We start from the raw sequence: 56,019 nt of genomic DNA on the forward strand, positions 1-56,019 counted from the left end.
ATCGTTCTGCGCATTGCAGCGGAGACCGGCCTGGACAAGTCGCGCCTGCTGTTGCCGATGTCCTATGCGGCCCTGATCAGCGGCATGCTGACATTGATCGCGACCACCCCGAACCTTGTCGTCAGCGATGAGCTCGTGGCGCAAGGGTACGAGGCACTTAGATTCTTTTCGTTTTTCCCGCTCGGCGTTCTCATTCTCGCGGCGACGATCGCCTACATGCTCCTGTGGGGGCGTCACCTGCTCGGCTCGCGCGAACCGGCACAGACGACGAAACGCAAGCGTCCGGCCCGCGCAGCTGCGGAACTCTGGATGACCTACCAGATCGGCGGGGAGGTCTACGATTACTGGGTCGGCGGTCCGGTCTCCATCGACGATATCCGTGAATTCAGAGCCCAGGGTGTGAACTTCGTTGCCCGCCGGCGGCGCGACCGCAACCGGGAGCGGGAAACGGTCCTCTTTCGCGACGGCATGGAACTGAGGCGTGACGATCTGGTTCTCGTCAACGGGCCACAGGAGGTTCTGGATGCAATCGCCGCGCGGCCGGATTTCACCCGCAGGTCCGCGCTCGGCGTGAGGGCCGAGGACTGGCAGGACGGTCTGGGCATTGCCGACATCATGGTACACCCGGAAGCGACGGTCATCGGCGAAAAGCCGGAGGAAGCCCTCTCGCATGATGCCCGCGAACTGGATGCGCTCGGGTTCCTGCGGGGCGGAGAGCCGGTGGAAGACGTCAAGGAGACACAGTTGAAGGCGGGAGACCGGCTCCTGGTGCTCGGTCCCTGGGACGAGCTTGACACGCTTGTGGAGCAGCGGGACGATTTCGTGCTTCTGGCCTATCCGAAGGAGCGGCAGGATGCGGTGCCCAACCTGCCCAAATACGGCGTTGCCGTCGGCATCCTGGCCGCGATGGTCGTGCTGAGCGCGCTCAATCTCGTTCCCGTCACGATCGCCGTCCTGCTGGCTGCGCTCGCTGCGATCCTCTTCAGGACCATGAGCGCGGAAGATGCCTATGCTTCCATCAGCCTGCCGACACTTGTCCTGATCGCGGGCATGCTGCCGCTGGCAAACGCCCTTGAGGTGACCGGTGGCTCGGCACTGATCGTCGGCTTCCTGCTGGACGTTGTCGGAGAGGCCAACCCGAGCGTCATGGCCGGAGCCCTGTTTCTCCTGACCGCTCTGCTCGGTCTCGTGCTGTCCAACACCGCCTCGGCGGTTCTGGTTGCGCCGATCGCGATCACGGCGGCCGAAACGATGCAGGTATCGCCATATCCCTTCGCGATTTCCGTGCTGATTGCGGCTTCCGCGGCCTTTTCCACGCCTGTCTCGACGCCGGTTGTCACGCTGGTCGTTACCCCTGGTGGATACTCCTTTTCGGATTTTCTCAAGCTCGGTATTCCGCTCACGATCCTGACCGGGATCATCACGGTCGTCACCGCACCGCTGTTCTTTCCGTATTGAGGCGAAGCGCGACCGGATGTCAGGGCCTCGGCAGTCTGGCTCCTTGCGCGGGACGTTGAGCCCGTTGTCGGTCCCGGTTAGCCTTGGCAGGGCTTTCCGCCTGCCGCCGTCCGCGGGGGGTAAATTTCTAGTGCCTGGGAGAATGCACCATGGACAAGGTCTTGGTCGTTGGTGGAAGAACCACTGGTCTGATGATGGCGTCGGAACTGGCAAGACGCGGCATCCCGGTGCGTTGTATCGACAAGTCGCCCGGAATTGACCCTCATGTCCGGGCGAACCTGTTGCATTCGCGCACGTTGGAGATCTTTCAGGGTCTCGGGCTCGACGCACAGGCAACACGCGGTTCTGTTTCCGAGATTGGCTTCGTGTTCTACCGGGACGGGCAGCGTGTCGGGGAAAGCCCTCACGCGCCCATCGACTCGCCGTTTCCCTTCGGCATGTCGCAGTCCCAGGCCCACACCGAAGCCACTCTGGAAGCCCACCTTGAAGCTTTGGGAGGCACAGTGGAACGCGATGTCTCGCTGACCGCTTTGACCCAGGACGAAGACGGCGTGACCGTCACATTGCGGTGCGGGGGCGAACGGGAAGAGACCGCTAGATATCAGTGGGTGATTGCATGCGACGGTGCTCACAGTTCAGTGCGCCACCTTGCCGGCGATGCATTTCCGGGCGATGCCGATGATATTCCGTACATCCTCGGGGATGTCTTGATCGATGGCGATGAGGATCTTGAACCCGACAAGGGGCACGTTTTTTTCCATGAGGACGGCGTCTTGTTCGCGTTTACCAGACTGCCGGGCAACAGACACTTCCTTGTCGCCAGTCTGGCGGCGGAAATCGGCACGGAGGGGACACCGACCCTCCAACAACTGCAGGCCATTGTCTCGGAAAGAGCTGCAATGTCGTTGCGATTGCACGATCCGCACTGGCTCGGTTTCTTCCGCATCAATTACCGTCTTGTACCCCGCTACCGGCAGGACAGGATCTTTCTGGCGGGTGATGCCGCTCACGTTCACAGTCTGCTGGCGGGCCAGGGTATGAATACAGGGATCCAGGACGCCCACAATCTGGCCTGGAAACTGGCGCAGGTCGTCAGGGGCAGGGCACCTGCCCAGCTTCTCGACACGTATGAAACGGAGCGGAGGATCGTTGCAGAGGAAATCCTCGAAACAACGCGGAAAATAACGGAAACAATGGAAAGCTATGCTGGTCTCCCGCAACAAGACCGCGAGACGTTCATCTCGCACCTTTACACGCCTGAGGCCGCGCGTCTTGATGCGGCGCGCCATCTGCAGGAAATCGACCTCGATTACGGCGCCAGTCCGCTCAGCGTGACGCCTGCCGACGACGATCAGCGGGGTCCAAGGCCCGGCACCCGCGCTCCGGATGCGACAGATCTGGTTTTCAACGGGCAAACCACGAGCCTGTTCAGGTTGCCCGCCGACGATCAATACAGGTTGTTCTTGTTTTGCGGGACATTGAATTCACCGCCTGTTGAAGTGCTCCGGGATGCCGCCATTGCATCTGAGGAGTTCGCCCAGTGGCTTACGCCATACATTGTCGGAGGCAAAACCGCTGCCGGTGCATTTCCGGACCTTGCAGTGATCAACGATCCAGAAGGCAACATGCATCGCATCTATGGTGCGGATAACCCTTGCATATGTCTGGTGCGTCCGGACGGATATGTGGCCTATCGCTGTTCAGACCTGACAAGCGTTGGCCGCTATTTCGAGCAATCGGGGCTGACAGGTCGATGAGCACTCGGTGTGCACCGTACCACTGTTGGGCGGTTGGTTGAGATTGGCGAGCGATAAACCAGGATGGCATGGGTTGACCCAGTGCCGCTGACGCCAAGCTTCAGCTGTTCACGCCGGGCTGGAAGCGGTAGTGGCCGGTGATGGGAAAGTCGAACAGGCGATCTTCCAGGCGGGTTCCCGCTCCGATGTTGTGAATGACAAGCGGGCGTTTGCCGTCCCGTGAGCGGTAGTGAGTCACGATCGCGATGTGCGGCAGGTTGCCGGGCAGCGTCTGTGAGACGATGTCCCCGGGAAGGTAGTCGGACGGATCGTTGCTAACCGGCAGCGACGCCGCCCTGCGCTCGAAGAATGTCCTGAGATTGGGGACGCGGCGGTGATCGATGTTCCTGTCGGGTCGTTTCAACCCCCAGATCTTCGGGTAGGCCTTGAAATCGCGCGTCATGTCCGCGTTGACTTCTTTCTGCAGGTCGAAGTCGAAAGCGTCGCGATAGGCGCGGATGAGGACATCCGTGCAGACGCCGCGTTCGCGCGGAAGGTCGCCGTTGGGATAGGAGAGGCCGATATAGGCAGGGTCGTATATGACGGTGATGCCGATCTGGTCTTCTGCGGCCGAAATCAGCTTTTTGGCCCAGGGTTCGGCCTCAAGCGGATCGCGCTGAAAATTGATCCGGACAAGAGGGGGCCTGTTGTGCGCGATTACGTCTTGCGCAATCTGCAGTCCGGCTTCGAGCTGCCCCGGGATCATGGCCGTAGCCGCCAGACCACCTCCAGCAACACACCCCGCTCCGATCAGAAACTCTCTGCGTTTCATCCGCCATCCATTTTTCGCGCCCATTACCGAAATAAGCGGATTCTGAGTCAGGAATGGGGCGGGTGAGGGAATTTGTGCCGACTGTGCTGTTTGCAGCGTTGTTCGGAGGTGACGCAGAGAGAGAAATAGATGAACAAATCTATCTTTGGTTGAATTATATTTGTATTTTTTGCGATCATGGATTTTCTGCTTTGTCCGATGGGGAGGATGGCACCATGACTTCTGCTGAAAATTTGAATGCCCTGAAACGCTGCTACGAATTGTGGAATGATACCAAGGGCGAGAGCGTCGATGCGTGGCTCGATCTCTTTGACGATACCGTGGATTTCCGTTCTCTGGCCATGGCGCGGGATCCAAGTGTTGATTTCACCAAACCCTGCTGCAGCAAGACCGAGGTGATCCAGTACCTTTCCGGATTGAAAGCCGACTGGTCGATGCAGCATTACACGATCGATGAATATGTCGTCGACGGCGACCGGATCTGCGCCTATGGCTCAACGGCCTGGACGAATAGGACAACCGGCACGCTGCTGGATACGCCGAAGCTGGATTTCGTGAAGTTCAAGGATGGAAAGATCGTGTTCTTCTACGAGTTCTACGACACCGCAGGGCTCATTTCGGCGGCGCGCGCCTGAGGCGAGCGTCCGGGTCGTTGTCCTTTGCCGGGACAGGCTGATCCCTGCGTGGGTCACACTTTCAGCATGCCTTCAAGCAACAGCCTTGTCGCCTTCTCGTAGGCCTCGCGATCCTCGCCATTCGCGATAGCCAGCGCCGCTCTGTCAAATGCCGACGACAGCAGGTCGGCGAGGGGTTCCAGCGGAACCCCCTTGAGCGCGCCGTGGCCGGCTGCATGGCGCAGGCCCTCAAGGATCGTCGCGCCGCCCGTTTCGCGGTCTATCACCGCCATTTCCTCCACCCCCAGAACCGCTGGACCTTCCAGGAGCAGGATACGGGCGCGGCCGGGATGGGACATGGCCGAGAAATACGCCTTTGCCCCGGCCATGAACGCGTCAAGAGGCGATTGGCCGGTATCGGTATCCGCATCGATCTCTTCTGCAATCGCCCGCGATTCCTGATGCACCAGTGCGCGCATGAGATCCGCCTTGTCCTGGAAATGGTGATAGAGCGCGCCCCGCGTGACGTTGGCCTGTTTCACGATCTCGGGCGTTGCCGTCTCCGCATATCCCTTTTCCACGATCAGCTGTCTTGCAGCGTCCAGCAGGGCGGTTCTCGTTTCCGCACGGCGCTCGGCCTGGGTCCGGCGTGATTTTTCTTCTTGCATACATGCAGCCTGTATGTTTATGTAACTTACAAACATACTGTATGTTTTTTTAAGGCGCATGAAAAGCTTTGCTTGAAGGAAATCGGGCGATGGGGTCCCGATGAAACCGGTTGGAGGATGAAATGAAAACGACGCAATACTATCCCGTCCTGTTGACGGGCGATGTCGGCGGAACGGCCGCATTCTACAAGCAGCACTTCAGGTTCAAGGCCGTCTTCGAAGCCGACTGGTACGTGCATCTCCAGTCAGAGGAAGATGAAAAGGTGAACCTGGCTGTTCTGGACAAAAGCCATGAAACGATCCCGGCAAGCGGACGTGGGAGCGGAGCAGGGGGCCTGCTGCTGAACTTCGAAGTGGAAGATGTCGACACGATCTACGAAACGCTCAGACAAAGCGGCCTGCCGATGCTGCTGGAACTCAGGGACGAGCCGTTCGGCCAGCGCCACTTCATCACACAGGATCCCAACGGCGTCATGATCGACGTGATCAAGCCGATCCCGCCAAGCGCGGAATTCCTTGCGCAGTTTGCTCCGGAAGCCGTTCCCGTGTGAACGGCCCTGCAGAAGTGACGCCGCCCGTTGGGGCCTGCAATTCACGCAAGTTGAGGCAAGGGCGTGGCAGTCGCCCGGTCAGGACGCAACCCGCGGGCAGCTGCTGCTTTGCTCTGCCCGCGATTTCAGGCCCTGCAGGCTCTGCATCGTGTTCGGGTTGCCGGGCAGCACGAAGCTCTGTTCCAGGGCGGTGCGCACATTGTTGATGACGGCAAGGTCCTGAACCGCGAGCGTCTGGCACTGGGTTCCGGTAAAGCGGACACGGATGCGGATGACCCGGTCGCCGTTGTCCGAGGGGCCGAACTCACTGTCCAGCGCAGGGTTTTCGCCCGCCATCGGCCGCTCCAGAATGACCATGTTCGGCTGGTCCTGAAGGACGGCCGTGCCTCTTTCCCTGGCGCTGGAAACGAGAGCCGCCCTGACGGTTCCCGGGTCGGCGCCGATATTGACGCTCTGCGCACCGGCGGGAACATCAAGCCGGGGCTGGTTGCCAAGAGATGCCGACTGGTTGGACGAGGACTGGCAAGCGGCAAGAACGAGGGCGCAAAGGCTGAAGATGACAGTGTGTCGCATTGAGCAGTCCAAGATCCAGAAGAGGTGTTTCAACAGGTGACGTCACCTGTTTCTAGTCCATGTCGCATCCCCGACACAACTGCACTGTGAGATTCTCACGTTTCCTTGTTTCGGGCAGAGGCAAAAAGGCGGGTTCCGGTCTTCCTGCGGACGTTCCTAGAAACTGTCACCGGTCTTGAAACCTCCGCCACCGAAACTGCCGCCGCGTTTGAAACCGCCGCCGCCGAAACCGCCACTCCGCCCGGACCTGCGTCCCGCTCGGCCGAAACCGCCCATGGATTTCGGCAGGCCGGTGCCGTTCGGAAATGCCACTTTGCGGCCGCGCGGCTTGCGCCGCTTGTGGGATCGTTCCGCACGCGCCCAGTAATCGGCACCTGTTATGGCGCCCTTGACCAGTTCGCCGAGCAGGACGGTCGTCAGCTTGTCGTCGGAGAAGGTCGATTCCCAGCTGCCGTAGCCCTTGGAGCGGAAGCGCTTGATCACGTCAGCGAGTTCCGCCCGGCGGCGGCCAATGTCACGCTGCAGTTCGCGATCCTGGCGAATCTCGCGCGCAACCTGTTCCACGCGCTCCCGGAAGTCTTCGATGCGTTGCACGATCTTTTCGTCTTCCGGCGAAGGGGTATCGATGGCAGCACGCCAGAGGTCGTTCAGGTCGTCCGATTTGAGCGATTCCGACAGATGTTCCTCCGCTTTCTGAAAATCGGCGTCTTCACCGCCGGAAAACTCGGCAAGTGCATTGGACAGGGTGTCGATCTGCTGCTCGAGCTTTTCGATTTCGGCGTCGAGCCGGTCAATCTCCTCGCTATTGGCTTCAATCGCGCCGACGAGATCGGTCCCGGCTGCATCGGTCATGGCATTGCGGCTGAACTCGGCGAGTTTTTCCTCTTCCTGTTCGGCAATCTCGGCGCAGCGTTCCGCATGCCTTGCCATCCGGTCCGGAATGCCGGTCAGCATGGCATAGTTTGCCCGGGCGTCGTCAAAGCGGATCAGGCCTGCAACCCAGTGATCGAGCGACCGGGTGAGGCCGCGATAGGCGTAATCCGGGGTGCCGTAGCCGCGTTCCCAGAGATAGACGAAAAGCGGATCGGCATCGTAGGCCTTGCCCTTGCTCTCCCGGTCCTGTTCCGAGGTTCCGGCCTTGTCGGCGGCGGCCTCGGCCGTCGCGATCGCCTGTTCCGTGGCCTCGCGCTGCGCCAGATACGCACTGTCGTTTTCCAGGCGGCCGTCGACGGCGTCCATCAACTCGTCCATCTGGTTTTCGGCCTGGTCGCGGGCCTCGTCGAGCTCCTGGCGCCTCTTGAGTTTCTGATTGCGCTCCGTCTCGCTCTGGCGCAGTTGCTCGCTCAAGACCTTGTAGTCGTCGTTGCGCTTGTCGAGCAGCCGTCTTGCCTCGCGAGCGGCACTGTCCAGGCGGGTGTTCAGGGTCCCGGCGGCATCCGTATCGAGACGGAACCTGGCGAGATCGCGATAGGCCTCGCTCTGCCGTTCCTGAAGGTCGGTGACGGCGCGGGTGGAGCGTTCGATGCGCTTGCTCAGCTCTGCTTCCTCGCGCCTGAGATCCGCCATCGAATGCTCGATCGTGCCCAGGGTTTGTCGTCCGGTCAGCATTGGTGAGCCTCCGAGGCCCGGGTCGAAGAAAACACCGCTACCATTGGGTTATCGCTCCGTCCTGAACACCGCTGTTCCAGTTGATGTCCAACTCTCCACGGCGCTTCTGGCCGAGGACACCTTTTTGAACGATGCCGTCTTCCAGCTTGTCACGGCGGACGGCGTCGTAGATGTTTTCCGAAACGCGCTGTCCCCACTTGGTTACGCGCTCTGCGGTCCCGCTCTCTTCCGACTGAATGGATTGTTCGACAACATTGCCGTCCGGATCGACGGCCTCAACGACGATGTAGAAGTTCTCGGTATTGGGGTTCGCTTCCGGGATCCGGGTCAGTCCGGTCGGTTCTCCCTCGCGGGAGACGATCTGGACTTCGAAGACCTGCTGCAGCCGTGCGGCCAGATCGCGCAGATCCTGCTCCGCCTTGAAAGCTGCCTCGTTCTTGCCGTCCTGCAGGGCCAGCCGTCCGTCTTCGGCAAGGGTTGCAGCGGTTGCTTCGACGCCGGTGTCGTCGGTCAGGGAATCGATGCGTCCGACCAGCTCCGAATAGGCAGCGGGCAGGGCCTCCAGGCGCGCAAGCAGATCCGCCTCGGCGCGCTGTTTCGGCATGACGACAAGGAAGTACCAGGCAACCACCACGACAAGGAGCACGGCAAATACCGCCGCAAGCCATTTCGACCATGTGCCCCTTGAGATATAGATCATGGCCAGCGTGCGCTGGAACCCGGTCTTGGGTGGGGAATAGACGAAGCGGTCGCGCTTGAGGTCTTCGACGCCTGCCTTGAGAATGTGGTCGGGCACCTCGATACCCTGCGAAGCATAGACCTGCCGCAGCCGGTCCACCATCGCGGCGTCGCGCTCGTCCGCCTTCAGTTCGCGCGCAACCTGGCTCTCCTCGTGCCGCAACGTGTCAACCACATCCATGACCATCATGAGGTCGTCGAGCGGTGCGTCGGTTTTGTTTGCCCTGCTTGCCATCAGAATCTGTTTTCCATGGGCGGGCCGGCACCGGCCCGGCCCGCTTCAATCGGCTGGTATCAGAGACCCTGTCCCTGAGCGGTCAATTTGGCAAGACGCCGCTTGCCTTCTTCAACCGCGTTCCGGATCTCTTCGGAGTTCTTCGTCGACATGTCGCGCATCTCGGTGATGATCTCCCGGGACTGCACCTGGAAATTCACGACGGAATCGACGAGCTTTTTCACGGAAGCGGCCGCGACCGTCGGGCCATAGCCGGCCTTGAGTGCTTCCTTCTGGACCGCGTCGCCTATTTCCGCCAGCGTTTCGAGGCTCTTGTTGATGCCTTCTTTCATGGCATTCAGGGTCTCGGTGCTCTCGTGAAGGCCCTGCAATCCGGTGAAGGAGGCATTCAGAGCCGTCAGGACGGATTCATTTGTGGAGAAGAAGCTGACGGACTGCGCATAAACGCGTTCCTTGGCGTTGGTGGTCTGCACCAGGCGCGCCATGATCACTTCCGAAGTGTTGTAGCCGACGGTCAGGTTGTCGGAGAGATCCTTGGCGATCTGGTAGCGCTTTTCCTCGTCCTGCATTTCGCGAAGCCGCTCGTCGCGTGCAAGCTCAAGCCGGGCCTTCTGGGCCGGATCGTCACCGGCATACCCTTCAACGTCCTTGGACGCGGTTTCCAGAGCCAGTTTCTTGCCGTTCAGCTTCTCGGTCGCCATGTTCAACAGCTCGAGCGCGGTAACCTCGGCCTGCTTCAGCGCACCCCGGAAATCCCGATAGGCTTCCAGGATCGTCTGTTCGCGCTCGATCTGGTCCTTGGTGGCCCGGGCGACATCCTTGTAGGTGCCGCGGATATCCTGGAAGCGGTCCGAAATCGTGCCGCGGCGCATGTCGCGCCATTTGTTCGACAGGTTCTCCGTGAACGAGATCTTGCCGTCCGCGAGCTGATCAACCAGCGTCTTGGCATCGTCGCGAATTGAGTTGAACGCGTTGGTTATCTCTTCGTAGCGTTCGCCGATGTCCATCTGCTGGACCTGGGTGCGGACGACCTCGTTGAAGTTGGAGGCCTGCGCGAGCGTGCGCGAAATCACCAGGACCTTGTCGGGCGACAGGTCCGAAATCTGTTCGAGCAGGGCATTGATCGGCGCGTCGGCTTCCGATTCAGGCGTGATGCCGATATCGCGCAGCGTCGACAAGGCCCGATCGAGATACTGAAGCGGCGAAAAGCTGCCTGCAGGCGCCGTTTCGGGGGTGTTGTTTTCTGGTGATGGCGCTTCCGACATTTTCAGCCTCCTCTTTGAAACAGCCTGTTGTTGAACGCTTGTTGCGCCCGGAAAAATGCTGCCCGGCCATTCCATTCAAAATATTATGCCGCAAGTAAGGGCAGGCTATCGCCGCTGTGTCAACGGCTTACGGTTTTTTGGACGGTGAAGCCCGGCAACCGGCGCTGAAACCGGATACATCCGCGACACTTCATGCGCATGAAAGACGGCATGGAGGCTGACCGGCGGTCATCCCGGGCTACCTAGATTTTCGAGAAGACATCTGGCCAGGACACGTGTTCTCGCCCGGTGGCGGCGTGGAAATCGCTCTCATTGTCAAAGGCACCCGCTGCGATCGCCTCGTAAATGCCGGCGACAACCGTTCCGTAGAAGTCCCCGATCTCGGCTATCCGGTCTTCCCTGAAACGTTCCGGGTCGACAAATTCGTATGTCATTTCCGTGCCGAGCGCTGCGTTCATCAAGCCGACCAGCTCGCTCTGGGTGATCGGTCGTCCGCTCAGATTGTAGGTCTTGCCGTCGTGGCTGTTGTCGCGAAGAAGGCAGGCATACGCGAACGCCAGTTCGGTCCTGGTGGTGTAGGCGCAGCGTCCGTCGCCGGCACAGTTGCGGATGCCGTCGAGACGCTTGTAACTGTCTATATATTCGAGGTCCGGTTCGATATAGATGCCGTTTCGACCGATCGCCCAGTCCAGGCCGGATTGCCGCACATCGGCCTCGGTCCGGCGGTTGCTGTCAACGATCTGCGCAAAACCGCCGCCCTGTTCGGGACCCTGAACGCTTGTGTAGACGAAACGGCGGACGCCTGCTGCGCGTGCGCCGTCGATCACGGCTCTGTGCTGCGCAATCCGATTTTCCGGGGCGTCGTTTCCCGAAATCAGAAGCACGGCATCGATACCCCGGAGCGCGCTTTCAAAGGCATCCCGGTCACCGTAGCTGCCCGCGCGGATTTCGACGCCAAGGTCCGCCGCCTTTTCGGGCGTTCGCGCAACGCCGACAATGTCCTGAACAGGATGGAGCGTTTTCAGATGGTCAATGACCGCGCGCCCGAGCTGGCCCGATGCTGCGGTAACGGCAAGTTTCATGGCGGCGCTCCCCGGTGTCGTGTCGACATCCGAGAAGACCGTCTCGCCCTCGCAGCGTCAAGCCTATTTCGGCTCAGGTCACGCCAGTTCGGACGCGATCCTTGCCGCCAGGCGGGCATTGTTGCGCACAAGCGCGATGTTGGTGTCAAGACTGCGGCCGTCCGTAAGTTCCAGGATTGCGCCCAGGACATACGGCGTCACATCCTTGCCCCTGATACCCGCGGACCCTGCCTTGCGGATCGCCGCATCGATGTAGCCTGCCATCTCCGTGCGGGGGATTTCATTCTGTTCTGGAACCGGATTTGCGATCAGGACGCCGCCGTGATCGGGAAAATTCGCCCGCATTTTCAGAAGAGCGCCGATTTCCGCCGGCGTGTTCAGGGTGTAAGGGGCATTGAGCCCGCTCTCGCGCGACCAGAAGGCGGGCAGTTCTTCGGTGCCGAAGCCAATCACCGGAACGCCCTTGGTTTCCAGCACCTCAAGCGTCTTCGGCAGATCCAGGAGCGCTTTCGCCCCGGCGCAAACGACGCACACCGGTGTCCGCGCCAGTTCGTCAAGATCCGCGGAGACATCGAAGCTCTCTTCCGCGCCCTTGTGGACACCGCCGATACCGCCTGTTGCGAAGACCCGGATTCCCGCAAGATCCGCTGCCATCATCGTGGCGGCAACCGTGGTGGCGCCGTATGTACCGGTCGCCAGCGCAAAGGTCAGATCGGCCCTGGAGCACTTCATGACATTTTCAGCCCGGGCAAGCCGCTCGAGATCGTCATCGCTGAGGCCCACATGGATTCTTCCGTCCATCAGCGCAATGGTCGCCGGTACCGCGCCCTCGCTGCGGATATCCGCCTCGACCTGCCGTGCCGTTTCCAGATTGCGCGGAAAGGGCATGCCGTGGGTGATGATCGTCGATTCAAGCGCGACAACAGGCTTGCCCGACGCCAAGGCATCGCGAACCTCGTCGCTGTGAACGAGCAGTTGTCTGAGTTCCGTTCCGTCGAGAGACTGCATCACCTGCGACGCCTTTCCTGATGAAGTGTTTCTAGGCCCGAGTTCCCTGGCCATGCGGCTGGGACCTTATAGGCAGGGCCCCGGACGGGGCCAAGTTCAAATTTTGTCCGTCTGGGCAAATTTCTCGAGTTTGTCCCGGGACAGTCCGTCCGCGAACGCACCCGTGCTTTCAAGTGTCAATGACGCTGCGGCCAGTCCGAAGCGGACCGATCTGAAGAAACCGAGGCCTTGCAGAAGTGCCGCCAGAAAACCCGCGCTGAGCGCGTCGCCGGCTCCGGTCACGTTGACGACGTCGGACGGAGGCGGGCTCATGCGCTCCGTGTGGCCGTCGGAACAGGCCAGCAGGTCGCTGCTTCCGCCGGTCAGGATGAATTGCTTCAGTCCGGCCAGGCGCAAGGCGGCTGCCAGTTCCTCCGGGGGGGCATGGACCGGCATCTCCAGGAGCGCGGCGGCTTCGCTGCGATTGAGCGAAACACACGCCAGATCGGCCAGGAACGGTCTGAGGCGAGGGGCCTTGGCGTCAGAGACAGCATTCGCGTAGATGACGCCGCCACCGATGGCGGTGATGACGCGTGCCAGCGTTGCTTCCGGCAGGTTGGTGTCGACAAACCAGCAAAGCGTGCGATCAGCGGCTTGCCGGAGTTCTGAAATCGCATGGTCGAATATGTCCGGCGGCGCCTCGGAGAGAACACGATCATCAACGCATGCCGCTGCGAGCGAGCCGTCCGGATCGTGCAGGGCGAGATACTGGCCGGTGACATGACCAGTGCGCGGGACGAATGTGAGGCTCAACCCCTCGCGTGTCAGCTGCTCATGCAGGGCTGCAGCGGCCGCATCTTTCCCGACCGCTCCGATCAGGTGAGCCGGGACACCGAGGGCATTGACCGCGCGCGCGATGTTGGTCGCCACCCCGCCGGGCGATGCGGAAAGCCTTGCGGGCGTCGACGTCTCGCGCCGGATGCGCTCCGCGGCATGGGCGACCGTGTCGGAATGGACAGCGCCAATGGAAACGAAACGGGTGGGGGCAGCAGTTTGCAAAGCTGAAGACCATCGTCCTGAGGGCGCCGCCGGGCCGGTGGCACTGACGCATGCGGGCTAACAGATCATGCGGTCATCGGCAACCGCGTTGCGGGCCGGCGATTCTGCGGATCGAGAGAATCACGATATGTTTCCACGTTCGTTTGACGTAACGGGACTTTTGCTGAGGCGTCTGCGGAACATACTGGAAACAAACCCTAATTCTTACATTAATACCAATTGGTTCCGGTGACTTGTCTTTTTGGAACAAATAGGGTACAAATCCCAATATTGAAACAACGCGTCCATCGTGGAATAAGGAGCGTGAGCCATGTCGCAAAGTACACTTCGTCTCGTAGAAAGCAGCCAGATGGATAAGACAAAAGCGCTGGATGCAGCGCTCAGCCAGATCGAACGCTCCTTTGGCAAGGGCTCCATCATGCGGATGGGACAGGGGCAGGCCGTCGAGATCCAGGCGGTATCGACCGGTTCCCTCGGTCTGGATATCGCGCTCGGGATCGGCGGGTTGCCGCGCGGCCGCATCGTGGAGATCTACGGACCTGAATCCTCAGGCAAGACGACTCTGGCGCTTCATACGGTCGCCGAGGCACAGAAAGACGGCGGCATTTGCGCGTTCGTGGACGCGGAACACGCACTCGATCCCGTCTATGCCCGCAAGCTGGGCGTCGATATCGACAATCTTCTGATCTCGCAGCCCGATGCCGGTGAGCAGGCGCTTGAAATTGCCGATACGCTGGTTCGCTCCGGGGCAATCGATGTGCTCGTGATCGACTCCGTCGCGGCCCTGACGCCGAAAGCGGAACTTGAAGGCGAGATGGGTGACAGCCTGCCGGGCATGCAGGCGCGTCTCATGAGCCAGGCGCTGCGCAAGCTGACCGCGTCCATCTCCAAGTCGAACACCATGGTCATTTTCATCAACCAGATCCGCATGAAGATCGGGGTGATGTTCGGGTCTCCCGAGACCACCACGGGCGGAAACGCGCTCAAGTTCTACGCCTCGGTCCGTCTTGACATTCGCCGTATCGGATCGATCAAGGACCGTGACGAAGTGGTGGGCAACCAGACCCGTGTGAAAGTCGTCAAGAACAAGTTGGCGCCTCCTTTCCGTCAGGTCGAATTTGACATCGTCTACGGCGAAGGTGTCTCCAAGATGGGCGAGCTGATCGATCTCGGGGTCAAGGGCAACGTGGTCGAGAAATCGGGCTCGTGGTTCTCCTACAACAGCCAGCGCCTTGGTCAGGGCCGGGAGAATGCCAAGCAGTTTTTGAAGGAAAATTCGGAAATCGCTGACGAAATCGAGCTGGCCATCCGGCAGAATGCCGGCCTGATTGCCGAGGCCATCATCGATCCGGAAGGTTCCGAGGACGCTTTGGAGGATCAGGAAATGCCGCCGGCAACCTGATCGCTCCCTGATACGGGAACAAACACAGGTCGAAAAGGCCCTCTCCGGAAAGGGAGAGGGCCTTTTGCTTATGTGCAGCAGGGAGGGGCGGTGCAAATGAATGCATTCGGCGAAGGCCTGAAAACGCGCAATTGCTGGACAGGATTTAAGGTCAAAGCTAAAAGGCTGTTCCGGCGCAGATCCCGATGCGGATACTGAATGCCCGCTGTCTTTTTCAATTGGCCCCAAGAACGGGCCGGACCGATGCGAGACCCGAATGACCGGCGTAAATGAAATCCGCTCCACGTTCCTGGACTACTTCAAGAAAAACGATCATGAAGTGGTCGAATCCGGGCCGCTTGTTCCGCGCAATGATCCGACGCTGATGTTCGCGAACGCGGGCATGAACCAGTTCAAGAACGTCTTTACCGGTCTGGAGACGCGGCCCTATTCGCGCGCCGTCACGGCGCAGAAAGTCGTGCGCGCCGGCGGCAAGCACAACGACCTGGACAATGTCGGCTATACCGCAAGGCACCACACGTTTTTCGAAATGCTCGGGAACTTTTCCTTTGGAGATTATTTCAAGGAAAGGGCGATCGAGCTTGCCTGGAACCTCATCACCAAGGAATACGGCCTTCCGAAAGACCGCCTGCTGGTGACGGTCTACGCGGAAGACGATGCGGCTGCCGGCTTCTGGAAGAAGGTCGCCGGGCTCAGCGACGACAAGATCATCCGCATCCCGACCTCGGACAATTTCTGGTCGATGGGCGATACCGGACCGTGCGGGCCGTGCTCGGAAATCTTCTATGATCATGGCGACCACATCTGGGGCGGTCCTCCGGGAACCCCTGAAGAAGACGGCGACCGGTTCATCGAGATCTGGAACCTCGTCTTCATGCAATACGAGCAGACTGTCGAGGAAAGGCTGGACCTGCCAAGCCCGTCCATCGATACCGGCATGGGGATCGAACGACTCGCGACCGTGTTGCAGGGCGTTCACAACAACTACGATATCGACCTGTTCAAGGCGCTCATCGCGGCGTCCGAGCATGAAACCAACGTCGAGGCGGCCGGCGTGGCGCTCGGCAGTCACCGGGTCATTGCCGACCACCTGCGGTCAACGAGTTTCCTGATCGCCGATGGCGTTCTGCCCTCGAACGAGGGCCGGGGATATGTCCTGCGCCGGATCATGCGGCGCGGCATGCGCCATGCGCATCTTCTGGGTGCGAGCGAGCCGCTCATGCACAAGCTTGTCCCGGCTCTGGTGCGGGAGATGGGGCGTGCCTATCCGGAGCTGTCCCGGGCGGAAGACCTGATCACCGAAACGCTGAAACTTGAAGAGACGCGGTTCCGCAAGACGCTGGAACGGGGGCTGGGCCTTCTCGACAGCGCGACGGAAGATCTGACCGCGGGCGGTCAGCTGGACGGGGAAACCGCCTTCAAGCTTTATGACACCTACGGTTTTCCGCTTGATCTCACCCAGGACGCGCTGCGCGTGCGCGACATTTCCGTTGATACCGATGGCTTTGCTGCTGCCATGGAACGGCAAAAGGCCGAGGCGCGGGCGGCCTGGTCGGGATCCGGTGGTGCTGCGACGGAAGCCGTCTGGTTCGCGATCAAGGAAAAGCACGGGGCGACCGACTTCCTCGGTTACGAAACGGAAACCGCGGAAGGCGTGGTTGCCGCGCTGGCGTCCGAAGACAAGGAAATCGACAGGCTTTCGGCTGGCGACAGCGGCTTCGTCGTCCTGAACCAGACACCGTTTTACGGGGAGAGCGGCGGCCAGGTCGGCGATACGGGCGTGATGCTGGCCCCGGGTCTGAGAGTGTCCGTGACAAACACGCAAAAGAAGGCCGACGGCCTTTTCGTGCACGCCGTGACCGTCGAGGAAGGTGAACTGGCCGCAGGCCTGGCGCTGGAACTCAAGGTCGATCATGGCCGCCGGAGCGCCGTCAGGGCCAATCACTCGGCGACTCACCTGGTTCACGAGGCGCTGCGCGAGGTTCTCGGCAACCATGTCGTCCAGAAGGGGTCGCTGGTGTCGCCGGACCGGCTGCGCTTCGATTTCTCGCATCCGAAACCGATGGATGATGGCGAACTGGCAACTGTCGAAACCTTTGCCAACGAGATCATCCTGCAGAACGCGCCCGTCGAAACCCGCCTGATGGCGGTTGATGATGCGATCGAGGCCGGCGCCATGGCCCTTTTCGGCGAGAAATACGGCGAGGAAGTGCGTGTTGTCTCCATGGGAACGGCGCTGCATGGCGACAAGGAAGGCAAACCCTATTCGCTGGAACTGTGCGGCGGCACACATGTCAAGCGGACAGGGGATATCGGGCTTGTCACGCTCGTATCGGAAAGTGCGGTTGCGGCGGGCGTGCGCCGGATCGAGGCCCTGACCGGGGCCGAGGCCCGCACTTATCTCGATGCACAGGACAAGCGCATGCGCGAAATCGCAGCGTTGCTCAAAACCGGTGCGGACGATGTCCCGGCCCGGGTTGCGCAGCTTGTCGACGAGCGCCGCAAGCTTGAAAAGGAACTTGCCGACGCCAAGAAGAAACTTGCCATGGGCGGCGGCGGCAACGGCGCCGCGCCGGTGAAAGAGGCCGGTGCGTTCAAGGTGATGGCGCGGGCCGTCGAGGGGATCAATCCGAAGGATCTGAAGGGTATGGCCGATGAAGCCAAGGCCCGGTTGGGCTCCGGGGTGGTCATCCTGATCAGTGTGGCGGAAGACGGCAAGGCGGCGATCGTGACGGCCGTGACCGGCGACCTGACCGAGAAGGTGAGCGCTGTCGACCTGGTTCGCATCGGGTCCGAGGCCCTTGGCGGACGCGGTGGCGGCGGCCGGCCGGACATGGCGCAGGCAGGCGGACCGGATGGTGCGAAGGCAGGAAGCGCGATCGAGGCGATTGAGTCCCATCTCGCCGGGCTGTGACGCCCGAACATTCGGCTCAAAATGAAAAAGCGTGCCGATGGGCACGCTTTTTTCATTGGAACCGGTGAGGGATTGTCAGTTCAGAGCCGCGGCCAGGGCCAGGGCGGCGGCGGACGAAAATGTCGAGATAATCAGCATTTTCAGTACGACGTGATGCGGAGAGGTCTCTGCGGCACGGGCTTTGTTGGTCTCAATCGTCATCTCATTCTCCTCATCTGTTGTGCCCACACCCTAGAAATGGGTTCTGCGACAATTTTGCCCAATCACATTGGAGCGCCGGATTCTCACGGCTTTGCGCGAACGGCGTGATCGGACGGTAGGCCGGATTTTGTCGCAGGCCGATGTTGGGCTATGCATGAACGTGCGGGCTGTCAGATCGGAGCGAGCGGTGCAGGACGAAAGCTTGAAACGGGCACTTTATGAAGTGCTTGAAGACACAGGCAAAAGACGGGTGGCAGCGCGGTCGCTGCGCCACTTCCTGGTTTTTCTCATCCTCCTGAATATCGTGCTGGCCGTTCTGGAGACGGTTCCGCAGGTTCGCACCACGTTCGGCCATCACCTGCGCTTCGTCCAGCTTGGCAGCGGTTTCATTTTCCTTGTCGAATATGTGCTGCGGATCTACGTCGCCGACCTCCACCCGCCGCTGCGCCGGTACGGACCGCTCTGGTCGCGTCTGCGCTATGCCGTGCATCCCGACGCGATCATCGACCTCATTGGCGCGCTGCCGCTGCTTTTCGTTCTGTTTCTGCCCAACCAGGCGGTCACGATCGTCGTTATCTTGCGTCTGCTGCGCTTCCTGAAGCTGGCACGCTATTCACCGGCGCTCAGGTCGCTGATCTCCGCTGTCGTGGGTGAGCGGAAGGCCCTGCTTGGGTCAAGCATGATCATCTTCGGCGTGATCCTGCTGTCGGCGACGCTGATGTATCTCGTCGAGCACAATGTTCAGCCGGAGAAGTTCCGCAGCATTCTCCACGGCATGTACTGGGCGATTACGACCATCACCACCGTGGGATACGGGGATGTGGTGCCGGTCAGCAACCTGGGCAAGTTGCTCGGCAGCTTCGTCATGCTGATGGGCTATGGCCTGATCGCGCTGCCTGTCGGGATCATTGCATCGGCCTTTGCGCGCGAAATCCATTCGCGCGATTTCGTGGTGACCTGGTCCATGGTGGCGCGCGTGCCGCTGTTCGAGGATCTCAAGGCAACCGAGATTGCCGAAGTGTCGAAACTTCTGCAGGCCCAGACGGTACGCAAGGGCGGCATCATCGCAGCCCAGGGTGACGTTGCAGACCGCATGTATTTCATCTCGGAAGGCGAGGTCGCCATCAACCTCAAGCACGACACGGTCTATCTCGGCGAGGGCAGCTTCTTCGGTGAACTGGCCCTCATCAACCAGAGCCGGCGAACGGCGACCGTGACAGCCTATCGTGACTGCCAGTTGCTGGTTCTTGAATCGGATGCACTGCATCGGCTGCTGGACAAGGATGCCACGCTGGCAAAGAAAATCATGGACGAGGCGCGGGAACGGGTCCACGAGGGCAAGAAAGTGCTGGGAGAGCTCGCGGAAGAGGAACTTCACCAGGCGGGCGTCTATGCCTCGTCAACCCAAGGCAGCGACGAGCCGGAGCTGTCCTTCGAGGAAGGCGCTGCACCAGACCCGCCAAAGCAGACGTGACGCCGGTGGTGTGTCATGCAAATCGCAGGATCAATAGGGCGTGAGACCGGGTGGAACCTGGGCGTAGAGCGGATCACCCTGCCAGAAGACGTCGGTGGGGCCGACGACGAAATCGACCAGGTTCCAGCGGTCATACTGGTAGCGCAGCAGGGCATAGGTGGACAGGCCATCCATGTATTCGGCCTGGCTGGCGAACGTCGTCAGATACGGATCAATCCTGCCGCCGCCCGGCCGCTGCGGATTGACGTTGACGAACGCCCAGCCCGCACCGGACCGCATCCAGCTGACCACGAACTCGACCGGCGGGCCGACGCGTACTTCCACCATCGGGCGGATTGCGTTGAGGATGTCGCGCCGCTCCGCCGACCCGCGCGCAGGCTCGTAGACGGACTGTGCAGCTGCACCCGCTGCCAACAGAAACAGGCTCATCATCGTGATCGCAAGCCCATTAAACTTTCTTGAGAACCCCTGCCGCCTCAATGTCTTGCGCATTATAGTTTTCCCTGACATTGCATTTGAAAAGAACCACTCTCTGAAACCCGGAAACGCTATCATGAAAACCATCGGATTGCTTGGTGGAATGAGCTGGGAAAGCACGGTCACCTACTATCAGTATCTGAACAGGATGGCGCGCGAGCGCCTGGGTGGTCTGCATTCCGCCAAGTGCCTGATCTGGTCCTTCGATTTTGCCGAAATCGCGGCCTTCCAGGCTGCCGGGGACTGGCAAAAGGCAACTGCGGCCATGGTGGCGGCGGCACTCCGGCTGGAACTGGGCGGTGCGGACTGTCTCGTCATCTGCACAAACACCATGCACAAGATGGCTGAAGAGGTGCAGGATGCCATCGATATCCCTCTCCTTCACATTGCGGACGCGACCGCGCCGGCCATCCGCGAAGCGGGCTGTTCGCGTCCGCTGCTGCTGGCAACGGCCTACACGATGGAGCAGGATTTCTACAAAGGGCACCTGGAGCGCAATCACGGGATTTCCGTGAAAGTTCCCGGTGAAGACGACCGGGCCGAAATTCACCGGATCATCTATGAAGAGCTCTGCCAGGGCGAGATCTGGGCGGACTCCAAGCAGACTTTTCTGGATATCGCGGAACAGGAAATCGAGGCCGGTGCGGACGGCGCCATATTCGGCTGCACCGAGATCGGACTTCTGGTGTCTCAGGACGACTTCTCAGTGCCGGCATTCGACACGACGGCGCTGCATGCGAAGGCCGGGCTCGATTTCGCGCTTGGTGGCTAGCTTCTATCTGGTGTCCGGGTCCGGCGCGGTTTTTTGAAAGCTCTGGCGTGCCCGCATCATTTCCAGCCACCGGGCGAGTTTCGGTGCTCTCTTCAGCAGCATTGCGCCTTCCTCGGCCTGTTCGAACAGGTGCAGCATCGGCGCGGCGTGGCAGTCCGCGAGGCAAATACTTGATCTGAGTAGGAATGGTCCGCCCGCGATCAGGTTTTCAAGTGTACCAACGATCTTCCGGGCCTCTCCGAGCGCGGACGCAATCCTGACCTCATCGGCGGCAGCGCCGCCGCGGGTTTTTTCGACGCGTTCCACGTAGATCTCCCAGACACATGTGCGGTAGGCATAGGCATCGAGGATCGAAAGGATCTGGTTCATGACCGCCCGGTCCCGGGTCCCGCCGGGCTGCAGCGGCGGGCCGTCAAATGCCTCGTCCAGGTATCGCAGGATGGCGTCCGTCTCGAAGAGAATGAAGTCGCCATGCCGGAACGTCGGGATCTTGCCGAACGGATTGAGCGAGAGATAGTCCTCAGAAACGCCTTCGGGAGCGAAAACGTCGATGAGCGACAGGGTGTAATCCAGTCCCTTTTCTTCAAGCGCAAGGCGCACGGAACGCACGTAAACCGAATAGTCGGCGCCGAAGAGTTCGATCATGGTGTCCTTCAATCGCGTTCGTGCATGGCGTCCGCACGCGCTTTTGGTTGGGGCCCAGGCGGCGACGCCTGAGCTGACCCTTGAACCTAACCTCGTTCTCTCGCTGGAAACAGGATGCAGGTCACATACTTGTCGGTTTGTGCCGTGCCGGTCAGGTCGCGGCCATCGCCTTGGCCAGGTTTTCGTCGATCTTGTCGAGGAACCCGGTTGTCGTCAGCCAGCTCTGATCCGGACCGACGAGCAGGGCAAGGTCCTTGGTCATGAAGCCGGATTCAACGGTGTCGACACAGACCTTCTCCAGCGTCGCCGCAAACCGTGCAAGGTCCTCGTTGCCATCGAGTTTGGCGCGGTGCGCCAGACCACGGGTCCAGGCGAAGATCGAGGCAATCGAATTCGTCGACGTGCTCTCGCCCTTCTGGTGCTGGCGGTAATGGCGGGTGACGGTGCCGTGGGCGGCTTCCGCCTCCACGGTCTTGCCGTCCGGGGTCATCAGGACCGAGGTCATCAGGCCAAGGGACCCGAAACCCTGCGCAACGGTATCGGACTGGACATCGCCGTCATAGTTCTTGCAGGCCCAGACATAGCCGCCGGACCATTTGAGGGACGAGGCGACCATGTCATCGATCAGGCGATGCTCGTACCAGATGCCGGCTTCGGCGTAGTCGTCCTTGAACTCGGCATCGTAGATCTCCTGGAACAGATCCTTGAAGCGGCCGTCGTAGGCCTTGAGGATGGTGTTCTTGGTGGAGAGATAACAGGGAACCTTGCGCTGAAGGGCGTAGTTCAAGGACGCCCTTGCAAAGTCGCGGATCGAGTCGTCCAAATTGTACATGGCCATCGCGACACCTGAGGAGGGGGCATCAAAGACGTCGCGTTCGATTTCAGTCCCGTCCTCGCCGACAAACCGGATCGTCAGCTTTCCCTTGCCGGGGAAGGTAAAGTCGGTCGCCCTGTACTGGTCGCCGAACGCGTGACGGCCGACGATGATCGGCTGCGTCCATCCCGGCACGAGGCGCGGCACGTTCTGCATGATGATCGGTTCGCGGAAGATCACGCCGCCAAGGATGTTGCGGATGGTGCCGTTCGGGGACCGGTACATGCGCTTCAGGCCGAATTCCTCAACGCGCGCCTCGTCGGGCGTGATGGTTGCGCACTTGATACCGACCCCGTGTTCCTTGATCGCGTTGGCGGCGTCGACGGTGATCTGGTCGTCGGTCTCGTCCCGCTTCTGAATGGAAAGGTCGTAATAGAGCAGATCCACATCCAGATAGGGGTGGATCAGCTTGTCCTTGATGAATGCCCAGATGATGCGTGTCATCTCGTCGCCGTCGAGTTCTACAACGGGATTGTCGACTTTGATCTTTGACATGGACGGGTCTGCCTCGCTTAGTCGGGAACCGGGATCTGGAAAGGAGGTGCACAGGCACCTGTTGTACCGGAAATTTATTGTGTGCGCTTGTATACAATTACGGTTTGCGTTGCAACATCATCTTCCGCGGGAAACCCGGATTCGGCATCCCTCTATTCGGGATCGAAGAGGAGTGCGGGCAGGTCAGCAGCGCTTTCCAGCACCACATCCGCATGGGGCTCGAGATCTTTGCGCAGACTGGTGCCCGTCAGAACGCCGACTGTCAGGCCCGCACCGGCCGCGCGGGCCATATCGATGTCATGCATGTTGTCGCCGATTACCGCGATGCCGGAAGGGGGAAGGCCGATCGCTTCGGCAAACCCGTGCACCATTCCGGGCTCGGGCTTGGGGCCGTGGCCGGTGTCGTAACCCGTGACGAACGCGAATTTCGGCGCCAGACCGGTGCCGGCGAGAAACGCGCGGATCGCTGCTTCGCTGTCGCTGGAGGCGACACCAAGCCGGAGGCCGCGCGCCAGCAACGCCTCGACAGCTTCGCGAATGCCCGGCAGGGGGTCCACATCATGCATCCTGTCGATGAAAAGGCGATCGAGGTCAGCCGTCAGTTCCTCAAGCGCATAGCGCGCGCCGTCAGCGATCCAGGCCTGTGCGATTTCTTCCGTGTTGCCGGCAGCCAGCAGTGATCCTGCGGCCGGTTTGCCGGTTGCCGGATCCAGGCCGGAGGCCAGAAGAAAGCGCTCGGTATCGGAAGACACACCCCTTGCGGCAATGCTTGCGGCTTGCCGGTAGACCGGTCCCCAGGCCGCATCGAAATCAAGCAAGGTGCCGTCCTTGTCGAACAGGATCGCCTCGATTGCCGCTTTCCCGGTTTGCCAGGTGTCGGACGACATGCATTCCCTCCGGTGTTTTTCGTGATTGCCGCGCGCCGGCCAAGCCCACGTCAAAGTGCTTTGTCGGCGACACGTTAATACTTGCTTCCGCGCAAACAAAACCATTCCTTTGATGCACTTGGTTTGTCTATGACGGCGCGACCTCGAAGCTCGCCAGATCGAGGTCACCGCTCCAGCGCCAGGCTCCAAGAAAGGGTTCCGCCAACGTCCTGCGGCCGTGCGGCACCCAGGCGGGATGATGGACGAATGAACCCGGCGAAACCATTGTGTAGGGTGTGCTTTCGATCGCCCACTCGGCGTGTCCGGCGATCACGTAGTAGGTTTCTTCGCCGGAGTGGCTGGACAGCGGGTAGTCGGTCCAAGCTTCGGATACCAGAAGGCCGACGCGCACCTCCTTGTCGCGCACATGCCCGTCCGGACCCAGTAGCTCCGTCGTGTAAAGACTGCTCGAAACGTCGTCGGCAAGCCCCTTGCCCCGCCAGTGTTCCCAGTTCAGGCAAGAAGCGCATTCCGGGACCAGCTTCATCCACCCGACGGAGGTTTCAAGCGTGCCAACCTCCCTAAGCAGCGCGGCTGGATGGCTGTGCGCCTTCTCCAGGGAAACCGGGCGGTTGATTGCCCCCCGGAGCCTTGCCGCTGCGGTGTCTCCACCCGCTCGTCCTTCAACGTCGAAAGCGCCGGCGATTGCCAGCAGCAGTGCATCGAATGTCTGTCTTTCCACTGCCGGCGACGTCATTGCCGTCCTCCTTTCCGATTGGTGGCCTCCGCGAACCGGTCGCCCTGGAAGACACGCACGGGGTTGCCGCGTTCCAACTGCCGGTGCAAGCGGTTCTGCACCGACCGGTCCTCCGCACGGCTCTCTTCTTGCCTGAGCACGAAAAGCATCTTCAGACGGTCGAGCGCAACCTGCTTGTTCCTGTGCTGCGACCGCTCGTCCGTCGAAGTGGCAACAAGTCCGCTCGGCAGATGCGTGATCCGGACACCGCTATCCGTCGTGTTCTGGTGCTGGCCACCGGGGCCGCCGGATCGGAACGTCTCGGTTCTGAGCGATGCGGCGTCCAGATCAAACTCCGGCAACTCCGAGAAGACCACATCGAACACGCCGATGAACCAGTTCCGCCGCTTGTGATGCGGACGGAACGGGCTTTTGCAGATCCATTTTACCGTGCCTGACCAGCCGTTCGCGAACTGATCGGCCCCAGCACCGGAGACCGTAACCAGGGCAGAAGACGGATCCTCGCCACGAACGGGCTCGGAGACGTCTGCTGTGAAGCGCAGTCCCTGCGCCTCCGCTTCCGTTTTCATCCGGCGCAGCACATGTGCAACGGCCCGCCGGCATTCACGCGGTCCGTCTCCGCTCGTCACGAGCAGATGTTTGTGAGGGGACGCGGTCATCGTTCGGCCCTCCGCTGTTTCAGGCGGTCGCGCTTGTCCAGCCGGGCGGACAGAAGATCCTCGCTGATCGCCTTCTTGAAGGTGAGAAGCGGTTTGAGGGTCGCGGCGCACTCTGCGAGCGCGCTGGACCGCAGATCGTCCAGGACCTGTCCCGGGTCCTTGTAGGCGCCGGGGGCCTCCTCGATGAGGAGCTGGCGGTCCTCGCAGATCACCTGCCCGCCGAACGATGTGCGCACAAGGTTATCCCGGTCCGAGCGTGTCTTGCCGGCACGGCCTGCCATTGACCGTCGATCGTATTTGCGGCCCGAGCCGTGCGCCAGCGAGGCGAGGGCGTCCGGCCTGTTCTCGCGGGGAACCAGGAGGTAGCTCAGGGCATCGCGGGACCCGGCGAGCGGTACCAGCGGCGCGTCGGCTTTGGCGGCCCCTTTCCTGTGAAGGAGCAGGTCCTTGTGAGCTTCGATCAGGTTGTGCGGGGCATCGCAGACCAGGCGAAGACCGGTGCGCAGGGCATCCGCCGCCCTTTCTGCAATCAGCTGCCTGTTGAGGCTGGCCCAACGCACTGCGTCACCATGTGCGGCAAGGTAGGCCTTGCCACCGGAACTCTCCGGATCAAGTCCAGAGAAGCTGTGCAGCACCGAGCTGAAAACCGACATGCCCAGCGATCTCGATCCGGAGTGGACCAGCAGCACGAGGTCGCCTTTCTTCAGATCCAGAGCCTCTGGAAGGCAGCTGCTTTCTGTCTCGCCGACCACTTGCAACTCGCAAAAATGATTGCCGCCCCCGATAGTGGCGAGCGCTTGGGGATGGAGATCGCGCGAGAGGCCGGAAGCTGCAAGACGCGCGCCTGCGTCTCCGTCCCACCGTCCTTCGAGCATACGGAATTTCTGCGCGGCCTTGTCAAGCCGTAGTTTGCGGGCCGGCAGATCGAGCGCAAAGAGGCTCATGCCGCAGCCGATATCGTTGCCGATCAGCTGCGGATAGATGCGGTCGGCCAGGATTGCACTGCCGACAGGGCCGTATTTGCCCGGATGCAGATCCGGGAATGCTGCCACGCGCGTGACACCGGCCATTTTTGACACAAGCTCGAGCTGCTCTTCGGCAGCACCTTCGATCCAGGTCGTCCTTGAGAAAAAGCGATGGACGGGCGCGGCATCCGCAGATGCAGCCGGCCCCTCCTTTTGAGAAGTGCCCATTTGGGAACCCTTTTGAAAACAGGAGATATCACGGGTGCAAGATCACACTTGCCCCGGGTTCCTCCACTGCACCGCAGTCGCGGATCAGCGCAGGTTTGCCGCCCTCTTGGGCGCGCGCAACATGATCGTCATGTCTCTTCGTCCCGTTTTCAAAAATCATCGAACCGCGTGATGCGGTGGCGGGTAGATAAGCGCAGCCGCGTCAGTATGCAAGCGGCGACGCGCATTTTGCCGGCGTTCGCCGATCCCTGTTGCCAAGCTGCAACGCGCTGGAGGCAGTTGTTTCTGACCGGCCGAAAGGAAAATCAGGCGCATCCCGGGATGCGCCTGATGTCTGTTCAGGTCTTGCGTCCGGTTTCGGACACGCCCGTCAGAGATCCTTTGCGGCGGTCGACCGGATCTTCTTCCAGTTCTCCTCGGCCTTGGCAATGGTTCCGGCTTCGTCCTTCTGGAACGCCTGGAAAATCTCCTCGTTCAGGAAGAGATAGAGCTTGTCGTCGACAATGGCGGCGTATTGCGGATCGCCGTCGAACTTCTTGCCGACAGAGACACCGAACGTGCAGAAGCCGCCGTTCTGGGGCAGGTAGGCCGCCGGATCGGCGGTGAACCTGTCCATGCTTTCCTTCGACGAGAAGTAATAGGCAACACCATCGTGAACGGCGGTGTGACGGGCTGCGCCGTCGATCCGGTTGCCGAGATTGACGAATGCGACCGGGTCGACACCGTGCATGCCGAGCGGGGCTCCGGCAGCGGTCAGGCCGTTGGACGTGTTGTACTCGTCCGCGGCAAAGGCCGGGTTGGAGAGGGTGGCGACGCCGAGCAACGCTGCGGCAATGAGTGTCTTTGAGAAGGGCATGGTGTTTTCTCCTTGTCTGGATCTGAGATCTGCCTGGCTGATCCGTGTGTCAGCCGTGATTACCTTGCGTTCAGAGGGTCGAGAGATCCATGTGCGAAACATCGCCTGAATTTGCAGATCGTCCGGAGAATGGTGCGAAACGAAATACACCGGCCAATGGCCGGTGTCTTTCTGATCGCGGATCGGGGAGGGACAGGTGCAGCTTGATTGGGTCGTCTTCAAGCCGCCTGCGGTGCGCCGGTCTCGGGTTTGTGCAGGGAGACGACCGTCAGGACCGCGAGCGCGTTGATGATGTAATAGGCGAAATCAATCCCTTGGAAGCCAAGCACGTACGGTGCTGCCAGGAAGACGATGCCGACCGCGAAATCAACGATGAGGTGGAACGAATACGGCAGGACCCGGATGAGGCCGGTTTCGTGATCGGTCAGGATGGTCAGGATCAGCGCGGCAACGCCGGTCGTGACGGAAAGCCAGAAGGCAAGCGGATTGGACTGGCCGAGACCCAGCAGCATCGGCAGTGCGATCAGGCCGAGGGCAACCGGATAGTCGAGATAGGCGTGAATGGTCTTGGTGACAAAGCGGATGTTCATGTCGTGCTCCTTCAATGAGGCGGATAGGAGGCGTGTGCCCCATGAGCCTCAAGATGATCCGCGCACCACGATTGTTCCATGCACGAAAGTCCTTCAAAATTGACCGATCGTCCGCTGGACTTGCGGTGCGGTAGCAGAAACCGCAAAAAGGTTCAGGCCGATATTCGAGATGAGCAGATATGAAGAATGATGCCCTTAGCCAGATCCTGGATGCCCTGAAGCTGCGCGGATCGATCTATTTTCACACGAACTTCTCACCGCCCTGGGCGGTCGCCGTTCCGGCTTTCGGGCACGTCGCCCGGTTCCACATGGCGATGCGGGGTGCCTGCTGGCTGAAGGTCGAGGGCCACGCACCGCCCATCTATCTGGCGACCGGCGACCTGGTTGTGATCCCGCATGGGGCCGCGCATGTCCTATGCGATGACCTCGGGCGGGAAGCAACAAGTGTCGATCAGGTCCTTGAGGAAACCGGGTATACGGGCGAGGGGGCGCTCTATTATGGCGGACCGGAAGAGGAGCAAAGCTGCAAGCTGTTTTGCGGGCATTTCGAATTCGAGGACGGCTCTGTGCACCCGATTCTCGACGCGCTGCCGCCGGTCATCCACGTACCCAACACCGAGACATTGAATGCCCACTGGCTGGAGACGGTCATGCGTTTTGTCGCCAGCGAGGTGCGCGCGAGCCTGCCGGGCGCCGATGCCATCGTGCACCGGCTCACCGAGATCATCTTCATCCAGGTGGTGCGCACTTTTGTCGATCAGGAGGGCGACAGGGCAGGGTGCCTCGCCGCCGTGCTCAGTCCGAAGCTGGGACGTTCCATGTCCCGGATACATTCAGCGCCCGAACAGCCGTGGACCGTAGAGACACTGGCGCGGGAGGCGGGCATGTCGCGCACGGTCTTCGCGGAGCGCTTTACCGATCTCGTCGGCATGACGCCGCTGGCCTATGTCACGCACTGGCGCATGGAAAAGGCACGCCGGGACCTGCGCGACACGGACCTGCCGCTGATCGATATTGCGGAAAACATCGGCTACAGCTCCGAGGCCGCCTTCAACCGCGCGTTCAAGCGCCAGTTCAACCAGACACCCGGCCAGATGCGGCGGCTGGTGGCGCCCATGGCAACGGAACAGCCTTAATGGCTTGCGCCCGACGGTATTCTGGAGCGCGCAGGGCGGCTGTTTTGAAATTGTGATCTTCCACTTTTCCAGTCGCCCGTCATTCCGGACAAGTCAGACTTAAGCCGAACGACGATCTGGAATCCACATGTTAGCGGGAGCGTAGCGACCACCAATTCGAATTTAGCGATATCCGCGCTTTCAGCGCGAAAGATGTCCGGAATGACGGAGTTTCTTCTCTTTGGTGTCCGAGCGGAGAGCGCGCGGCGGAGATCCTCGAACCGGTACATCGTAAGCTTTTCGGTTCGGGCTACGCCATCCGTCAGGAACGCGTGGCCATCCTTCGAGACGGACCGTCCGGTCCTCCTCAGGATAAGTTTGCCTGAGATACGTGCCAGTCAAACGCCGCAAAGTCCCTCAGAATCATCCTGAGGAAGGCCGACGGCCCGTCTCGAAAGATCGGCCGCCAAATACGGCGATGCTATTTAGCTAAATCGCCCCACGACAGCGTGCATGTCATGATAAAGCCCGGGTTCGCTTCGCTCACGCTCATATCTGGTCACCCGTTCAAGCCGGGCGCAGGTTCCGGATCAGCGTTCAGCTGTACCTCACTTGTCCGGAATGACGCTGGTGGTGACCGGCCAAGGTGTGCAGAGTTCAGAAGCTTCCACGGCGAAAAACAAAGGGGCGGAAGATTCCGCCCCTCAAGATCCGCGACATGACCGGCCGGTTAGCCGATGATGCCGTTCAGGGTCGCGCTCGGACGCATGACGGCGTCGACCTTGGCCTGGGGGGCATGATAGTAGCCGCCCGTGTCGGCCGGTGCGCCCTGAACGCCGTTGAGTTCACCGACGATCTTGTCTTCATTTGCGGACAGCGCTTCGGCGATCGGCGTGAAGTGGGCTTTCAGCTCCGCGTCCTTGTCCTGGGCGGCCAGAGCCTGTGCCCAGTAGAGTGCGATGTAGAAGTGGCTGCCGCGGTTGTCGAGGCCGCCGACGCGCCGGGCAGGGGACTTGTCGTTGTCGAGCAGGCCTTCAATGGCGGTGTCGAGCGCATCGGCCAGGACCTGTGCCTTGGCGTTGTCCTTGGCGTTGGCCAGGTGCTCGAGCGACGCGCCGAGCGCACAGAACTCGCCAAGCGAATCCCAACGGAGGTAATTTTCCTCCTGAAGCTGCTGGACATGCTTCGGGGCAGAGCCGCCGGCGCCGGTTTCGAACAGGCCGCCGCCGTTCATCAGCGGCACGATGGACAGCATCTTTGCCGAGGTGCCGACTTCCAGGATCGGGTAAAGGTCGGTCAGGTAGTCACGCAGGACGTTGCCGGTGATCGCGATGGTGTCCTCGCCGCGGGCAATCCGCTCGGTGGAGTACCTGGCCGCCTCGGTCGGTGCCATGATCTTCAGATCGAGACCGGACGTGTCGTGCTCGGGCAGGTAGGCATTGACCTTCTTGATCAGCTCCGCATCGTGAGCGCGCTTCTCGTTCAGCCAGAAGACGCCCGGCATGCCGGAGAGGCGCGAACGGGTGACGCCGAGCTTGACCCAGTCGCGGATCGGGGCGTCCTTGGTGCGGCAGGCGCGCCAGATATCGCCTTCCTCGACCTCGTGCGAGATCAGCGTGTTGCCGGCTTCGTCAACGATCCGCATGACGCCGTCAGCCGGGGCCTTGAAGGTCTGCGGGTGAGAACCGTATTCCTCGGCCTTCTGCGCCATCAGGCCGACATTCGGCACCGTGCCCATCTTGGCAGGGTCAAGCGCGCCGTTCTCGCGGCAGAAATCGATGACGGCGGAATAAACGCCGGCATAGGAGCTGTCCGGAATGACGCATTTGGCATCGTGTTCCTTGCCGTCCGGACCCCAGCCCTTGCCGCCTGCGCGGATCAGGGCCGGCATGGAGGCGTCGATGATGACGTCGGAGGAAACGTGCAGGTTGGTGATGCCCTTGTCGGAGTTCACCATGTAAAGGTCCGGGCCGCTCTCGAGCGCTGCCTTGATGTCGGCTTCCACTTCCGCGCGCTTGTCGGCAGCGAGGCTCGCGACCTTGGCTTCCAGGTCGCCGAGGCCGAGATCCGGGTTGACGCCGAGTTCGGCAAAGGTCGCGGCATGTTTTTCAAAGACATCCTTCAGAAACGCCCTGACGCAGTGGCCGAACAGGATCGGGTCGGAAACCTTCATCATGGTGGCTTTCAGGTGCAGCGAAAACAGCACGCCCTGGGTCTTGGCGTCCTCTATTTCCTTTTCCAGGAAGGTTTTCAGCGCCTTGACGCTCATGAAGGTCGCGTCGATGACGTCGCCTTCTTCCAGCGGCCAGTCGGCCTTCAGCACGGTGAGGTCACCACCCTTGGCGTCAAACTCGATCTTCGCTGTGCCCGTGGAGACAGCCGGGACAGTGACCGACTTTTCATTGGAGAAGAAGTCGTTCTCGCCCATCGTTGCCACGTGGGTCCTGGACGCATTGGACCACGCGCCCATGCGGTGCGGGTTCTTTTTGGCGTATTCCTTGACTGCCTTGGGCGCGCGGCGGTCGGAGTTGCCTTCGCGCAGCACCGGGTTCACGGCGGAGCCCTTGATGGCGTCGTATTTCGCCTTGACCGTCTTTTCTTCCTCGGTTGCCGGGTCTGCCGGATAATCGGGCAGCTTGTAACCCTGTGCCTGCAGCTCCGCAATCGCGGCATTGAGCTGCGGCTGGGAAGCGGAAATGTTCGGCAGCTTGATCACGTTGGCGTCCGGCTGCTTGACCATCTGGCCGAGTTCGGCAAGGTCGTCGGACTGCTTCTGGTCGTCGGTCAGGTATTCGGGGAAATTCGCCAGGACACGGCCTGCAAGCGATATGTCCCTGGTGCCGATGGTAAGCCCCGCTGCCTTCGTGAAGGTGCGGATGATGGGCAGGAACGAGGCGCTTGCCAGCTCGGGCGCTTCGTCGACCTTGGTGTAGATGATATCGGCCATGGTGCTCACATTTCCCAGTGTTCGATGTGTTCGACGGGTGCTCGCCAGGGGCGGGATCAGGCCCCCGGGATCGGAATTTCGCCTAGCGTATACAATTGTACGCAATCAAAAGCCAGCCCTTCGAAAGACAAAGGCTGTTGATCGGCCACGTTCTAGCAAACAGGCGGGAAAAGGCAATCGGGGAGGGGCAGGCTCTGCAACCACCTCGACGTCATTCCGGACCAGTGCAGCGACAGCTGCGCGCCGATCCGGAATCCAGATGTACTTCGCGTTGGAGGCGCGGCTAATAATAGTGGTATTGAGAAGAGTGTTCGCTTCGCTCACGCAGATTTCTGGATTCCAGATCAGCGTTCGGCATCGCCTCACTTGTCTGGAATGACGGTGTTTTTCTCTCTGTGACCCTGGGCAGAGCACGGTGGAGACCCTGGACCTGGTACATCGCAAAGCTTCAGTTCCAGGCAAAGATCCGTGTTTACTGGTTCCCTGCTTGCGCAGGGATGACAAGGCGGGGGTACGGGTGGTGGGAACCAATTGCGTCAGTTGTCGAAGGGCCAGGAGTGTTTCAGGTAGATGTATTGCAGTGCGGTCATCCTGGACTGGCAGGCAACGCTTGCCGGACCGCCGCCGGTGCCGCCGCCCCATTGCGAGTATTCGTAGTCGCAGGTCCTGTCGCGATAGGTGATCCAAGCCCTTTGCATGTCGCGCAGTGCCGGCAGGATCAGCGGGATGGTTGCACCGATTTCCTTCATTTCCCTGTCGTTGGCCTCGGCCTTCTTGACGAGCGTTCCGTAGATTTCGTTGAGCTTCCTGTCCCAGAACTCGGCTTCCCTGCCGCCGCAGGCGACCATCCCGACCGTCGTGCCGCCAAGGTCATTGGCGTTCTGGCAGGCCTGCGAGGCAAGGCCGATGCAGCCCTGGTCGTCAATCGCCGTTTTTGCTGCCTGAAGACAGGCTTCAATCGGTTGGTTTGAATACCTGACGTCCTGCGCCTCGGCGCTCAAGGCCCACGCGGTGCTCAGACAAAAAAGGGCCAGAATCTGCGGTTTGAACATGCGAGGCCTCCGGAATGGTGTCAGCCGGGGAACAGCACTGGTTGCTGCGCCCGGCAGAGGTTGGGATCGTCAGTCTACGGAGCAAAGCCCCACATTGTGAAGTCCCGTCGTCATCCGTGGCGGAGCGCTGCGGAAATCCAAGGCCTGGTAAAATGCGGCTAATCGGGTTGGGCTGCGCAAGTCGTCAGGAACACGTGGCCATCCTTCGAAACGGACCATCCGGTCCTCCTCAGGATGAGGTTGCCTGAAACTTGTCCCGGTCAAGCACCGCAAAGTCCAAAGTCCTCATCCTGAGGAAGGCTGCAGTCCTGACTCGAAGGATGGCCGCAGAAATACGATCTTGTCCGGAATGAAAGGCTCTCCTTTTGTCACCCCGGACGGAGCGCAGCGGAGTTCCGGGGCCCAGCACACCACAGTGCTTCAGTTTCAGGCAAGGGACCGTGTCTACTGGACCCCTGCCTTCGCAGGGATGACAAAATGGGAGAGGGGCCAGGCAACGCAATCGCTTTAACGTCATTCCGGACAAGAGCAGCGACAGCTGCCCGCCGATCCGGAACCCAGAAATCATCTCGCGCCCGTGGCGCGGCATCTTCCAAAAAACAGATTTACGAGTTCGCTTCGCTCATGCTGATGTCTGGTCACCCGTTCAAGCCGGGCGCAGGTTCCGGATCTGCTTTCGGCTGGGCCTCACTTGTCCGGAATGACGGAGCTTTGCTCCTGTTGTCCTCCAGGGACGGGCTGCAAAAAACGACGCAGTTTCTTCGCCAAGTATTGGCACGACCATGCCCATGGTGGAGATTGCATTCCGTCTCGCGAAACAGAAAACCCGGCAAGACAACCGTGTGTCCTGCCGGGTGATCCGGAATTGCAGGCCAGGTACCTAGCGGCCGCTGACGGCGTCGGCGAGGGCCGGGAAGCGCACGATCTTGTAGGTGCCGAGCGAGGCATCCTCGCCGCCGTTCAGAACCGGCGAGCGGTGCAGTTCGTTGATGGTCACATAGACGTAGCCGTCCGCGCCGATCGAGAAACCGTCCGGCCAGGGCAGGTCCTCATCGGACTGGAACAGGACCTCATAGCTGCCGTCGGGCCTGGTGACACCGATCGCATTGTCCGTCATCGCGGTGATGTAGACATTGCCGCCGGTGTCGACCGTCGAGCCGTCCGAGATCGGCTTGTCACCATACCGTTCGACACGCTCCGCGAGATCTTCGTCGGTGAGGTCTTCATTCAGAAGATCCGCCGTGCGGACCCGGTACATGGCGCTGGCCGTCATCGGGGCGAAATAGACCCACGTGTTGGTCGGGTCGACCGTGATCGGGTTTACGCCGATCTTGGCCGGATTGCCGCCGAGCAGGATTTCACGCCCGTCGATCACCATGGGTGTGTCTTCCGGGGTCGTGAATTTCGAGCCTTCCAGCACGCGGCGCGACCGGCCGGTTTCAAGGTCGACGACGATCAGGGCCGAGTTCGCCCCGTCGCCCGTGTCGGAAATGTAGATGGCCTCGTGATCGCGGTCGACGGCGAGATCGTTCAGGAACGATGTCGGCCGGGCGACCGGTGCACCAATATAGTGGATCGCATGCAACTGTTCGGTTTTCGTGTTCCAGCCGACGACGCGGCCCGTCTGGTTCTCGCCCTGACCGTCCAGCATCCAGAGGATGCCGTCCCGATCCGCGCGCAATCCGAGTACGCCCTTGAGTCCGTCGCCGTCTTCCTGCGGCGCGCGCGCCCAGGCTTCGCTCGGATAGGGCTTGGTCGACCCGTCCTTCATCACCTCGACGACACGCAGTTCCGGGCCGTAGAACTCGTGAACGGACATGAACATGCGGCCGTCCGGTCCGATCGCCAGGTTGCCCGGTGGCATGGATTTGTCGAAGTCGAGATAGGTTTCGATACCGTCCGCGGCGGCCGGGAAGATCAGGGCTGCACTGAGACCGGCGGCTGCCAAAAAGCGTTTCATGGGCTCCTCCATATGTTGATGTGGAGGGTTTAATTGTTCTAGATTTCGAACAGAACTCCCTGATTTTCAAAAGCAGCGTTAGAAAAATTCGAATGTACAGCATCGCGGACCTGCAAACTTTTGTCACTGTCGCGAGAACCGGCGGCATTACCTCGGCAGCCGGCCAGCTCGGGATTTCGACGGCGACCACCAGCCACCGGATCGCAAAACTGGAGCAGGCGCTCGGCATTACCCTGTTTCACCGCAACAGCCGGACCTTCCGGCTGACGGACGAAGGGCAGATTTTTCTCGAACGGGTCGATGTCATTCTCGATGATTTGCAGCAGGCAGAGATGGAGGTCGGCAGCGGTACGGCGCGCCTGCGCGGGCATCTGCGGGTCACGATGTCTCCCTGGATCCTGTCCCGGTTCATCATGCCGGTTCTGGGGGAGTTCCGGCGGGCCAATCCCGACCTCACGATCGAGTTTCTGGCCGTCGACCGCTTCGTGCCGCTGGTCGAGGAGGCGCAGGATTGCGCGATTCGTGTCGGACAGTTGGCGGATAGCGCGCTGGTCGCCCGGAAGCTCAGCGACAATGACCGGATCGTCTGTGCGTCGCCGTCTCTCCTGGAGGCGACGGGCGAACCGCGATCGGTGGACGATCTCAGGGACTGCCCCTGGGTGTGTCTTCCCTGGCAGACCCGTTTCGACGTCAATGACGCGAAGGGACGCAAACGCCCGTTCACGGTCAACCGAAGCATTGCGGTGTCGAACTCCGACATGCTGACAGTCGGCGCCGTGGAGGGGCTCGGCATTGCCGTGAAATCGCGCATGGCCGTCCAGGACGAACTGGAAAAGGGTACGCTGGTCGAAGTCCTGCCGGGATGCCTGCACGCGCCGGAAGCGCCCGTGTGGTTTGTGTTTGCAGCCGAAAGCCGGTCCGGCCGCAAGACCAAGGCCTTCCACGAGGTCGCCAGGCGGGCCTTTCGCCGATGATCTTTCCGGCTTGTGCTTTTCATTTTTCCACGGAGGCGCTAAACCCCGCGTCATGAGCAAGAACGCAAAAATCAGAGACGAAGCCCGGGCCGTGACGGCCAAACCACCCGCCGTGATCCTGTGCGAGCCCCAGCTCGGGGAGAACATCGGCACGGCCGCACGGGCAATGGCGAATTTCGGCCTCGTCGACTTGCGGATCGTCAATCCGCGTGACGGCTGGCCGAGCGAAAAGGCACGAGCCGCCGCCAGCCGGGCAGACCACGTGATCGATAATGTCCAGGTGTTCGACAGTGTCGAGGCGGCCATTGCGGACCTGCAATTCGTCTACGCAACGACGGCGCGTTCGCGGGAGGTGCCAAAGCCTGTTCGCGGCCCTGGAGAGGCGGCGCAAAAGTCGGTGGAATTCGGTGAAAAGGGCCATGCGACCGGGTATCTGTTCGGTCGGGAGCGCTGGGGCCTCAACAATGACGAGGTGGCGCTGGCCGACGAGATCGTCACCCTGCCGGTCGACCCTGATTTTGCATCGCTGAACATAGCGCAGGCTGTTCTTGTCTGCGCCTATGAATGGCGCAAGACGGCAACCTCCGGTGCGCTTCCCTTCATCCTGTCGGAAGAGGAGCATCCGCCGGCGAAGAAGGAAGATGTCCTGCGCTTCTTCGAGCACCTGGAAGGGGCGCTCGACGAGGTGACATTCTTCCGGCCGCCGGAAAGACGACCGCACATGGTGCGCACGCTTCGCAACATCTTCCAGAAGGCGGAGCTGACCGAACAGGAAGTGCGGGCGCTGCGCGGCATCGTCGCGTCGCTGGAAAAGCGCGAGCCGCGGCCGCGCAAGGATCGTGGCGGTGAGGGACGTGGAGACTGAAGATACGCTCACGCACCGCGATCGCCCGGTGCTGATCTTCGATTCCGGTCTCGGCGGCCTGACGGTGCTGCGTGAGGCGCGTTACCTGCTGCCTTACGAAACCCTGCTCTATGTGGCGGATGATGCCGCCTTTCCGATCGGCCGCTGGGCAGAGGACGACCTCAAGGCGCGTTTGCTTTCACTATTTCAGGAACTGATTGCGCACCACCGGCCGAAGGCGGTCGTGATCGCCTGCAACACGGCTTTCACGCTTGCCGGCGAGGCCCTGCGCAAGGCTCATCCGCAAACACCCTTCGTCGGGACCGTCCCGGCGATCAAGCCGGCTGCGGAACAGACGTCCTCGGGCCTCATTTCGGTGCTGGCGACGCCCGGGACGGTACGCAGAACCTACACGCGCAGCCTGATCGACAGCTTTGCCAGCCAGTGCCACGTGCGTCTGGTCGGTTCCGACAAGCTGGCGGAACTGTCCGAACGGCACCTGCGCGGCCAGGAGGTCGCGGACCAGGAACTCGTTGCCGAGATCTCCGACTGTTTTCTGGAACGGGACGGCAAAAGAACGGATGTCGTCGTGCTCGCGTGCACGCACTACCCGTTTCTAGCGAACCGCTTCCGCAAGATTGCCCCCTGGCCGGTCGACTGGCTGGATCCGGCTGAAGCCATTGCGCGTCAGCTTGTCAGGGTCCTGGAAGGAAACGCCGCCCATGCGCCGTCCGGTGCGTTGGACCGGGCCGTGTTTACCTCCGCCCCAAAAGATCCGGCGCTGATGCGCCTGCTGGCGGGATTCGGGCTGACGCTCTAGGTGATGGACCCATAAATGAGACTGAAATGGCATGCGAAATGGCGAAATCCCGTCAGGAAGGGTGTGCGGAGCGGGCTTCCTGCCCGGTCAAGCACGCTGACGCCAAGGGATGAAGCCATTTCCATGTCCTTCGGATTTGACCGGATTGCGCCTCCCCGGTGTCGCGAAAGGCTTGAATTGAAACACATTTCCTGCGCTTCCGCGCCTTGAGGAGAAGCAATCCGCCTCAACCAATTTCGGCCTCACTTATGGGTCCATCACCTAGGGTACGGCTTCATTTATGAGTCCGTGCCCTAGGCGGCGAGGCTCTTGACGGCGATGCCGTCGTCGGAGCGTTTGGCCGCAAGCTTGAGACTGCTGATCTCGTCATTCAGCGCATCGGGATGCATGGTCAGTCCCCTGGACAGGCTGAGAATCGAGATGGAACACTGCAGCAGCGGGAATTGCCGGGTCGTGCCGAAACGGTCCTGTGCTTCCATGAAACCCTGTTCCCGGTGCACGGGTTCGTAAAAGCTCTCCACGTCGTCCCGGAAAGCGCGCTTGAGGGCGAGCAGTCGGGACGCGACATCCGTCTGGTCCATCTGCTGAAACCCGGCAAAGAAATCATCTCCGCCGACATGGCCGTGAAACGTGCCGGTGCCGGAAACGTGCCGCTGCAGCAACTCGCTGAACAGGATGATCGCGCGGTCACCCTGCTTGTAACCGTAGGTATCGTTGAAGGGCTTGAAGTTGTCGAAGTCGAGGTAGCACAGATGACGCTCGTGGGCCCCCTTGCGGGCAGCTTCGGCAATATAGCGCGTGACAGCGCTGTTGCCGGGAAGGCGGCTCAGCGGGTTCTGGTCCTGGGCTTCCTGCAGGCGCTTTTCGTGGATGATCTTCAGGAGCGACGTTGCCGACAGGAAACCGGCATAGTGAAAGTTCTCGGTCAGGATGATGCCGTCGGAGTTAATCGACGAGGCAAATGTCACGAGCAGCATGTCGGCGTTGGAATTGATGTCGGCGATCGGGCAGGCGCGGACGAAGGGTCTTATCGGCGCCTCCAGATCAAGCTGCGGCTTTTCGTCGGTGGCCGCGCCGGAATAGAGGTATTTCTTCAGATCCCGTTCGTGGACAAATCCCCGCGGCTCCTGGTTGTCGTCGACGACGGGGATCGCGTTTCCCTCCTGGTTGTGAACAACCATGTCCAGAAGTTCACCCATGGAGGCATGCAGATTGATTGTCGGCAGCTGGATCAGTTCGCTGCGTATCCTGTCCTGCTCGCTGCGCTTTTTCAGACCGGCCTCAGGCCGTCGCAAGTGCTCGTAAAACAGCTTAACGGAGGCGGGTCTGGAAATCGGACCGGCAACGAATGCGCCTTGGACCAGGTCGCAGCCGATATCACGGCAGGCCTTGAATTCCCGTTCTGTTTCCGCTCCCTCGGCAATGACGCGCGCTCCAAGTACGTGGGCGAGGTTCGCCACCGTCGTCACGAAGAGCTTCCGGCGCGGATCGCTGTCGACATTGGCGAGAAAAAACCGGTCGATCTTGACGTAGTCGGGCGACAGGTCATGCAGCATGCGCAATTCGGAGGATGCCTGGCCGAACTCCACCAGGGCGATCATGAAGCCTGAGTCGCGCAGATCGTCGATGGCATGTTCGACGCTGTCAGCCACCGTCTGCCGGTGACGTTCGGAAAAGGCAATGCAGATCTGGTGGGTTTGCAGACCGGCGGCGACAACCTTGGCGGAAAACGTGCTTCCCGGATGCTGCTGGTGTCCGAGGTCCCGCCCGTCCAGCTTGAAGAAGAGTTTTGTTCCTTGTGCAATGCGGAGTTTCTTGAAGCTGGCCAGAACCTTTTCGAAAAGCAGCGCGTTCAGTTCGGGCAGCAGACCCTTCCTGAACGCGATTTCAGTCAGCTCTTCGTAGGTTTCGACATGGGTTCCGTCGGCGATCTGCGGCTGGGCGTCATAACCGTAGACGACGCCCGTACCTATGTCTGCGATCGGCTGAAGCAGGAAGTCGACCTGGTTGCAGCAGTCGTCAGCGGATTGCAATTCGCTTGCCGAGCTGCACAGGTCCTTGTCCTGCGGAGGGGTGATATTGGCGTGCATGTCGGATCCTGGAAACAGGCCAGGGGCGCAAGAGCCCTTATTTTCGTAATGTCATGCCCTCAATTGCCACTGATATTAATATCCATGGTTGCAGGGCTGATTGCATAGTGAAAAATTGCAATTAATTTTTCCTAAATGTATGCATTGTTTTTCCGTAACGGCGGTTCGCGTTTAAATTAAGTTAATTCAAGCGTTTGATATCGATTGTCTTTCGTTGAATTTTTTTTCTGGCCATCTGGCAGAAAAGTGTCTTGTTCGCGCGCTGTCCGGCGTTTGATTTGCGGTAAATCTGCGCGCTGTGCCGCGAATTGCGCGATGCCGGAGCGCATGTTCGCGGCGCTGGCGCCAACGTGCTTCGGCGATCCCGAGCCCATACGGGGCGGCCTTCGTCTGCGCAAGGACGGCGCGGGCGAAGCATCAGCGTTGACATTTGCAGGTGATCGCTGTATCTCCCGCGCGGTCCGGCGGGTTTTTGCCTTCCGGATCTACGCACCCGTGGGTGTTCAGCCGGCGCCGCTTGTTGAACCCCTGTCGATCCGGGCCTGAAGGCGTATGCCTTGGGTCAGGATAAAGGAGGGCGCGTTTCCTTTTAGAACAACAACGCGAATTCAAAGGAAACCGCGATGTCAAAGCGCCACAGCGTTAAATACAAACTCGACCGCCGGATGGGCGAAAACATCTGGGGTCGTCCGAAGAGCCCGGCCAACAAGCGCGAATACGGCCCCGGCCAGCACGGCCAGCGCCGCAAGGGCAAACTGTCCGACTTCGGTGTTCAGCTCCGCGCCAAGCAGAAGCTGAAAGGCTACTACGGCAACATTTCCGAAAAGCAGTTCCGCAAGGTCTATGCCGAAGCGTCCCGTCTGAAGGGCGATACCTCGGAAAACCTGATCGGCCTGCTGGAGCGCCGTCTCGACGCGATCATCTATCGCGCCAAGTTCGTTCCGACCGTTTTTGCTGCCCGTCAGTTCATCAACCACGGCCACATCAAGGTCAACGGCAAGCGCGTCAACATCCCGAGCTACCAGTTGCGTCCGGGTGATGTTGTCGAGATCCGCGAGCGCTCCAAGCAGCTCGCGCTGGTTCTGGAAGCCGTGCAGTCCGCAGAGCGTGACGTTCCGGACTATGTCGATGCCGACCACGCCAAGATGACCGCAACCTACAACCGCGTTCCCGCGTTCGCTGACGTACCTTATCCGGTGCAGATGGAACCGAACCTGGTTGTCGAGTTCTATTCGCGCTGATCAGCGCCGAATACGGTTCAAGAGAAGCCCGCCGTTTGGCGGGCTTTTTCTTTTTCCGACCTTGTCTGCCGGGCGGCTGTTCAGCGCAGCGCGGTTTTCTGCCCGTCAGGGATTTCGATCGCGACGGTGGCAGCTCCCCGCTTGTCGCTGGACCGGTGAACGATTTGACCCTCGTTCCTGTGCTGAAACTCCAGCACCGTATAAGGGCGCTGCCACAGCCATTCGCGGTTTTCGACCGCATCGACAACCGGGACGGGCGGGGTCTCTTCGGTGAACGCGAAGAAATACAGGCAGAAACCGAGATCGGGCACATCCTGACGTGACAGGTAACGCATACCGAGTTTGTCCCGGCAGGTTCTGAAGTCCGCGTCCAGATCGTCGGTGCGCAGCGTGATAAGGCCAAAGCGTGCCCCGCCGCCAAGGGGCAGCGCATCATCGCCTGGGCAGGTCAGAGCATTGCCGTCGAACGTGTGCTGGATCAGTTCGATCGTGTGGCCTTCCGGATCGGCCAGATGGCTCATATAGGCAATGTCCCGAAACTGGTTCGGAGCGGTAACTCCTATCCCCCTTGCACTGAGTTGCCGGTAAGCGCAGTCCAGGTCCGGAAGCGTGATGGCGATCTTCCAGTAGCGGTCGCTTCGATCTGGCTGAAAAGGCGCAGCGTCGGAAGTTGGCAGGAACTCCAGCCGCGCACCTTCACCGCCATAACCGACGGCGAGGGAAGAGGCATTCTCCGTGCGCGTCATGCCAAGGATATCGCAGTAAAACGCGGCGAGCCCGGCCGGATCTGTAACGTTGAGGGTGAGGGTGGCGACTTTCGGAAGTGGCATGCTGCGGCGATCTTTGTCCTGACCGGGCAAGGATGCCCCGGGGCAACCGGCCGCACAAGATGTTTCGCATGGCGGTCCGGTCAGTGTTTCTCAGGCGGGCGGAACGTGTCCCGCCCATGCCTGCCGTCTTCGGTCACCGAAGACACGCGAGCCCTTCAAGGGGATATTCGCGTTCGAAGGCGCGGCACTCCGCTATGTCAGCACGCGCCCGTCTTTATCAGCGCCGTTGCGCTGGAGGAAAGAGCCGCGGTCGCCGTTTTGCCCTTGTTGCTGAAGGTCACCAGGGCGCCTTCGATTTCCGATCCGGAAACGGTGATCTCGCGCCCGCCGGCCGTGTCGTCGACGTCGATCGTGAAGGCGATTTTTGCGCCAGGCTGCAGGTCGGCGATGGACAGGGTGATCTCGCTGTCACCATCCTTCACGGGTGTAACGGCTGTCAGCGACTTCGACCCGTTGACGATTTCGAGCGGTTGAAAAACCTCCACACCGGCGCCGGAACCGGTCGTGTCGAAGATGAGACCCGCTTTTGACCCGGAGATGTCCAGCACAAGCTTTGAAGCGCTGATCGGGCAGCTGCCGACATTTTCGAACGTGAACCTGTCTTTCGGTGCGCCTTCGTCGAAGCGGACGGAAATGTCGGCAATGGCGGATGTGGTCATGAATGCCGCGAACACGGATGCGGCGACATATCCCGTGCCGCGAGTGATCATTCCTCTGAAGTCCATCTGGTCCCTTCCTCTTTCGGTCATCTCAGTTCCTGGTTTCAATTCCCTCCTGATACGCAGCGAAGCCGCGGGCGGTTCGAGAATTCGTGAAAGCTGAAGGGCGGGCGTGAAAAAACGTGTTAGGTCAGTAGCTTGAATTGAGAAGAAACTCGTGCATCGTGAATGCCACGCGGAACTGCATGAAAAAACGGCAGGCGTGAAGCCTGCCGGGTTTCGTCTCAGCGTCCGCGATTGAAGGCACACACCGTGGGCTGGCCGCCCCGGTGCCTGCGTGCGCTCAGATGTCGTTGCGCGGTATTCTCAGCAGCTGGCCCGGAAAGATCACGTTCGGATCGCTCAGGATGTGCCGGTTCGCTTCGAAGATCGGCTGAAAATTCGAGTTTCCGTATTGCTGCTGCGCAATCTGGGAAAGGGTGTCGCCCGACTGGACCGTGTAAGGCTGCCAGCCACCGTAACCGGGCAGGATCTTCGGTCCGAACAGCACCGGAATGACGACGGACGGGCCGTTTTCGTTGCCGGTGTCGTCCGCCAGCGTCAGGAAGAGCCTGTTGAGCTGGAACGTGTTCGTGTCGGGTATGTCGATCGAGGCCTGGAACTGCCGGAGGCCAAGCGAGCCGACATTTGTGAAGGAGGAGTATTCATCATGCCCTTCGGACACGCGGATGGTGAGTGTCCCTTCGAATGCAGCGGCGTTGCCCGCTATCATGATCGTCGAACCGACAAGATCGAAAGGCTGTGGCTGCTGAATGTCGAGTGTAACCGTCATTTCGAAACCCTCCCGTGCCGCACTGCCCGAACCGGAAATGTTTCTTCAAGGGCAGGCTGAAAAAAGCGTACACCGCCACTGCACTGCCTGAACAGATGCAACTTTACATGCAACCTGAATGAGAAAACCGCGCAAGAAAGACAATTTTTCCTGAAGCGCTAGATGGTTGAGTGTATGTATTTATAAATCACTTGATAAATTGCTTTCATATCTTAATTAATTCATTAAATTAAATAATTTACCTTAGGTCATCTTCTGGTTGTTCTGTGGGTTGAATTTAATTTATCGGCATTTGTTCGTTGAATCGACTGATCTTTAGGCATAGCCTGACGTGGTTTATTTGTCACTTGTCGTATTGCGGGTCGCTCCCTTGGCAGAAGTCGTCGTTCTGATGTCCGCCGCGCTTTTCTCGGATTTGCAAGGAGAAAGGCCGACCAGGGCTGACGCGATTGAAATCGCGTCGGAAAGCAAACAGCGCAATGCGCGTTCCAATTTCGATCTGGCAACGCCCAATCCGGAGGCGGGTGACAGTTATTTCGTCACATTTTTTCTGGACGAACAGGCCGGTGATTTTGCTGAAAGCATCAAGAAATTCGACGGAGTTTTATCCGTCTATGTGAAGCCTGATATCGGGCTTCCGTAATTCTGCCGGCCGGTTCGTCTTCCATGCAGGAGGAAACACCATGGCCAGGAAGACACGGAAAGTATCTGCACCACAGGGGCGCCACCCCGAACTGATCGCGCTTGCCAAGCCGGATGTCGGGTTGCGCGTCGCGGGCGCGAGCCTGCGGTCCCTCGGCGGCTCGAAGACAACAAAAGCGGAAAAGGCGTTCAGGAAACACAATTGTGTCGCAACGCCCCTGTTCGGGCCGTCGGAAGAACGCGTGGATGCAGCCGTCGCGGCACAGGCGCCGTCTGCGATGGCGCCGCTGGAAAACCTCTCCGGCTTCTACAAGCTGTCCGCGCCCGATGCGGATCTTGAGGATCTACAGAAAGAGCTTCTGGACAATGACATATTCGAAGCCGTCTATATCAAGCCGCCTGCAGAGTTGCCCGAGGAGGCTCCTGACGTCTCCGGCACCATGAATGCGATGGTTGCGGTGCCGGACGTGCCACCACCTGCAACGCCTGACTTCATCGCCCGGCAGATCTATCTGGACCCGGCACCGGCGGGCGTCGATGCGCGCTGGGCGTGGAGCCAGGCCGGAGGGCGCGGCACCGGCATCCATATCACCGACATCGAAGGGGCGTGGCGCTTCAGCCACGAAGACCTGATCGAGCGCCAGGGCGGCGTTGTCGGTGGGGTGGAGTTCAACGACGTGAGCTGGCGCAATCACGGGACCGCGGTCCTGGGCGAATATGGCGGTGATGAGAACCCGTTCGGTGTCACCGGGATTTCTCCCGAGGCGATCTGCACGGCGGTTTCCCACCGCACGCTCGGCTCGGCCGGCGCGATCAACCATGCGGCCGCGCGGCTGGGCGCGGGCGATATTCTGCTTCTGGAGATGCACCGGCCGGGGCCTCGGCATAATTTTCAACTGAGGCCGGATCAGCGCGGTTACATCGCCGTTGAATGGTGGCCGGATGATTTTGCCGCCATTCTCAACGCCGCGCGGCGCGGGATCATCGTCGTGGAAGCTGCCGGAAACGGCGCAGAGGATCTCGATGACGCCCTCTACGAAACGCCGGGGTTCGGTTTTCCGGCCGGATGGACCAACCCGTTCCGGCGGACCAACCGGGATTCGGGAGCGATCGTCGTGGGGGCGGGCGCGCCGCCTCCCGGTACCCATGGCCGCAATCACGGGCCCGACCGGTCGCGGCTGGGCTTCTCCAACTATGGTGCACTCGTGGATGCGCAGGGCTGGGGCCGGGAGGTCACGACCTGCGGTTACGGCGATCTGCAAGGCGGCACCGACGAAGACCTCTGGTACACGGACACGTTCTCCGGAACATCAAGTGCATCACCGATCGTCACCGGAGCGCTTGCCTGTGTGCAGGGCATGGCGCGTGCCAGAAACCGGCCCGTGTTCACGCCTGACGAACTCAGAAACGCGCTTCGCACGACCGGCAGTCCGCAGCAGGATGCACCCGGACGTCCGGCCACGCAGCGCATCGGCAACCGGCCCGACATCCCGGCGCTTGCGGGCGCGCTCTTCGGCGTCGGCGGCAACCGGCGCTCTGTCGCCTTCCGCCGTGAGGTCGAACGTTGGCGGCCCCTGGAAGTGCGCGCACTGATTGATATCAGCCCGCAGCTGGTGGCTGCCCACTCGACCTTCGTTCTGCAGCAGGCGCTTGTGTCGGCGCAGCCGCTGCGGGCCGATGCGGATGGTATCCTGTCGAAAATGGCGATCCTGTTCCGGGTCTCGTCACTTGCCGGCCAGGCGGTCGAAATCGCCGGTCCCGTTGGCGGGTCGCGGTATCGCTGGTGGGGCAGTATCGCGTCGGACGGTCTTGGCCGCATCTTCGTCGATGAAGGCTATTCATCCACCGGAAGCGACAATTTCGACCTGATCGCCGAGATCAGGGGTGTCGACACGCGTTTTGCCTTCGACACCGTCGCGCAGCGCTACCGCGCGGTCTGAGCCGAAAAGGCGGCGCTGCCCGGACCCAGCGCACGGCAGTGCCGCCGGCATCATCCATCGCACCAGCGAAGACCTGCCTTCGGACAGGTCTTTTCAAGTCCGGCCTGTTCGGCTAAATCAGCGCGACACCTGACATGTCCTGCTGCCCGGGCCCTTGCGATGAATGACATAACCGATACCAACACCACGGATGTGCCGGCGCTCCTGCGAAACGTGCCGTCCAGCGTGGAGTTCAAAAAGCTGCGCAAGCGTCTGCTGCGGCAGGCGCGCGAGGCGATGGACGATTTCGGCATGCTGCCCAAGGATGCCTCTCAGCAGAAAAGACCCAGGTGGCTGGTTTGCCTGTCCGGCGGCAAGGACAGCTACACGCTGCTGGCTGTGCTGATCGAACTCCACTGGCGCGGATTGCTGCCGGTGGATCTGGTGGCCTGCAACCTGGACCAGGCGCAGCCGGGATTCCCGACCGATATTCTGCCGAAGTTCTTCGAGGATAACGGGATCGAGCATATCATCGTGCGCGAGGATACCTACTCCATCGTGACCGACAAGATCCCCGCACATCAGACCTATTGTTCGCTGTGCTCGCGTCTGCGGCGCGGCATTCTCTACCGCATTGCCCGTGAGCAGGGCTGCGAGGCAATCGTCCTCGGTCACCACCGGGAAGACATTCTCGAAACCTTCTTCATGAACCTTTTCCACGGTGGCCGCCTGGCGTCCATGCCGCCGAAGCTTGTCAATGATGAAGGCGATCTTCTGGTCCTGCGTCCGCTTGCCTATTGCGCCGAACGGGACATTGCGAAATTCGCATCGGGCATGCAGTTTCCGATCATACCGTGCAACCTGTGCGGCTCCCAGGACGGGCTGCAGCGCGAAGAGGTGAAGCGGATGCTGCAGGGCTGGGAAAAGCAATCGCCGGGCCGCCTCGGTGTCATGGCGAGAGCGCTCGGCCATACGCGTCCTTCGCATTTGCTCGATCGCGCGCTTTACGACTTCGTCAATCTGCGCCCGTCGGATCGCGCGGCAGGGGACGAAGCCGGAGAGGCGGAAGAACCCTGCGGCGCAAGTCTCGCCATGACGGCAAAGCTGTTTGCCGCCGAGTGAGCGCGGGCAGGTGAGGTGCCCTGGGTCTAGCCGTTCCCGGCAAACAGCCTTCGCAGCCAGTTCTCGACAGTCCGGGCAGCCGGTTTGCGGGGCCGGTCCGTGTCACGCCGCAGCAGATAGTGGGTCTGGACGGACGGTAACTTCGCCTCGAACGGGATGACGAGCCGGCCGCTCGCAACAAGGCTCATGGCGACGCGTTCCAGTAGCAAGGCGACACCACTTCGCGCGGCCGCCAGTTCCACCGCGGCCAGTGACGTATCGACAGTGATTGTTGGTGCGTCCGGAGGAGTTTCAAGGCCGACAGCGTCGAAATAGCGAGACCAGTGATCGTCAAATCCAAGTGTATGAATTCGATCAATTTCAATAAGATCTGACGGTTTATTCAACTTTTTTCTAAGTTTTGGATGGCAAACGGGAACAATGAACTCCGTGCCCAGAGTGTCTGCACGCATGCCGGGCCAGTTGCCGTCGCCGAGGCGGATTTCGATATCAATGCCGGTCTCAAGCACCGTATTTGCCCAGATCGCGGACAGGAGCCGGATCTCGATGTCCGGGTGCGTCTCGCGAAAAGCCGGCAATGCAGGCGCGATCATCAGCACGCCTTCGGAAATGGGGGCACGGATGGTCACGGACCCAGTCGTCCGGTTGCCGAAGAGGCCTTCGGTCGAGACCGCCAGGTCCTGGAGCGCCTTGCGCACGGCCGGCAAATAGGCCCTGCCGCTCGCGGTCAACTCGATCTTGCGCGTCGTGCGTTCAAGCAGCTGATGCCCGAGCTGGGTTTCGAGCGCGCTTATGTGGGTGCTGATCGCAGCTTGCGTCAGACCGAGTTCGTTACCCGCCGCGGTGAAGCTGCGCAGGCGGCTGGCGGCTTCGAAACTTCTGAGCCAGAGCAGGTTTGGCAGGGCTTGCATCGCGCCATTTGATAAAAAAAATTGGGTAATGTCCAATGATTATATCGTTTCACTTTTGGTTAAGCGCGGCGCAACCTGCTTCCCGAGTGCACTTCAACACGGCAAGGAGCAGAACATGCATATCGGCTTCATCGGTCTGGGTAATGTCGGCGGCAAACTTGCGGGCAGCATCCTGCGCAACGGCCACGCTCTCACGGTTCTGGATCTGAACGGCGATCTCATCGAACAGTTTGTGGCCTCGGGCGCAAAGCGGGGTGACAGTCCGAAGCAACTGGCGGAAACCTGCGACATTGTCATCACCTGCCTGCCGAGCCCGGCGGCCTGTGCCACCGTCGTCGAGGGACCGGAAGGGATCCTTCAGGGCATCGGACCTGGCACCGTCTGGGCGGAAATGTCGACCACCGATGCCGGCGAAACGCGCCGTCTCGCCGATCTTGTCATCGCCCGCGGCGGCGAGGCGATCGAATGCCCGGTTTCAGGGGGATGCCACCGCGCGGCGACCGGTAACATCTCCATCTTCGCCGGGTGTGAAAGGGATACGTTTGAAAAGGTCCTGCCGCTTCTGACGGTGCTCGGCCGCCGCGTCCTGCACACAGGCGGCATCGGCAGCGCCTCCGTCCTGAAGGTGGTGACCAACTACCTTGCCACTGCCAACCTCGTCTCGCTTGCCGAGGCGCTGGTCACGTGCAAGGCGGCCGGCATGGACCTGAATACCTCCTACGAGGCGATCCGCATTTCCTCGGGAAATTCCTTTGTCCACGAGACCGAAAGCCAGGTGATCCTGAACGGGTCCCGCGACATTTCCTTCACCATGGATCTGGTGGCCAAGGATATCGGCCTGTTCCAGTCGATCGCCGACGCGCATGACGTGCCGCTGGAATTGTCTCCGCTGCTCAACACGCTGTTTGCCGACGCCATCGGGCGTTACGGCGCAAGGGAGCTCTCACCCAACATCATACGCCGGCTTGAAGACGCGACGGGGCTGGACATAACAGCACCTGGCTTCCCCGCGGAAATGCTTGACGACGAGCCTGAAGAAGCCGGATATGAGGTCGTGCCGACTCGCGGCACCGGGACCGAAGAGTTTTTGCGGAAAGCGGCAGGCTGATGATCGAAAAGCGGCAGTTCTATATCGACGGCAATTGGGTTGATCCGGCAGAGGCGAGGGACCTTGCGGTGATCAACCCGGCGACAGAGAAACCTGTCGCCGTCATCTCTCTTGGTGCCGCTGCAGATGTCGAGAATGCGGTCGCGGCCGCAAATCGCGCCTTCGATTCCTGGTCCGGCACAAGCGTCGCAGAACGGGCGTCGCTGTTGCAGCGGATCATCGATATCTATGAGCGCCGGTCTGCGGACATGGATGAGGCCATCCGGCTGGAAATGGGAGCACCAGCGGACTTCGTGCGCGAACAGCAGACACCCGCCGGTACGGGGCACTTGCAGGCGACCCTGGAGGCTCTGACGTCGCACCGGTTCGAGCGTCCGAGCCCACGGGGCGGCAGCGTTCTCAGACATGAGCCGATCGGTGTCTGCGGTCTCATCACCCCGTGGAACTGGCCGATCAACCAGATTGCCGCCAAGGTCGCCCCGGCGCTCGCGGCAGGGTGCACGATGGTGCTGAAGCCGAGCGAAATCGCTCCGCTTTCCGGATTGCTGTTTGCGGAGATCCTCGACGAGGCGGGCTGTCCGGCCGGTGTCTTCAATCTCGTCAACGGAGATGGGCCCGGGGTCGGGGCGGCGATGTCCGCGCATCCGGATATCGACATGATGTCCTTCACCGGGTCGACCCGGGCCGGGGTCGCGGTGACGCAGAGCGCGGCACCGACCGTCAAACGTGTTGCCCTGGAACTTGGCGGAAAATCACCGAACCTTGTTTTCGCGGACGCGGATCTGGAGACGGCGGTGCGCTTTTCGCTGGAAAGCTGCTTTTCCAACACGGGGCAGTCCTGCGACGCGCCGACGCGGCTGCTCGTCGAAAACAGCGTTTATGAGCAGGTCGTCGCGCTTGCGGAGAAAATCGCGCCGGAAACCAGGGTCGGTGACCCGGCAGAGCCCGGCGGCCACATCGGACCGGTGATCAGCGAACTCCAGTATGAACGCATCCAGGGGCATATCGAACGCGGTGTCGCAGACGGTGCGCGGCTGGTGGCGGGCGGTCCGGGAAAACCGGAAGGCTACGAGACGGGGTACTTCGTCAAGCCCACGGTCTTCGCGGATGTCACAAACCAGATGTCGATCGCCCGCAACGAAATCTTCGGACCCGTCCTGGTGATGATCCCGTTCGAAACGGAGGAAGAAGCCATTCAGATGGCCAACGACACGCCCTATGGCCTCGCCGCCTATATCCAGACCGGTGAACCGGAACGAGCCGGACGCGTCTCCCGGAAGCTCAGGGCCGGCAGCGTCTACATCAATGGCGCGAGCCCGGACTGGGACGTTCCGTTCGGCGGCTACAAGCAATCCGGCAATGGCCGCGAATACGGCGAATTCGGTCTCGAAGACTTTCTGGAACTCAAGGCGATCACAGGCTAGCCAACCGGATGGACGTTTCGCTGCGTGCGTGCGTTTCTGCGTCCGATTGCCGCCATCCAATTTGGCTCGTGAGGCGTAACACCAACACAAGCAATCAGGTTGGTGGTGCCATGAAGTCATCCGGATCCCGTGCGATCGCAGCTGCAATGCGCCCCGTGGCGCGTCTTTGCGGCAACGGTGCCTTGCAATCAGCGTTGGCGGTGCGCTGATGAAAAAAGACGCGATCGGGATTATCGGCGCGGGTATCGCCGGGCTCTCCTGCGCGCGCGTTCTTCAAAAGAACGGGTATGCTCCCGTTCTTCTGGAGAAGGGGCGCGGTGTCGGCGGGCGCGTTGCCACGCGCCGGACCGATGAGGGGTTCCAGTTTGACCACGGTGCCCAATACATGACCGCCAGAAGCCCCGAGTTTTGTGACGTGATTGCAGGCCTGAGCGACGAAGGTGCGGCGGGCATCTGGTCGGGCGCGGACCGGGAGGTCATTGTCGGAACGCCGTCGATGAACGCCATCGCCAAGGCGCTCGCCGGTGGGCTCGATATCAGGCGCAACACGCGCGTGACCGAGCTCAGCGCCGGGAAGGGCGGCTGGCAAGCGGCAACCAATCTGGACAGCGTTTTTGAGTTTGACCGGATCATCATCACGGCTCCGCAACCGCAGACCGTCGACCTGATCGGCGAGGAGCATCCGCTGTCGAAGGCGGTTGCCGGTGTCCGCATGTCGCCCTGCTGGACGTTGATGGTGACCTTTGCGGATCAGCACGACATTCCCTTTACGAGCCGGTCGGCGCCAGACAGCTATCTTGCCTGGATCGCGCTCAACAGCTCCAAACCGGAGCGGCCAGACACGAACAGCTGGGTCATTCAGGCCAGTGCGGAATGGAGCGAAAGGAACCTGGAGCGTGAGCCGGAAGACGTTGCGCAGGAAATGCTGCTGCGTCTGTGCGGTGTCTTGCGTGTGGACCCGTCGAGCGTGCTGCACAGACGCGCGCACCGCTGGCGCTATGCACGGGTCGAGCATCCGCTCGGCAAACCGTTCTGCCGCAATGAGGCTTGCACGCTTTATCTCGGCGGTGACTGGTGTCTCGATGCCCGTGTGGAAGCGGCCTGGATGAGCGGCAAGGCGATTGCCGAGGATCTGCTGGGGGAGCTGAATGCTTGATGATCCGCGCATCGCCGGTCTCACGCGGCTTGTTCTGGGGGCGGTCAGGCCCGCACCGGGCCGCGCGCGCATGTTCCTTGCGCTTTTCTCCGGCGTGCTCTGTCATCTTGTCTTTGCGATGGCGGTAGTTGCGATGATGACCGTCATGTTCAGCGGCATGCAACTTAGCTTCGGGACGGTTGCCTGGCCCTGGGCTGCGCTCGTCAATTTGATGTTGATCCTCCAGTTTCCCCTTGCGCATTCCTTCCTTTTGACCGGGCCGGGCCGCCGATTTCTGGAGCGCCTCGTGCCGGGGCCCCACGGAAGCGTTTTGTCGACAACGACCTATGCCACGATTGCCTCGGCACAGTTGCTCGCCCTGTTTGCGCTCTGGACACCGTCCGGAATTGTCTGGTGGCAGGCGGAAGGGGCGTTTTTCTGGCTTTCCTGCGCTGCCTATGGTGCTGCCTGGCTGCTCCTCATGAAGGCGAGTTTCGATGCCGGGGCGGAGGTCCAGTCCGGAGCGCTCGGATGGATGTCGCTCATGGCGAAAGTCAGACCCGTCTTTCCCGACATGCCGGACAAGGGACTGTTCCGGCTGATACGCCAACCGATCTATGTTGCCTTCGCGCTGACACTCTGGACCGTGCCCGTGTGGACCCCCGATCAACTGGTGCTCGCGACGGTCCTGACAGCCTATTGCGTCTTCGCGCCGATGTTGAAGGAGCGCAGATTTCAAGCAGTCTACGGCGCGCGGTTCGCGCTTTACTGTGCGCAGGTGCCCTACATGCTACCGCGCCTGGCAGGGGCAGGCCGTGCCGTGCGAACGCACGACGGCACCGCGTCCTTCAAGGGCGGACACATCGCGCGGAAAAGGGAAGCCGATTGATGGAAACACTTGCACTTCTTTTGTGTGCGCTGTTGTTCGGGGGCATGGTCCTTTACGCGTTCGGGTTTGCAGCCTTCGTGTTCACGGCGCTGCCGCCGGACATCGCGAGCCCGACCATCCGGCGCGCCTTTCCGTATTTCTATCTGTTTGTTCTCGGCGTTTCGGCGCTTGCGGCGCTGTCGCTGCTTGCCGGAGACCTTGTGTCGGCATCGATCATGGCGGCGGTCGCGCTTTCGACCATCCCGACACGCCAGATCCTGATGCCGGCGATCAACAGGGCGACCGATGAGGGCAGCAATGGACGGTTCAAGATCCTGCACGGCCTGTCCGTTCTGATCACGCTCGCCCATATCGCCGCAGCCGCCTATGTTCTTGCGAGGTTCGTATGAGCAGCGATGGTCCCGCACTGCCGGTCGAAAACGTGCAGTCCTATCCGCGGCCGCCGGTCGTCGAGGCCGTGCCGCAGCGGATCCGCATCGTCTTTGCCGACACGCTGATTGTGGATAGCGTCCGGGCCTACCGGGTCCTGGAAACCCATCATCCACCCACCTACTACATCCCGCCGGAAGACGTTGCCTGCGACCTGGTGCCGGCATCCGGCAGGAGCTTTTGCGAATGGAAAGGCTTTGCGCGCTACTTCGATGTGCGGGGCGGGAACCGTGTCAGCAGGCAGGCGGCCTGGTGCTACGACGACCCGACACGGACCTTTGCGCAGATCCGGCATCACCTGGCCTTTTATGCGGACAAGATGGACAGCTGCCAGGTCGGTGACCTGACCGTCGACGCCCAGGCGGGCAACTTCTACGGCGGATGGATCACGGCGAATCTCACGGGCGTGCCGAAGGGTGCCCCTGGCACCGAGCACTGGTGACCCGTTGCAGGGTGTTTGCCGATCCGGCGAACCGTTGCGAGCGGTTACCTTTGTTTCGTCAAACTGACCGGAAATTCTGACGGCGTGTATCACGCCGGTGCATCGATGACGTCCAGGCGTGGTTTCCTTGATGAAACAGGCTGGACCTGCCGCACTTATCGGGCGAGGTTAGTCTTTCTGAATTCTGGGAGGACTTCATGCGCGATCTGCGTATCTGCTTCGTCGGTGACAGCTACGTCAACGGGACCGGCGACGAACGCTGTCTGGGATGGATCGGGCGCTTGTGTGAACGCCGGTTTACCAGGGACATGCAAATGTCCTTCTATGATCTCGGAATTCGCGGTGAAACGACGTCCCAGATCCACGCGCGCTGGCGGCAAGACTGCGAAGCCCGGTTTCCGGAAGGCTCGGACAACAGGGTGGTGCTCCAATTCGGTATCAACGACATTGGCGACATCACCGGGAGCGGCCGCCAGATCGAGGAAGACGCCTCCGTCGAGGAAGCCGAGGCCTTCGTGAAGGAGGTTGCGGAAACTTATCCGACGCTGTGGGTCGGGCTGCCGCCTGCAAATGAAGCCTGTTCCCCCATGCATCCGAGCGAAGGCCTGGAGGTGTCTTTCTTTCAGAAGGACGCAGCGGCGCTCAACGCGCGGTTCAAGACGCTGGCGGAAACACTCGAGGTTCCCTATTTCGACCTGCAGACGCCCCTGCTTGCCAATCGAGACTACATGGCGAGCCTGACACGGGGCGACAGGATCCACTGCGACGGGACCGGATATGCCATGATCGCGAACCTGGTCGACAACTGGCCGGCATGGAATGACTGGTTCGAGGACTGAAGGCTTGATGCACCCGGGGAGATCCGGGGGGCCGTCTGCGTCGCACGTTTGTCTGGACAGTTCCCGTCTGCTCACCTATCTCATGGTCAATGACCGTTCGCGTTCAACAGACTTCTAATGACTACGGCATCGTGGTCGAACAGCTGTCCGGCGAGGTGATCGCCCGGCGCGGCGCCCACATTGTCGCGCGCTCCAGGAAAGCCCGGGTGATGTACGAGACCCGGCTGTCGCCGGTTGTCTACTTCCCGTTCGAGGATGTGCTTGCCGATCTGGTTCCTGCACCCGCGCACAAGACCTTCTGTCCGTTCAAGGGAACGGCCTCCTACAGCCACGTGACGGTGGGCGGCGAGACGATCCAATACGGCGCCTGGCACTATCCCAAGGCTTTGCCCGAAGGGCAGGCGGTTGATGGATGCGTCGGCTTCATGCCCGGTGTCACCACCAGCATCGAGCATGACGGAGACCCGGTCGCCGAAATGCCGACCGGTAACATCTCCGGGCCGGTCGTCGACTGGCTGCTGCGCGAGGCCTGGCTCGCCAAGACCCCCGAAGAGTTGCTCGCCGCGCTGGGCAACAAGCTGGTTGCCGACGGAATAGCCGTCAGCCGGATGAGCATCCTGATCTGGTCGCTGCATCCGATGGTGGCCGGGCAGAACTGCATCTGGGTCCGCGGCGAAGACGAGGTGACCAGCCGCTACCCGTCCTACGAGATCCTGGAAAGTCCCGTTTTCAGAGACAGTCCGTTTCAGCACGTCGCGAACGGGCTGGGCGGTATTCGCCAGAAACTCGACACCAATCCGGACGAGTTCGACTTTCCGATCATGGAAGACCTGAAAGAACAGGGCGTGACGGACTATGTCGCGATGCCCTTGCCGTTCTCGGATGGCCGGATCAACGTGCTGACACTCGCCTCCGACCACCCCAACGGGTTTTCAACCGCCAATCTGGGGCTGATCTTCGAGTGTTCCGCGCTTATCAGCCGCCTGTTCGAGGTGTTCGCCCTGACTTCGAACGCGACAACGCTGCTGGAAACATACCTGGGCAAACGCACCGGCGCCCGCGTCCTGGGCGGTGAGATCCGCCGCGGCGACGGCGACGTGATCGATGCCGCGATCCTGTTCTGCGACCTCAGGCATTCGACCCGGCTCGAAACCGAACTCGGCCGCGACGATTACGTCGCCGTGCTGAACCAGTTTTTCGAGACCGCGACGGATATCGTCAATGCGCATGACGGCGAGGTGCTCAAATTCATCGGCGATGCGGTTCTGGCGATCTTTCCGGCCAGCTCCGGTCATGCACAGGCCTGCCGTCAGGCCGCGGCCAGCGCGGATGAAATCGTCAAGGCCCTGGCCGAGCCCTGCAAGGAGAATGGCGGCATGCCGCTCTCCTGCGCCATCGGCATCGCCTATGGCGACGTGACCTATGGCAATGTGGGATCAAAGGAACGGCTGGATTTCACGGTCATCGGCAGCGCGGCAAACCTGGCAGCGCGTCTGGGCGAGCATGGCAAGGTCAACGGGAAGGAAATTGTCGCATCCGGGGAGGTTGCGCGCGAATCCGGCTTTGCCCTGGAAGCGCTCGGCAGTCTCGATCTGCACAATGTCGCGGAGCCCCTGGAATCCTTTGCGATCAAGACGGGTTCCAAGGGGGAGGATTGAGCGGCGTGTCGTGGCCGCTGATCAGCGCACCGTGTTTCCCCCCGCGAAGCCGCCCATCGGCTGGTTGCGAACCAGAATGACCAGTCCGGACTTGCTCGGCTCGGTGCCGGTTTCGGCAACGCCGCCGTAATTGGCGCAAAGATCTTCCGGACTTTTGTTCTGCGCGGGCGTGAACATCGTTATGGCCTGGCAGTCGACCCGCCGCAACTCGCGGTCGGTCGACGGGCTGTCGGACAGGACAAGCCCGAATCCGGCCAGAGCGATCACGAAGGTAGAGGTGGTTGCGATTGCAAACTTGTTCATTGTCCCCGATCCCATTTCCCGGTCGGCATCATGCCGGACCTTTCGATATGGACGGAGAATGGCGGAACGCACCTGTACTTACCCTGAAATCCGCATTCACCTAGGGTTCATGTTAGGTGATTCGCCAAGATTTGCCGAGCCCGCGCCCGATTTCGGCCAGATTTGATTCGGGTTTGCTTTGGATAACAGGAATTTTTCTTGGTTGTCTTCCCGATCACCTTTGGGCGCCGGCCCCGGGTCTCACGTCGTTCGT

At 60.9% G+C, this 56,019-nt stretch carries 53 protein-coding genes (1 of these 53 only partly in view); 25 read left to right on the forward strand and 28 right to left on the reverse strand.

The genetic code is table 11. The features are described 5' to 3' along the window. A protein-coding gene (locus ACO08A_RS21680; protein ID WP_422037982.1) for an SLC13 family permease crosses the window boundary here: on the forward strand, positions 1-1,458 show its 3' portion. It extends 360 nt beyond the left edge of the window; only the last 1,458 of its 1,818 coding nucleotides appear in the window; the start codon falls outside the window, past its left edge; the stop codon is at positions 1,456-1,458. Positions 1,459-1,607: 149 nt separating this feature from the next. Then, on the forward strand, positions 1,608-3,215 hold the full coding sequence (locus tag ACO08A_RS21685; RefSeq protein WP_422037983.1) for an FAD-dependent monooxygenase: 1,608 nt from the start codon (positions 1,608-1,610) through the stop codon (positions 3,213-3,215). A 100-nt stretch (positions 3,216-3,315) separates the two neighbouring features. Here ACO08A_RS21685 and ACO08A_RS21690 read toward each other — a convergent pair whose 3' ends face one another. Continuing rightward, on the reverse strand, positions 3,316-4,026 hold the full coding sequence (locus tag ACO08A_RS21690) for a DUF1287 domain-containing protein (protein ID WP_422037984.1): 711 nt from the start codon (positions 4,024-4,026) through the stop codon (positions 3,316-3,318). Between the two features lie 215 nt (positions 4,027-4,241). Between ACO08A_RS21690 and ACO08A_RS21695 the strand changes: the two genes are divergently transcribed. After that, a complete protein-coding gene (locus ACO08A_RS21695; RefSeq protein ID WP_422037985.1) occupies positions 4,242-4,661 on the forward strand; it encodes a nuclear transport factor 2 family protein in 420 nt (139 codons plus the stop codon). A gap of 53 nt (positions 4,662-4,714) precedes the next feature. On the opposite strand, the gene ACO08A_RS21700 is transcribed toward ACO08A_RS21695, so the two are convergent. After that, positions 4,715-5,308: a TetR/AcrR family transcriptional regulator gene (locus ACO08A_RS21700; protein ID WP_422037986.1), complete on the reverse strand. Its 594-nt coding sequence runs from the start codon at positions 5,306-5,308 to the stop codon at positions 4,715-4,717. Positions 5,309-5,430: 122 nt separating this feature from the next. Here ACO08A_RS21700 and ACO08A_RS21705 point away from each other — a divergent pair, with 122 nt between their 5' ends. Then, positions 5,431-5,859, forward strand: a complete 429-nt coding sequence (locus tag ACO08A_RS21705; RefSeq protein ID WP_422037987.1) for a VOC family protein — start codon at positions 5,431-5,433, stop codon at positions 5,857-5,859. Positions 5,860-5,937: 78 nt separating this feature from the next. Here ACO08A_RS21705 and ACO08A_RS21710 read toward each other — a convergent pair whose 3' ends face one another. The 7 genes from ACO08A_RS21710 to ACO08A_RS21740 all read right to left on the reverse strand — a co-directional run bounded on the left by ACO08A_RS21710 (position 5,938) and on the right by ACO08A_RS21740 (position 13,406). Further along, positions 5,938-6,432, reverse strand: coding sequence for a hypothetical protein (locus tag ACO08A_RS21710; protein ID WP_319382797.1), 495 nt, complete (start codon positions 6,430-6,432; stop codon positions 5,938-5,940). 156 nt (positions 6,433-6,588) lie between these two features. Next, on the reverse strand, positions 6,589-8,040 hold the full coding sequence (locus ACO08A_RS21715; protein WP_422037988.1) for a hypothetical protein: 1,452 nt from the start codon (positions 8,038-8,040) through the stop codon (positions 6,589-6,591). 37 nt (positions 8,041-8,077) lie between these two features. Further along, positions 8,078-9,013 carry a DUF6384 family protein gene (locus ACO08A_RS21720; protein ID WP_422037989.1) on the reverse strand — a complete coding sequence of 312 codons (936 nt, stop codon included), beginning with the start codon at positions 9,011-9,013 and terminating at the stop codon, positions 8,078-8,080. Positions 9,014-9,072: 59 nt separating this feature from the next. Further along, positions 9,073-10,278, reverse strand: a complete 1,206-nt coding sequence (locus ACO08A_RS21725) for a cell surface protein (protein WP_422037990.1) — start codon at positions 10,276-10,278, stop codon at positions 9,073-9,075. A gap of 242 nt (positions 10,279-10,520) precedes the next feature. Beyond that, on the reverse strand, positions 10,521-11,360 hold the full coding sequence (locus tag ACO08A_RS21730) for an NAD(P)H-binding protein (RefSeq protein WP_422037991.1): 840 nt from the start codon (positions 11,358-11,360) through the stop codon (positions 10,521-10,523). 78 nt (positions 11,361-11,438) lie between these two features. After that, positions 11,439-12,368 carry a pseudouridine-5'-phosphate glycosidase gene (locus ACO08A_RS21735; protein WP_422041793.1) on the reverse strand — a complete coding sequence of 310 codons (930 nt, stop codon included), beginning with the start codon at positions 12,366-12,368 and terminating at the stop codon, positions 11,439-11,441. Between the two features lie 96 nt (positions 12,369-12,464). After that, entirely contained in the window at positions 12,465-13,406 is a 942-nt protein-coding gene (locus tag ACO08A_RS21740) for a PfkB family carbohydrate kinase (RefSeq protein ID WP_422037992.1), read from the reverse strand. A gap of 310 nt (positions 13,407-13,716) precedes the next feature. Between ACO08A_RS21740 and recA the strand changes: the two genes are divergently transcribed. Further along, on the forward strand, positions 13,717-14,808 hold the full coding sequence (gene recA, locus ACO08A_RS21745) for a recombinase RecA (protein ID WP_422037993.1): 1,092 nt from the start codon (positions 13,717-13,719) through the stop codon (positions 14,806-14,808). 256 nt (positions 14,809-15,064) lie between these two features. Beyond that, entirely contained in the window at positions 15,065-17,722 is a 2,658-nt protein-coding gene (alaS, locus tag ACO08A_RS21750) for an alanine--tRNA ligase (protein ID WP_422037994.1), read from the forward strand. Between the two features lie 75 nt (positions 17,723-17,797). Here alaS and ACO08A_RS21755 read toward each other — a convergent pair whose 3' ends face one another. Beyond that, positions 17,798-17,923: a hypothetical protein gene (locus tag ACO08A_RS21755; protein WP_319382788.1), complete on the reverse strand. Its 126-nt coding sequence runs from the start codon at positions 17,921-17,923 to the stop codon at positions 17,798-17,800. 202 nt (positions 17,924-18,125) lie between these two features. Between ACO08A_RS21755 and ACO08A_RS21760 the strand changes: the two genes are divergently transcribed. Beyond that, positions 18,126-19,397: a cyclic nucleotide-gated ion channel gene (locus tag ACO08A_RS21760; protein ID WP_422037995.1), complete on the forward strand. Its 1,272-nt coding sequence runs from the start codon at positions 18,126-18,128 to the stop codon at positions 19,395-19,397. Positions 19,398-19,427: 30 nt separating this feature from the next. Here ACO08A_RS21760 and ACO08A_RS21765 read toward each other — a convergent pair whose 3' ends face one another. After that, a complete protein-coding gene (locus ACO08A_RS21765) occupies positions 19,428-19,889 on the reverse strand; it encodes a hypothetical protein (protein WP_422037996.1) in 462 nt (153 codons plus the stop codon). A 61-nt stretch (positions 19,890-19,950) separates the two neighbouring features. On the opposite strand from ACO08A_RS21765, the gene ACO08A_RS21770 reads away from it, so the two are divergent. Beyond that, on the forward strand, positions 19,951-20,646 hold the full coding sequence (locus ACO08A_RS21770) for an aspartate/glutamate racemase family protein (RefSeq protein ID WP_422037997.1): 696 nt from the start codon (positions 19,951-19,953) through the stop codon (positions 20,644-20,646). Positions 20,647-20,649: 3 nt separating this feature from the next. Here ACO08A_RS21770 and ACO08A_RS21775 read toward each other — a convergent pair whose 3' ends face one another. The 8 genes from ACO08A_RS21775 to ACO08A_RS21810 form a co-directional block, all read right to left on the reverse strand. Next, the gene (locus ACO08A_RS21775) at positions 20,650-21,291 is read right to left on the reverse strand and encodes a glutathione S-transferase family protein (protein ID WP_422037998.1); all 642 of its coding nucleotides are present in this window, start codon (positions 21,289-21,291) and stop codon (positions 20,650-20,652) included. Between the two features lie 151 nt (positions 21,292-21,442). Beyond that, positions 21,443-22,660, reverse strand: a complete 1,218-nt coding sequence (locus ACO08A_RS21780; RefSeq protein WP_422037999.1) for an NADP-dependent isocitrate dehydrogenase — start codon at positions 22,658-22,660, stop codon at positions 21,443-21,445. Between the two features lie 152 nt (positions 22,661-22,812). Further along, entirely contained in the window at positions 22,813-23,547 is a 735-nt protein-coding gene (locus ACO08A_RS21785; RefSeq protein WP_422038000.1) for an HAD family hydrolase, read from the reverse strand. Between the two features lie 127 nt (positions 23,548-23,674). Then, positions 23,675-24,283: a dimethylsulfonioproprionate lyase family protein gene (locus ACO08A_RS21790; protein ID WP_422038001.1), complete on the reverse strand. Its 609-nt coding sequence runs from the start codon at positions 24,281-24,283 to the stop codon at positions 23,675-23,677. Continuing rightward, on the reverse strand, positions 24,280-24,942 hold the full coding sequence (gene prfH, locus ACO08A_RS21795) for a peptide chain release factor H (RefSeq protein ID WP_422038003.1): 663 nt from the start codon (positions 24,940-24,942) through the stop codon (positions 24,280-24,282). The genes ACO08A_RS21790 and prfH overlap by 4 nt, the downstream gene beginning before the upstream one ends. Further along, positions 24,939-26,135 (reverse strand): RNA ligase RtcB family protein, encoded by a 1,197-nt coding sequence (locus tag ACO08A_RS21800; protein WP_422038005.1) that lies wholly within the window; start codon positions 26,133-26,135, stop codon positions 24,939-24,941. Before ACO08A_RS21800 ends, prfH begins: the two co-directional genes overlap by 4 nt. 370 nt (positions 26,136-26,505) lie before the next feature. After that, entirely contained in the window at positions 26,506-26,991 is a 486-nt protein-coding gene (locus tag ACO08A_RS21805) for a YHS domain-containing (seleno)protein (RefSeq protein ID WP_422038006.1), read from the reverse strand. 218 nt (positions 26,992-27,209) lie between these two features. After that, complete coding sequence (locus ACO08A_RS21810) at positions 27,210-27,581, reverse strand: SPW repeat domain-containing protein (protein ID WP_422038008.1); 372 nt, start codon at positions 27,579-27,581, stop codon at positions 27,210-27,212. A gap of 179 nt (positions 27,582-27,760) precedes the next feature. Here ACO08A_RS21810 and ACO08A_RS21815 point away from each other — a divergent pair, with 179 nt between their 5' ends. Continuing rightward, entirely contained in the window at positions 27,761-28,717 is a 957-nt protein-coding gene (locus tag ACO08A_RS21815) for an AraC family transcriptional regulator (RefSeq protein WP_422038010.1), read from the forward strand. A gap of 709 nt (positions 28,718-29,426) precedes the next feature. On the opposite strand, the gene ACO08A_RS21820 is transcribed toward ACO08A_RS21815, so the two are convergent. From ACO08A_RS21820 to ACO08A_RS21830, 3 genes are all read right to left on the reverse strand, one after another. Next, complete coding sequence (locus ACO08A_RS21820) at positions 29,427-31,652, reverse strand: NADP-dependent isocitrate dehydrogenase (RefSeq protein ID WP_422038012.1); 2,226 nt, start codon at positions 31,650-31,652, stop codon at positions 29,427-29,429. 527 nt (positions 31,653-32,179) lie between these two features. Continuing rightward, a complete protein-coding gene (locus tag ACO08A_RS21825; RefSeq protein WP_422038013.1) occupies positions 32,180-32,695 on the reverse strand; it encodes a lysozyme inhibitor LprI family protein in 516 nt (171 codons plus the stop codon). 880 nt (positions 32,696-33,575) lie between these two features. Beyond that, entirely contained in the window at positions 33,576-34,655 is a 1,080-nt protein-coding gene (locus tag ACO08A_RS21830) for an L-dopachrome tautomerase-related protein (RefSeq protein WP_422038014.1), read from the reverse strand. 92 nt (positions 34,656-34,747) lie between these two features. On the opposite strand from ACO08A_RS21830, the gene ACO08A_RS21835 reads away from it, so the two are divergent. The 3 genes from ACO08A_RS21835 to murI are packed head-to-tail and all read left to right on the forward strand — an operon-like array spanning position 34,748 to position 37,293. Continuing rightward, positions 34,748-35,629 carry a LysR family transcriptional regulator gene (locus ACO08A_RS21835; RefSeq protein ID WP_422038015.1) on the forward strand — a complete coding sequence of 294 codons (882 nt, stop codon included), beginning with the start codon at positions 34,748-34,750 and terminating at the stop codon, positions 35,627-35,629. 52 nt (positions 35,630-35,681) lie between these two features. Then, positions 35,682-36,494: an RNA methyltransferase gene (locus ACO08A_RS21840; protein ID WP_422038016.1), complete on the forward strand. Its 813-nt coding sequence runs from the start codon at positions 35,682-35,684 to the stop codon at positions 36,492-36,494. Then, positions 36,484-37,293, forward strand: a complete 810-nt coding sequence (gene murI / locus ACO08A_RS21845) for a glutamate racemase (RefSeq protein ID WP_422038018.1) — start codon at positions 36,484-36,486, stop codon at positions 37,291-37,293. The genes ACO08A_RS21840 and murI overlap by 11 nt, the downstream gene beginning before the upstream one ends. Before the next feature lie 293 nt (positions 37,294-37,586). On the opposite strand, the gene ACO08A_RS21850 is transcribed toward murI, so the two are convergent. Then, positions 37,587-39,383 carry an EAL domain-containing protein gene (locus tag ACO08A_RS21850; RefSeq protein WP_422038019.1) on the reverse strand — a complete coding sequence of 599 codons (1,797 nt, stop codon included), beginning with the start codon at positions 39,381-39,383 and terminating at the stop codon, positions 37,587-37,589. 315 nt (positions 39,384-39,698) lie between these two features. Here ACO08A_RS21850 and ACO08A_RS21855 point away from each other — a divergent pair, with 315 nt between their 5' ends. Then, positions 39,699-39,929, forward strand: a complete 231-nt coding sequence (locus tag ACO08A_RS21855; protein ID WP_422038021.1) for a hypothetical protein — start codon at positions 39,699-39,701, stop codon at positions 39,927-39,929. A gap of 77 nt (positions 39,930-40,006) precedes the next feature. Beyond that, a complete protein-coding gene (rpsD, locus tag ACO08A_RS21860; RefSeq protein ID WP_422038022.1) occupies positions 40,007-40,624 on the forward strand; it encodes a 30S ribosomal protein S4 in 618 nt (205 codons plus the stop codon). Positions 40,625-40,704: 80 nt separating this feature from the next. Here the strand turns inward: rpsD and ACO08A_RS21865 are convergent, their stop codons facing one another. The 3 genes from ACO08A_RS21865 to ACO08A_RS21875 form a co-directional block, all read right to left on the reverse strand. Beyond that, on the reverse strand, positions 40,705-41,454 hold the full coding sequence (locus ACO08A_RS21865) for a VOC family protein (RefSeq protein ID WP_422038024.1): 750 nt from the start codon (positions 41,452-41,454) through the stop codon (positions 40,705-40,707). A gap of 197 nt (positions 41,455-41,651) precedes the next feature. Further along, positions 41,652-42,203, reverse strand: coding sequence for an aggregation factor core (locus ACO08A_RS21870; protein ID WP_422038026.1), 552 nt, complete (start codon positions 42,201-42,203; stop codon positions 41,652-41,654). A gap of 253 nt (positions 42,204-42,456) precedes the next feature. Next, entirely contained in the window at positions 42,457-42,945 is a 489-nt protein-coding gene (locus ACO08A_RS21875; RefSeq protein ID WP_319382766.1) for a LysM peptidoglycan-binding domain-containing protein, read from the reverse strand. 370 nt (positions 42,946-43,315) lie between these two features. Between ACO08A_RS21875 and ACO08A_RS21880 the strand changes: the two genes are divergently transcribed. The 3 genes from ACO08A_RS21880 (at position 43,316) to ttcA (ending at position 46,628) form a co-directional block, all read left to right on the forward strand. Next, positions 43,316-43,588, forward strand: coding sequence for a hypothetical protein (locus ACO08A_RS21880; RefSeq protein ID WP_422038027.1), 273 nt, complete (start codon positions 43,316-43,318; stop codon positions 43,586-43,588). 40 nt (positions 43,589-43,628) lie between these two features. Beyond that, the gene (locus ACO08A_RS21885; RefSeq protein ID WP_422038029.1) at positions 43,629-45,527 is read left to right on the forward strand and encodes a S8 family peptidase; all 1,899 of its coding nucleotides are present in this window, start codon (positions 43,629-43,631) and stop codon (positions 45,525-45,527) included. A 159-nt stretch (positions 45,528-45,686) separates the two neighbouring features. Continuing rightward, positions 45,687-46,628, forward strand: a complete 942-nt coding sequence (gene ttcA / locus ACO08A_RS21890) for a tRNA 2-thiocytidine(32) synthetase TtcA (RefSeq protein WP_422038031.1) — start codon at positions 45,687-45,689, stop codon at positions 46,626-46,628. A 26-nt stretch (positions 46,629-46,654) separates the two neighbouring features. Here the strand turns inward: ttcA and ACO08A_RS21895 are convergent, their stop codons facing one another. Then, the gene (locus ACO08A_RS21895) at positions 46,655-47,539 is read right to left on the reverse strand and encodes a LysR substrate-binding domain-containing protein (protein ID WP_422038033.1); all 885 of its coding nucleotides are present in this window, start codon (positions 47,537-47,539) and stop codon (positions 46,655-46,657) included. A gap of 115 nt (positions 47,540-47,654) precedes the next feature. Here ACO08A_RS21895 and ACO08A_RS21900 point away from each other — a divergent pair, with 115 nt between their 5' ends. The 8 genes from ACO08A_RS21900 (at position 47,655) to ACO08A_RS21935 (ending at position 55,463) form a co-directional block, all read left to right on the forward strand. Further along, positions 47,655-48,647, forward strand: coding sequence for an NAD(P)-dependent oxidoreductase (locus ACO08A_RS21900; protein WP_422038034.1), 993 nt, complete (start codon positions 47,655-47,657; stop codon positions 48,645-48,647). Next, positions 48,647-50,071, forward strand: coding sequence for an aldehyde dehydrogenase family protein (locus ACO08A_RS21905; protein WP_422038035.1), 1,425 nt, complete (start codon positions 48,647-48,649; stop codon positions 50,069-50,071). Before ACO08A_RS21900 ends, ACO08A_RS21905 begins: the two co-directional genes overlap by 1 nt. 208 nt (positions 50,072-50,279) lie before the next feature. Continuing rightward, positions 50,280-51,227 (forward strand): NAD(P)/FAD-dependent oxidoreductase, encoded by a 948-nt coding sequence (locus ACO08A_RS21910; protein WP_422038036.1) that lies wholly within the window; start codon positions 50,280-50,282, stop codon positions 51,225-51,227. Beyond that, positions 51,220-52,095 (forward strand): methyltransferase family protein, encoded by an 876-nt coding sequence (locus ACO08A_RS21915; RefSeq protein ID WP_422038037.1) that lies wholly within the window; start codon positions 51,220-51,222, stop codon positions 52,093-52,095. The genes ACO08A_RS21910 and ACO08A_RS21915 overlap by 8 nt, the downstream gene beginning before the upstream one ends. Further along, on the forward strand, positions 52,095-52,484 hold the full coding sequence (locus ACO08A_RS21920) for a DUF4149 domain-containing protein (protein ID WP_422038039.1): 390 nt from the start codon (positions 52,095-52,097) through the stop codon (positions 52,482-52,484). The genes ACO08A_RS21915 and ACO08A_RS21920 overlap by 1 nt, the downstream gene beginning before the upstream one ends. Beyond that, on the forward strand, positions 52,481-52,966 hold the full coding sequence (locus ACO08A_RS21925) for a DUF427 domain-containing protein (protein WP_422038041.1): 486 nt from the start codon (positions 52,481-52,483) through the stop codon (positions 52,964-52,966). Before ACO08A_RS21920 ends, ACO08A_RS21925 begins: the two co-directional genes overlap by 4 nt. Positions 52,967-53,163: 197 nt before the next feature. Further along, a complete protein-coding gene (locus ACO08A_RS21930; RefSeq protein ID WP_422038042.1) occupies positions 53,164-53,805 on the forward strand; it encodes a GDSL-type esterase/lipase family protein in 642 nt (213 codons plus the stop codon). 89 nt (positions 53,806-53,894) lie between these two features. Next, on the forward strand, positions 53,895-55,463 hold the full coding sequence (locus tag ACO08A_RS21935; protein ID WP_422038043.1) for a DUF427 domain-containing protein: 1,569 nt from the start codon (positions 53,895-53,897) through the stop codon (positions 55,461-55,463). Between the two features lie 21 nt (positions 55,464-55,484). On the opposite strand, the gene ACO08A_RS21940 is transcribed toward ACO08A_RS21935, so the two are convergent. Then, positions 55,485-55,766 (reverse strand): antitermination protein, encoded by a 282-nt coding sequence (locus ACO08A_RS21940; protein WP_422038044.1) that lies wholly within the window; start codon positions 55,764-55,766, stop codon positions 55,485-55,487. Between the last annotated feature and the right edge of the window lie 253 nt (positions 55,767-56,019).

This window comes from Roseibium sp. (genome assembly GCF_965232425.1).
GTDB lineage: Bacteria > Pseudomonadota > Alphaproteobacteria > Rhizobiales > Stappiaceae > Roseibium.

What these genes read in the sequence shown, in the direction of transcription:
- ACO08A_RS21685 (WP_422037983.1), top strand. Translation starts at nt 1,608, where the DNA reads ATGGACAAGGTCTTGGTCGTTGGTGGAAGAACCACTGGTCTGATGATG.
- ACO08A_RS21690 (WP_422037984.1), bottom strand. Translation starts at nt 4,026, where the DNA reads ATGAAACGCAGAGAGTTTCTGATCGGAGCGGGGTGTGTTGCTGGAGGT.
- ACO08A_RS21695 (WP_422037985.1), top strand. Translation starts at nt 4,242, where the DNA reads ATGACTTCTGCTGAAAATTTGAATGCCCTGAAACGCTGCTACGAATTG.
- ACO08A_RS21700 (WP_422037986.1), bottom strand. Translation starts at nt 5,308, where the DNA reads ATGCAAGAAGAAAAATCACGCCGGACCCAGGCCGAGCGCCGTGCGGAA.
- ACO08A_RS21705 (WP_422037987.1), top strand. Translation starts at nt 5,431, where the DNA reads ATGAAAACGACGCAATACTATCCCGTCCTGTTGACGGGCGATGTCGGC.
- ACO08A_RS21710 (WP_319382797.1), bottom strand. Translation starts at nt 6,432, where the DNA reads ATGCGACACACTGTCATCTTCAGCCTTTGCGCCCTCGTTCTTGCCGCT.
- ACO08A_RS21715 (WP_422037988.1), bottom strand. Translation starts at nt 8,040, where the DNA reads ATGCTGACCGGACGACAAACCCTGGGCACGATCGAGCATTCGATGGCG.
- ACO08A_RS21720 (WP_422037989.1), bottom strand. Translation starts at nt 9,013, where the DNA reads ATGGCAAGCAGGGCAAACAAAACCGACGCACCGCTCGACGACCTCATG.
- ACO08A_RS21725 (WP_422037990.1), bottom strand. Translation starts at nt 10,278, where the DNA reads ATGTCGGAAGCGCCATCACCAGAAAACAACACCCCCGAAACGGCGCCT.
- ACO08A_RS21730 (WP_422037991.1), bottom strand. Translation starts at nt 11,360, where the DNA reads ATGAAACTTGCCGTTACCGCAGCATCGGGCCAGCTCGGGCGCGCGGTC.
- ACO08A_RS21735 (WP_422041793.1), bottom strand. Translation starts at nt 12,368, where the DNA reads ATGCAGTCTCTCGACGGAACGGAACTCAGACAACTGCTCGTTCACAGC.
- recA (WP_422037993.1), top strand. Translation starts at nt 13,717, where the DNA reads ATGTCGCAAAGTACACTTCGTCTCGTAGAAAGCAGCCAGATGGATAAG.
- alaS (WP_422037994.1), top strand. Translation starts at nt 15,065, where the DNA reads ATGACCGGCGTAAATGAAATCCGCTCCACGTTCCTGGACTACTTCAAG.
- ACO08A_RS21755 (WP_319382788.1), bottom strand. Translation starts at nt 17,923, where the DNA reads ATGACGATTGAGACCAACAAAGCCCGTGCCGCAGAGACCTCTCCGCAT.
- ACO08A_RS21765 (WP_422037996.1), bottom strand. Translation starts at nt 19,889, where the DNA reads ATGCGCAAGACATTGAGGCGGCAGGGGTTCTCAAGAAAGTTTAATGGG.
- ACO08A_RS21770 (WP_422037997.1), top strand. Translation starts at nt 19,951, where the DNA reads ATGAAAACCATCGGATTGCTTGGTGGAATGAGCTGGGAAAGCACGGTC.
- ACO08A_RS21775 (WP_422037998.1), bottom strand. Translation starts at nt 21,291, where the DNA reads ATGATCGAACTCTTCGGCGCCGACTATTCGGTTTACGTGCGTTCCGTG.
- ACO08A_RS21780 (WP_422037999.1), bottom strand. Translation starts at nt 22,660, where the DNA reads ATGTCAAAGATCAAAGTCGACAATCCCGTTGTAGAACTCGACGGCGAC.
- ACO08A_RS21785 (WP_422038000.1), bottom strand. Translation starts at nt 23,547, where the DNA reads ATGTCGTCCGACACCTGGCAAACCGGGAAAGCGGCAATCGAGGCGATC.
- ACO08A_RS21790 (WP_422038001.1), bottom strand. Translation starts at nt 24,283, where the DNA reads ATGACGTCGCCGGCAGTGGAAAGACAGACATTCGATGCACTGCTGCTG.
- prfH (WP_422038003.1), bottom strand. Translation starts at nt 24,942, where the DNA reads ATGACCGCGTCCCCTCACAAACATCTGCTCGTGACGAGCGGAGACGGA.
- ACO08A_RS21800 (WP_422038005.1), bottom strand. Translation starts at nt 26,135, where the DNA reads ATGGGCACTTCTCAAAAGGAGGGGCCGGCTGCATCTGCGGATGCCGCG.
- ACO08A_RS21805 (WP_422038006.1), bottom strand. Translation starts at nt 26,991, where the DNA reads ATGCCCTTCTCAAAGACACTCATTGCCGCAGCGTTGCTCGGCGTCGCC.
- ACO08A_RS21810 (WP_422038008.1), bottom strand. Translation starts at nt 27,581, where the DNA reads ATGAACATCCGCTTTGTCACCAAGACCATTCACGCCTATCTCGACTAT.
- ACO08A_RS21815 (WP_422038010.1), top strand. Translation starts at nt 27,761, where the DNA reads ATGAAGAATGATGCCCTTAGCCAGATCCTGGATGCCCTGAAGCTGCGC.
- ACO08A_RS21825 (WP_422038013.1), bottom strand. Translation starts at nt 32,695, where the DNA reads ATGTTCAAACCGCAGATTCTGGCCCTTTTTTGTCTGAGCACCGCGTGG.
- ACO08A_RS21830 (WP_422038014.1), bottom strand. Translation starts at nt 34,655, where the DNA reads ATGAAACGCTTTTTGGCAGCCGCCGGTCTCAGTGCAGCCCTGATCTTC.
- ACO08A_RS21835 (WP_422038015.1), top strand. Translation starts at nt 34,748, where the DNA reads ATGTACAGCATCGCGGACCTGCAAACTTTTGTCACTGTCGCGAGAACC.
- ACO08A_RS21840 (WP_422038016.1), top strand. Translation starts at nt 35,682, where the DNA reads ATGAGCAAGAACGCAAAAATCAGAGACGAAGCCCGGGCCGTGACGGCC.
- ACO08A_RS21850 (WP_422038019.1), bottom strand. Translation starts at nt 39,383, where the DNA reads ATGCACGCCAATATCACCCCTCCGCAGGACAAGGACCTGTGCAGCTCG.
- ACO08A_RS21855 (WP_422038021.1), top strand. Translation starts at nt 39,699, where the DNA reads ATGCCGGAGCGCATGTTCGCGGCGCTGGCGCCAACGTGCTTCGGCGAT.
- rpsD (WP_422038022.1), top strand. Translation starts at nt 40,007, where the DNA reads ATGTCAAAGCGCCACAGCGTTAAATACAAACTCGACCGCCGGATGGGC.
- ACO08A_RS21865 (WP_422038024.1), bottom strand. Translation starts at nt 41,454, where the DNA reads ATGCCACTTCCGAAAGTCGCCACCCTCACCCTCAACGTTACAGATCCG.
- ACO08A_RS21870 (WP_422038026.1), bottom strand. Translation starts at nt 42,203, where the DNA reads ATGACCGAAAGAGGAAGGGACCAGATGGACTTCAGAGGAATGATCACT.
- ACO08A_RS21875 (WP_319382766.1), bottom strand. Translation starts at nt 42,945, where the DNA reads ATGACGGTTACACTCGACATTCAGCAGCCACAGCCTTTCGATCTTGTC.
- ACO08A_RS21885 (WP_422038029.1), top strand. Translation starts at nt 43,629, where the DNA reads ATGGCCAGGAAGACACGGAAAGTATCTGCACCACAGGGGCGCCACCCC.
- ttcA (WP_422038031.1), top strand. Translation starts at nt 45,687, where the DNA reads ATGAATGACATAACCGATACCAACACCACGGATGTGCCGGCGCTCCTG.
- ACO08A_RS21895 (WP_422038033.1), bottom strand. Translation starts at nt 47,539, where the DNA reads ATGCAAGCCCTGCCAAACCTGCTCTGGCTCAGAAGTTTCGAAGCCGCC.
- ACO08A_RS21900 (WP_422038034.1), top strand. Translation starts at nt 47,655, where the DNA reads ATGCATATCGGCTTCATCGGTCTGGGTAATGTCGGCGGCAAACTTGCG.
- ACO08A_RS21905 (WP_422038035.1), top strand. Translation starts at nt 48,647, where the DNA reads ATGATCGAAAAGCGGCAGTTCTATATCGACGGCAATTGGGTTGATCCG.
- ACO08A_RS21910 (WP_422038036.1), top strand. Translation starts at nt 50,280, where the DNA reads ATGAAAAAAGACGCGATCGGGATTATCGGCGCGGGTATCGCCGGGCTC.
- ACO08A_RS21915 (WP_422038037.1), top strand. Translation starts at nt 51,220, where the DNA reads ATGCTTGATGATCCGCGCATCGCCGGTCTCACGCGGCTTGTTCTGGGG.
- ACO08A_RS21920 (WP_422038039.1), top strand. Translation starts at nt 52,095, where the DNA reads ATGGAAACACTTGCACTTCTTTTGTGTGCGCTGTTGTTCGGGGGCATG.
- ACO08A_RS21925 (WP_422038041.1), top strand. Translation starts at nt 52,481, where the DNA reads ATGAGCAGCGATGGTCCCGCACTGCCGGTCGAAAACGTGCAGTCCTAT.
- ACO08A_RS21930 (WP_422038042.1), top strand. Translation starts at nt 53,164, where the DNA reads ATGCGCGATCTGCGTATCTGCTTCGTCGGTGACAGCTACGTCAACGGG.
- ACO08A_RS21935 (WP_422038043.1), top strand. Translation starts at nt 53,895, where the DNA reads ATGACCGTTCGCGTTCAACAGACTTCTAATGACTACGGCATCGTGGTC.
- ACO08A_RS21940 (WP_422038044.1), bottom strand. Translation starts at nt 55,766, where the DNA reads ATGAACAAGTTTGCAATCGCAACCACCTCTACCTTCGTGATCGCTCTG.